Below are 52,423 nucleotides of genomic sequence, written 5' to 3' on the forward strand. Positions count from 1 at the left end.
GGTGCCGTGCTCTCGTCCGAGATCCGCGGAGACCGGCGCCTCGTCAACATCGTGCTCCCCGCCGACGCCGACGGTGCCGTGACGGTGCTCGTCAGCTCCGTGACCCGCCTCGACCGGCCGGCGCTCGTCGCCGAGCTCCTCGCCCACCGCTTCGAGATCGTCGGCGTGACGCCCGTGCGTCTCGGCGGAGGGAGAAGCACCGGTGTCGTCCTCGTGGAAGCCGCATGCCCGACTCGGTGAGGACCCTCGACCCGCTGACGGGCATCGCCGAGGCGGTCAGCGTCCTGCCGCCACGGTCCGAGACTCCGCTCTGGCAGGTCGTCGTGCAGCTGAAGCGCCCGACGGCGCCCACCGTGGCGGGTTCGCTCGGGCTCGTGGGCGCCTCCGACCTCACCCGGCGGGGCGCGATGCGTCGCGCCGCAGGCGAGGCCGTCGAACGCTTCGCGCTCCTGCCACGACCGGATGAGACGGGCGCGCCACGCGCGACGTCCGGGCTCGAGCTGCTCTACGACGCCGAGCGCCCGCTCGACGTCGCGGGCGAGGCCACGCCGTCGGGAGCCGCGGCGGGCGGCTCGCACGCGGAGGCGGCGCACGCGGCCGTGCTCGAACTCGTCGAGCGCGATGCGCTCCTCGTCGCGTGGGGGAGGCAGCTTGCGCTCGCCCGCATCGATCCCTCCCCGTGTCCCGCCGTGGCGCGGGCCGTGCACCGACTCGCCGGGGCGATGGAGGCGGCGGGCGGCTCGCTCGTCACCGCCGACCTGGCGTGCGAGGTCCCGGGTGTCACGGTCGTCGTCGCAGTCGCCCTCGAAGGGCCGACGGGCGCCGTCGCCGTGGGCGCGAAGGCCTCGTGCGATCGCGGCAGCGCCGTGCTCGGAGCGGCGCAGGAAGCGATGCAGGCGCTCCACCTCGCCCGGTCCCTCCGCGCGGCCGGCCGCGCCGACGCCCCGCCCGAGATTCGCACGGAGGAGGACCGCGCGCGATTCTGGGCCTCTGATGCGGGCGTTCCCGCCCTGCGAACGTGGGTCGACTCCTTCCGCCCTCCCGTCGACGGGCCGCCTCCGCCTGCGGCCGATCCGGCCGAGCTCGGGGATCTGCTCGCGCGGCGAGGGACCCCGGTGCGCGTCGTCGACCTGACGTGCCGCCTCCCGGCGCCCGCTCGAGAGCTCGGATGGCATGCGGTGAAGGCGGTCGCTCCTGCGCTCCAGCCGTTGCGGATCGACGAGACGCGGTCCACGACCTGGCGCGCCGCTCGTCTGGACTCGGCCGAGATCCGCACGCGCTGTCCCAGTGCTCTCGCCGCGGGGGAGGTGTTCGATGTCCCGCATCCGCTCGTCTGAGCCTCTCCCCAGCAGCGCCGCGGAGGAGCGACCGCGACTGCGCGATTCCGTCCGGCTGGTCGCGCCCTCGCCGCAGACGGGGGCCAGCTGGCTCGTGACGCTCGACGACGTTCCCGTTGCGCGCGTCCCGACAGCGACCGCGGAGGTGCTCCGGCTCCTCGACGGCACGCGCCCGATCGCCGAGGTGCGGCGTCTCAGCGAGGCGCGCCCGGAGGAACTCGACGCCCTCCTCGCGCGGGTGCGAGGCGCGGGTCTCCTCGCGGGGGGCAGGGAGCGCTCGCGTCGCTGCCCCGTCAGGGTCACTCCGCCGATGACGGTGCAATTCGCGACCGGCCGTCTGACGCCCGCGTTCGCCGCGATCGCGACGCTCCTCCGACGCGCTCTCCGGCGTCGCGGCGCGCGCCGGGTGGCCGTGGTGGCGCCGGTCGCGCTGGTCGTCGCGGGAATCGTCGCGGCGGCGCTCCAAGCGCCGGGACTCGCCGATGTCGTCGATCGCCCAGTGACGGTGCCCTCGCTCGCGGCGGTCGCGGTCGCGCTCGTGCTCGCGACGGCCATCCATGAGCTCGCGCACGGGGTGACGCTGCATCTCGCGGGAGGTATCGCCCGTCGCGCCGGTTTCATGGTCTTCTACCTCACCCCGGCCTTCTTCGTCGACGTCACCGACAACTGGCGGATCGCGAGTCGAGGCCGCCGCGCCGCCGTCGCCCTGGCGGGACCTGCCGTGCACGTGGTCCTCGCGTCGGCGTCGGCGGTCGTCGCCCTTGTCGTCGCGCCGGGCGAGGTGCGGGACGCGGCGCTCACGTTCACGGCCGCCGCGACGGGCATCGCACTGTTCAACCTGCTCCCGTTCGTCCGCTTCGACGGCTACTTCGCGCTCGTGGCCGCGACCGACACTCCCCGTCTCCGGGAACGATCATTCGAGGCGCTCGACGCCGTGTTGGGAGGAGCGAGAGGAGACCGCCGAGCGTGGCTCCTGCTCCTCGGAGTGGGCAGCCTGATCACGCCCGCGCTCCTCGTGCTGGCCGCGCTGGACAGGGTGAGACGCTGGACCGACACGACCGGAGTCGTCGGGGCTCTCGTGCTGGTGGCGCTCGACGCGCTCGTGCTCGTCGTGCTCATCCGCGGCTGTCGGAGGTGGCTTCGCCGACCTGGCGCGAGGGGCCGTCGCTGGGCGCTGCTCGGCACGGCCGTCGCGCTCGCGGTCGCGCTCGGTCTGCTCGTGCCCGTGCCGCGCACCGCGGCCGTCGGCTGGTTCGCGACCCCCGAGGGCACACGCCTGGTCAGCACCGACGCCGCGTCCCTCGCCCGACTCCCGGCCGGCGCGGAGGTGCTGCTCCAGACCCAGGGCCTGCTACACCATCGCGACATCGGCCGGGGAGTCGTCGGGCCGGCCGGATCGCAGGCTCCCGCGCTGGTGCCGCTCGAGAGCCTCTCGCCGGTGCGCGACCCCACGCTCATTCCGGCGTCCGGGCGTGCACTCGAGGCGAGCGTCGCGCCTCCCACCCCGAGCGCAGGCGCGGCGCTCGTGCGACTCGGCGGGGACCGCTCCCTCCTCGAGACCGTCCTCGCGCCCGCGTTCACCGTCTTCGGCGCGCTCGTGCCCGTCCCGGACGCGACTCCTCAGACCATCGTGACCCACCCCGACGACCGTGACGAGAGCAGGTAGACAGCCATGACCCATGCCATCCGCTTCGACCACTTCACCAAGGCCTATCGAGGCCGGGAGGTGGTGTCCGGTCTGGATTTCGCGGTGCAGCCGGGAACCATCGTCGGACTCCTCGGACCCAACGGAGCAGGCAAGAGCACGGCCCTCAAGGGCCTCGTGGGCCTGCTGCGACCGAGCAGTGGGGCGGTGCTGGTCGAGGGAAGGCGGTTCCAGGATCTCGAGAACCCGGCGTCGGTCGTCGGCGTCCACATGGACGGCTTCGGCTTCGAAGGGAGGATAACCGCGCGGCGACACCTCCAGATCTGCGCCCTCGCCGCGGGCGCTCCCGGCTCCCGTGTGCAGGAGGTGCTCGACGAGGTGGACCTCGCGGCGCACGCCACGCTGCGGGTCAAGCACTTCTCGACGGGAATGCGGCAGCGGCTCGGCCTGGCCGCCGCGCTCCTCGGCCGACCGCGGATCCTCGTGCTCGACGAGCCGGCGAACGGCCTCGATCCCGAGGGCATCCGCTGGCTCCGACGGTTCCTGAAGTCCTTCGCCCGTGAGGGAGGAGCGGTGCTGGTGTCCAGTCATCAGCTCGCGGAGCTCGCGCAGACCGTCGACGAGGTCGTGGTGCTGCGTCATCGCCTGCTCTACTCTGGGCCGCTCGACGAGCTGCTCGGCTCGAGCGACGCCTCCCTCGAGGAGCGCTACTTCGACCTCGTCGACTCGGCGGTCTCGGGGGAGGCGCGGTGAGCGCCGCGATCCGGGCGGAGGTGCTGCGCGCCGTCAGCGGCTCGGCGGGCTGGGCGGTGGCCGCCTATGCGGTGCTCGTGCCGTTCATGCTGCTGATCGTGGCGCCGGGAGGCTCGGCCGCGTCCTCGCCGACCCTCGCGGTCTACTCCGCGTGCGCCGCCTCCTTCGTTGCCGCGATGTTCCTCGGGAGCTACGGGGTCACCCGCGAGTACTACGACGGCTCTATCGGGCGCGCGCTGGTGCTCACGCGCACACGCGAGCTGCTCGTCGCGAAAGCGGTCGCGGCGGCGCTCGTGTCCTTCGTCCTCGGCGTGATCGCCTCGGTCGTCTGGCTGGGGCCGACCGCGATCGTCCTCGGCTCGAACGGCGTCGAGTTCGCGCCCGGCGCCGAGCTCGTGCCGGTCGCGATCGGCTCGGCGGCGGCGTCGACGGTGGGCGGTGTGCTCGGTTCGATGATCGGCTGGCTCACCCGCAACTACTACGTCGCCAGCGCGATCGTCCTCGGGATCCCGTTCGCGGTCGAGCTCCCGCTCCTGTCCTCCGCTCCCGAGATCGAGCGGTTCCTGCCCTCCGGTGCACTCGCGGCGCTCGGGGCCCCTCAGGGACTCGGCTTGCTCCCTCCCGTCGCCGCTGCCGGAGTCGCCGCGGCCTGGTGCCTGCTCGCGGGTGCTGCGGCCTGGGCGACGATGCGAGGGAGGGAAGCGTGATCGCGAGCGCGCTGCGCACCGAGGCCCTGCGTCTGCGCTCGGATCGACCTCTCGCGGGCCTCGCGCTCGTCGCCCTCGTGCTTGGGCTGAGCATCCTGCTCGCGGTGCCCGAGAATGTGCGGGAGGCGCCTGCCTCGGCGCGGTCGGCCCTCTTCGATGCCCTCGCGCCGTCCCTGCTGACCACTGCCGCGGTCGTTGCCGGACTGTATGGCGCGTTCCGATACACCTCCGATCTCGAACGGGGCGTGCTGGCCCGGCAGCTCGGCTTCGTGGGGCGCCTTCCGCTCCTGTGCGCCCGCGCCGTGATGGCGGCGATCGGAGGCGCGCTGCTCGCCGCGGTGTCCTCCGTGGCCGCGGTGCTCGCCTTCCGTGCGGTCGCGGCAAGCGACGTCGGGGTGCTTGAGCTCCTTCCGGCGGGCGTCCTCGTCGGCGTCAGCGCTGCGCTCTGGGGTCTCGCGGTCGGCGTCGTGATCGGCCGGCACGTGCCTGCGCTCGTCGCGGTGTCGGGCGTCCTCGCCGCGTCCCTTCCGCTGTCGGAGTGGCAACCCGACGCACGCCTCGCCACGCCTCTCGGAGCGTGGCTCGCATCCGTCGCCTACGGCGGCGACCGGAGCGCCGATCTCGGCCTAGCTCTCGCGGCCGGGGTCCTCTGGCTGATCGTGGCGGCCGTTCTGGCCGTGGTGGTCGTGCTGCGGCGAGACATCGTCTCACCGCTCAGCGCCACCTCGCCCAGATGACCAGACGGGTATGAAAGGATGAAGGCTCGGCTTCTGAGCAGTCGTGTCGCGACTGCTCTCGATGCGGCGTCACCGGGTGGCGTCCAGGAGGGAGAGCGGCGAGCATGATCGACGTCGAGAACGGACCGACGGCACCGGGCGAGATCGAGCCGGAGCGACGTCGGCGGCGCTGGGCGAACCTCCTCCTTGCCGCCTTCATCGCCCTCGGCGGGGTCCTGTCTGTCACCGGTCCCAGCGTCAGCGGCTACGGAGTCACGGCTGCCGTGATCTGCGGGGTGTGCGCTCTCGTCGCTCTCGTCGCAGCGCTGCGCGGGCGCTAACCCGCTGCACTCGGGCTCCCTCGACGAGCGGACACGGAACCCCGGCAGCAGCTCGGCACGACGGGCGCTGTGCCTCAGACCGGCGCTGTGCCTTAGACGGGCGCTGTGCCTCAGGGGTGGAGGGCGTCCAGGGAGGCGATGCGCCGGACGCCGAGAGCGAGAGCCTCGGCGGGCAGCTCGCGTCCGTGCTCGGGCCCGCCTGCCCGGTCGAGCCAGATGCCGCGCAGACCGGCCGCCGCAGCGCCCATCGCATCCGTGGCGAGCCGATCGCCGACGTAGAGCGCGTCGGAGGCGGCGACCCCGAATCGCTCGCATGCAAGCGTGAAGATGCGCGGATCGGGCTTCGTCAGACCGACGTCTCCGGAGGCGACGACGTGCTCGACTCGCCCGGCAAGCCCGACGCGCTCGATCTTGCCCAGCTGAAAATCGAGCTCGCCGTTCGTGATGATCCCGATCTGCACGCCGGACGCCCGGAACCGGTCGAGCGCGGGAAGGGCGTCGTCGTGAAGCGTCCACGCCTCGACGTAATGCTCGAGGTACGCGGCGAACCACTCGCTCGCCTCCTCCGGGGAGAGCTCGATTCCGGCCCCGGCCGCGAAGGCGCTCGCGCGGGCGCGGCGCTGACCCTCGTAGTCGAGCTCACCCGCGAGGTAGCGGTGGTAGTGCTCCTCCTCGAGGAGGTGCCAGCGGCGCTGGACCTCGAGCGGATCGGCCGCGTACGCCTCCCCGAGCGTGGCCGCGTGCGCGACGATGCCCTCGCGCACGGCGCGGGCGTGCGCGAAGAGGGTGTCGTCGAGGTCGAAGAGCGCGAGCCGCAGCACGGCGGGCTCAGCGGCTGCGGCGGAGGAAACCGATGCGCTCGTAGACCGCGGCGAGGGTGCGCTCCGCGGTCTCGGAAGCGCGGTCTGCCGCGCGGGCGAGTATCCGATCGAGCTCGGCCGGGTCGGCGAGCAGCTCCGCGGTACGGGCGCGGATCGGGTCGAAGGTCGCTGCGACGACCTCGACGAGGCCCTTCTTGAGGTCGCCGTAGCCGCGGCCCGCGTACTCGTGCTCGATCGACTCGACCGAGCGGTCGGCCAGCACCGAGTAGAGGGTCAGCAGATTCGACACGCCGGGTTTCGCCGCTCGGTCGAACCGCACCTCCGACTCGGTGTCTGTGACCGCCCGCATGATCTTCTTGGCGGTGACCGTCGGATCATCGAGGATGCTGAGCAGGCCCGCGTCCGACTCCGCTGATTTCGACATCTTGGCGCCCGGGTTCTGCAGATCGAAGATCTTCGCCGTCTCTCGCGCGATGTGCGGCTCCGGAACAGTGAAGGTCGCTCCGAAGCGCGAGTTGAACCGCGTCGCGAGGTCGCGGGTGAGCTCGAGGTGCTGACGCTGGTCCTCGCCGACCGGCACCGCGTCGGCCTGGTAGAGCAGGATGTCGGCCGCCATCAGGATCGGGTAGGTGAACAGGCCGACCGAGGCCGCCTCCGTGCCCTGCTTCGCCGACTTGTCCTTGAACTGCGTCATGCGGCTCGCCTCCCCGAAGCCCGTCAGGGTGGTGAGCACCCAGGCGAGCTCGGCGTGCGCAGGCACGTGCGACTGGACGAACAGCGTCGAGCGCTCGGGGTCGATGCCGGCGGCGATGTACTGGGCCGCGGTGGCGCGGGTGCGCTCGCGCAACTCCTGCGGGTCCTGCGGGACCGTGATCGCGTGCAGGTCGACCACGCAGAAGTAGGCGTCGAAGTCGTCCTGCATCGCGATCCACTGGGTGAGCGCGCCGATGTAGTTGCCGAGATGCAGCGAACCTGACGATGGCTGCATGCCGGAGAGGATGACGGGCTTCGCGCCCGGGATGGTGGGGGTCATGGTGGTGCCTCGGGGGTGGGATCGCGGGGTGGGAGGTGGGTCAGATCTCGTAGTCGACGACCACGGGAGCGTGGTCCGACCAGCGGGCGTCCCAGGCGTCGGCACGATCGACGGTGTAGGAGCGGGCGAGGGCCGCGAGCTCTGGGGTCGCGAGCTGGTAGTCGATGCGCCAGCCGGTGTCGGTGTCGAACGCCTTACCGCGCTGCGACCACCACGTGTAGGGGCCAGGCACCTCGCCGGCGAAGCGACGGCCGAGGTCCACCCAGCCGAGCCCGGCGCCGGCGTTGTAGCCTTCGTCGCCCTCCGCGCCCAGGAAGCGATCGAAGTACGCACGCTCCTCGGGGAGGAAGCCGGCCCGCTTGACGTTGCCCTTCCAGTTCTTGATGTCGAGGGTGCGGTGGCCGACGTTGAGGTCGCCCACGACGACGGCGAGCGGGTTGTGCTCCCGCAGCTGCGGGAGGCGCTCGGTCATCGCCTCGAGGAACCTGTACTTGTCGGCCTGCCTCGGGGTGCCCACCTCGCCCGAGTGCACGTACGTGGAGACGACCGTGAGAGTCCGGTCGCCGACCTCGTAGTCGGCTTCGAGCCAGCGCCCCGCGGAGTCGAAGTCGTCCGCCCCGAACGCGACACGGTGGATCGTGGCGCTCTTGCGCGAGGCGAGCGCGACTCCGGCCCTGCCCTTTGCGGTCGCCTCGTCGTGCAGGACGTCCCACTCGTCGCCGAGCAGACCCGTCACATCGTCGGTGGAGGCGCGCACCTCTTGGAGCGCGAGGATGTCGATGTCGCGGGCGGCGAGCCACTCGCCCATGCCCTTGCGGTAGGCGGCGCGGACGCCGTTGACGTTGACGGTGGCGAGGCGGAGAGGCGTAGTGGTCACTCGTCCAGTCTACGGAGAGGGTCCGACATGCTCGCCCGGCAGCACGCTGCGCGCGACGACGCCGGCGGTGCCCGCCTCCTGTCGCCCTCCTCAGAGGCCCGCCTCCTGTCGCCCTCCTCAGAGAGGGAAGGGCGACGGGAGGCGGGCACCGCCGGCGGGACAGCTCGAGGCGGTCGGAGTCGCTCAGGCCGCGACGGCCTGGGCCGCGGCGGGCTCAGGCACCTCGGCGAGCACCGGGGCGCGCTTGATGCTCTTCGCGATGATGACGCACACGGCGGTCACCACCATGCCGACGAGGATCGCGACCAGGTAGAGCAGCGGCTGCCCCACGAGACCGGTCACCCAGATGCCGCCGTGCGGGGCGCGCAGGGTCGAGCCGAAGAGCGCGACGAGCGCGCCGGTCACGGCGGAGCCGATCATGGCTGAGGGGATCACGCGCAGCGGGTCGACCGCCGCGAACGGGATGGCACCCTCCGAGATGAACGACGCGCCCAGCAGGTAGGCGGCTTTGCCGTTCTGGCGCTCGGCGTCGGTGAAGAGGCGCTTGCGGAGCGACGTCGCCAGCGCGAGGCCCAGCGGAGGCGTCATGCCGGCCGCCATCACGATCGCCATGATCTTGAACTGCACCGAGTTCGGGTCGCCGTCGGCGGGCACCGATGCGAGACCGGTGGTGGCGAAGGCGTAGGCGACTTTGTTGACCGGGCCGCCCATGTCGAACGCCATCATCAGGCCGAGAATGACCCCCAGGATGATGAGGTTGCCACCCGAGAGACCCGAGAGCCACGACGAGAGGCCTTCGCTGAGCGCGCGCAGCGGCGCCCCGAGCACCACGAACATCAGGAAGCCGGTGATGAAGGTCGCGATCAGGGGGATGATGACGACGGGCATCAGTGACTTGAAGGCCGCGGGCAACGAGATCCGCGAGATCCACAGTGCCGCGTAACCGGCGATGAAGCCCGAGGCGAGACCGCCGAGGAAGCCTGCCCCGACCGTGACCGCCACGGCGCCGCCGAGGAAGCCGGGCGCGATGCCCGGGCGGTCGGCGATGCCGAAGGCGATGAAGCCCGAGAGGACCGGCACGAGGAACGCGAAGGTCGCGCCTCCGATGAGGAACATCACGCCGGCCCAGTCGGTGATGTTCGCCACGTTGAAGCCGTTGTCGATGATCTGCTTCGGCGTGTAGCTGACGATTTGGTAGCCGCCGAAGAGGAACGACAGCGCGATCAGCAGTCCGCCCGCCGCGACGAACGGGATCATGTACGACACACCCGTCATCAGGTTCTGACGGATGCGTGTGCCGACGCCGACCTTCTTCGGTGCGGCGGGTGCCGTGGCCGGGGTCGAGCGGGTGGGGGTCGAGCCGCTGCCGCGCAGCGCGAGGGCACGGTCGAGCACCTCGTCGGGCTTCGAAAGCGCCTCCGCGACGCCGACCTGGAGGATCGGCTTGCCGGCGAAGCGCTCCTTGCCGCGGATCTCGAGGTCGGCGGCGAGGATGACGACGTCGGCGGCGGCGATGTCGCCCGCGGTCATCTCGTCTGAGCCCGCGGCACCCTGTGTCTCGACGCGGATCGGGTAGCCGCGCTTCTTCGCGGCCTGCTCGAGCGCCTCCGCCGCCATGTAGGTGTGCGCGATGCCGGCGATGCAGCTGGTGACGGCGACGAACCGGGGGCCGGAGGCGACGGGCGTGTCCTGCACCTTCGCGGCGGCCCGGTCGATGACGTCCGCGGCCTTGGCGAGCGCCTCCGAGGTGCCGACCTCGAGGGTCGGCTTGCCGGCGAAGCGCTCCTTGCCGCGCACTTCGAGGTCGGCCGCGAGGATCACGACGTCGGCGTCGGCGATCGTCTGCGCCGACATCGGGTCGGAGCCCGCGGCGCCCTGGGTCTCGACCTGGATGTCGTACCCCTTCTTCTTCGCGGCCTGCTCGAGGGCCTCGGCCGCCATGTAGGTGTGGGCGATGCCGGCGATGCAGCTGGTGACGGCGACGATCTTCACGAGACGACGACCTCTCTGGCGATGATGTCCGCGACCTCCTGGCCGCTGGCGGCGGCGCGGAGGGATCCGGTGAAGGACTCGTGGATCAGCTTGCGGGCGAGCTGAGCGAGGATCTTCAGGTGTGCCTGATCGGCGCCGTCCGGGGCCGCGATCAGGAAGATCAGGTCGGCCGGGCCGTCGGGAGCGCCGAAGTCGACGCCCTGTGTGGCGATGCCGACCGCGACGCTCGGCGAGACGACGTGCGCGGAGCGGGCGTGGGGGATCCCGATGCGGCCCGGCATGCCGGTGGCCATCTGCGACTCGCGGTCGCGGACGTCGGCGAGGAAGCCGTCGAGGTCGGTGACGCGGCCGGCGTCGGCGAGCGTCTTCGCGAGCTGCGCGGTGGCCTCGTCCTTCGTGGCGGCGGTGAGGTCGACGATGACCGTCGACGCCTCGGTGAGAGCAGTCATGCGCTCAGTTCTCCAATCGGGAGGTGGGAATCGGGGTCCTCGACGACGGTGACGTCGTCGAGGCGGAGGGAGTCGGGTCCCGGGGCTTCGCTGCCCGGGAGCTGGACGGCGGCGGTGCCCCAGGCGACGGCGGTCGCGAGGCGCTCCGCCTCCGTGGCGTCGACGGCCGAGAGGTAGCCGGCGAGCGTGCTGTCGCCGGCGCCGACCGTGCTGAGGGGCACGACGGCGGGGGCGCCCGCCCACCACGACGCGTGCGCCGTGACGAGGAGGGCGCCGTGCTCTCCGAGGCTGACGAGCGCTCGCGCGTCGGGCAGCGTCAGGAGTTCACGGGCTCCCGCGACGGCGTCTCCGACCGTCGGCAGGGAGCGGCCGAGGAGCTCTTCGAGCTCCTCGAGATTGGGCTTCACCAGCGTGGCGGTGCCGGCCGCGATGATCGCGGCGAGCGGCGCTCCGGAGGTGTCGACGGCGAGCGGGACGCCGAAGCGCAGGGCGAGCTGCCCGAGGGAGGCGTAGAAGTCTCCGCCGAGTCCCGGGGGGACGCTGCCGCAGGCGACCAGCCAGCGGGGGGTGGAGGCGACGTGGTCGCCGATGAGCTCCGAGAAGGCCTTCGCCTCCTCGTCGGTCACGGCGGGGCCAGGCTCGTTGATCTTGGTGGTGCGACCGGTCTGGTCGTCGACGACGGTGATGTTCGTGCGGATCGGCCGGGCGATCGGCGCGCTCGCGGACCGCACTCCGGCCGCTTCGAGCATTGCCGACAGGTCGAGGCCCGTGGAGGCGTCGGCGGGGTAGACCGCGGTCGCCTCCACGCCGTTGCGCGCAAGGGCACGGGCGACGTTGACGCCTTTGCCGGCGGGGTCTCGACGGACGTCGTGTGCCCGGTTCACCTCGCCGACGGCGAAGCCGCTAGTCGAAAGGGTGACGTCGATGCTGGGGTTGGCGGTGACGGTGACGATCATGCGCGCACGACCTCCGGTCCGGCCGACTCGATGTCGTCGGCGAGCTCGTCGTCGACGTCGCTGTCGGTGATGACGGTATCGACCGCGGACAGCGGGGCGACGTGCCCGAAGTCCTGCCGGCCGAACTTGGAGTGGTCGGCGAGCACCACGACCCGTCGTGCGGAGGCGATGATCGCGGACTTCACGACGGCCTCGTCGAGATCGGGGGTGGTGAGCCCGCGCTCACGGCTGAGGCCGTTGGTGCCGATGAAGGCGACGTCCACCGAGACCGAGGCGATTGCTTGAGCCGCCCAGGGTCCGACGGCGGCCTGCGTCACTCCGCGCAGGTGCCCGCCGAGGAGGTGGAGGTCGATGGTGGGCCGGCCGACGAGCGCCATCGCGACGGGGAGGGAGTGGGTGACGACCGTCAGCCGGCGGTCAAGGGGGAGCAGTTCGGCCAGACGCACCGTGGTGGTGCCGGCGTCGATGGCGATCGATCCGCCGTCGGGCACCTCGGCGAGGGCTGCGGTGGCGATGCGGTCCTTCTCGGCGGCGAGGTGTCCCTCGCGCGCGGCGACCTCTGGCTCGATGCCGAGCCGTTCGACGGGGATCGCGCCGCCGTGCGCCCGGCGCAGGAGCCCGCGCTTCTCGAGGCTCGTGAGGTCGCGACGGATGGTCTCGGGGGTGACGGCGAGGGACTGCGCGAGATCGCGCACCTCCACCCTCCCGTCGGAGCGGGCGCGGTCCAGGATCGCCTGGTGTCGCTCCGGTGCGTACATGTCGACTCCGTCGTCTCGCGGGGGTGATGCGCCGGATCCGCGGTGTCGTGTCCGACCTCGAATCTGCGTTTACATCTTTTTAGACCCGTTCGTGTGGGAAGTCAACAGAAACGGGCATGTTGGTGTGGCGCGCCTCTGGGCAGAGCCGCACCCGACATCGGCTCAGCCCGCGAGCGTCGTCAGCTCGGCCTCCAGCCGCTCGAGCTGCCGCTCGATCCGCCGCCGCTTGAGCAGGGAGGCCCCGGCAAGCGCACCCCGGAGGCGCTCCCGCTCCGCGCGCGCGAGTGTCAGCCGCGCGGTCCGTAGCTGCGCCTCCTGCTCGCGCTCGCGCTCCTCGGGCGTCTGTTTGCGCGCCGAGATGCCGGCATCGCTCATTCCCACGGAGATCCAGGAGGCGGCGACGAGGATCACCTGGCACACGAGGTTGAACCAGATCAGCAGACCGATGAGTACCGCGACGGAGGCGAGCAGCGGGTTGCGGGAGGCGCCGCCGAGCAGTTGGGTCCCGAGCACCTTGAGCGCGCCGAGAGCGATGCCTCCCATCAGGGAACCGGCCCACAGGTTCTTCCACGGGATGGGGATGCCGGACAGGAAGCGGAACGAGCCGGCCAGTGTCGCCGTGTCGAGCGCGAGCATGACGAGGAGTCCGATCGCGCCGCCCGCGAGACGGCCGAGCAGGGAGTGGCTGCCGATCCCGAGGACATCGAACGCGACTCCGACCAGGGAGGTCGAGAAGACCGAGAGCGCCCCCGAGACGACCACGACCACGCTGAACACGAGCGCCAGCCCGGCGTCCTTCAGCTTCAGCAGCACGAACAGGGTCGTCGGACCGGGCAGCGCGAAGAGGATCCGGACGGCCTGTCGCAGGCTCCCGAGGAAGTTCAGGGCGGTCCAGAGCAGTCCGGCGGCGCCGATGACCCCTGTCCACCCCAGGATCGAGGAGTCGAGGAGCGCGTCGACCGAGACGAGGGAGTTCGTGTCTCCGATCAGCCCGGGCACCGATCGCGTCACGACGCCGAGGAGTGAGTCGCGGAGGACGGGGTTGTCGCGCACCCAGAAGCCGAACACCGCGAAGAAGACGAACAGCGCGGCGAACACCGCGAACAGGGCCTGAAAGGCGAGACCCGACGCGAAGAGAGGCCCTCCCGCCTCGGAATAGTGCAGCAGCACTCGCGCCGGACGAGTGCGCAGGACGCGCGCCACGAGTCCGGGAAGGCCGCGCGGCGTGTCGGCGGCCTCCGTCATGGCCCCAGCGTACCCACCGTGCGCGGGCCGCTCGCCGCGGCGCACCCGGCGCGCGAGGCGGCCACCCACGACGGACGCCGCCGTGCACGTCGGACCCGAGGGTCGAGCGTGCACGACGGCGTCGGCGATGCGGGAGGAGTCAGGCTCGGCCGCGGATGACCGCTTGCTTGACCTCGGCGATCGCCTGCGTGATCTGGATCCCGCGAGGGCACGCCTCCGTGCAGTTGAAGGTCGTGCGGCACCGCCACACGCCCTCCTTGTCGTTGAGGATGTCGAGACGCGCCCCGCCCGCATCGTCGCGCGAATCGAAGATGAAGCGGTGCGCGTTGACGATCGCCGCCGGGCCGAAGTACTGCCCGTCGGTCCAGAACACCGGGCACGACGAGGTGCATGCCGCGCAGAGGATGCACTTGGTGGTGTCGTCGAAACGGGCGCGATCGGCGACCGACTGCACGCGCTCCTTGCCCTGGGGTGCGGGGGTGTTGGCGACGAGGAACGGCTGCACCTCACGGTAGGAGGCGAAGAACGGCTCCATGTCGACGACGAGGTCCTTCTCGAGCGGCAGGCCCTTGATCGCCTCGATGTAGATCGGCTGCGAGATGTCGAGATCCTTGATGAGGGTCTTGCAGGCGAGGCGGTTGCGTCCGTTGATGCGCATCGCGTCGGAGCCGCAGATGCCGTGGGCGCACGAGCGACGGAAGGTCAGCGAGCCGTCCTGGTCCCACTTGATGCGGTGCAGGGCGTCGAGCACGCGGTCGGTCGCGTACATCTGCACGTCGAAGTCCTCCCAGCGCGGCTCCGCGTCGACCTCGGGATCGAAGCGGCGGATGATGAAGGTGACGGTGAAGGCCTCCGGCGCCGCGGGGGCGGCGGGCGGCTGCTCGAGGGTAGCGCTCGACATGGCTAGTACTTCCTCTCCATCGGCTGGTACCGGGTGATCACGACGGGCTTCCAGTCCAGCCGGATGTGGTCGCCGGCGTCAGAGGAGTGGGCGTCCCCGGAGAGGTACGCCATCGTGTGCTGCATGTAGTTCTCGTCGTCGCGCTTCGGGAAGTCGTCGCGCATGTGACCACCGCGGCTCTCCTTGCGGTTGCGCGCCGAGTAGACGACGACCTCGGCAAGGTCGAGCAGGAAGCCCAGCTCGACGGCCTCGAGGAGGTCGGTGTTGAAGCGCTTGCCCTTGTCCTGCACCGAGATGTTGCGGAAACGGTCGCGCAGGCGCTGGATCGTTCCGGTCACCTGCTCGAGCGACTGGTCGGTGCGGAACACCTGGGCGTTCTTGTCCATCTCGTCCTGCAGCTCCTTTCGGATCGCGGCGATCCGCTCGGTGCCCGTGGCGTTGCGGAGGGAGGTGAGCATCTCGCGGATCGGACCGGCCGGGTCTGCCGGGAGCGGCGTGAAATCGACCGTCTTCGCGTAGTCGGCGGCGTTGTTGCCGCTGCGCTTGCCGAACACGTTGATGTCGAGGAGGGAGTTGGTGCCCAGGCGGTTCGAGCCGTGCACCGAGACGCACGCGCACTCGCCCGCGGCGTACAGGCCCGGAACCACCGTGGTGTTGTCCGAGAGCACCTCCGCCTTGACGTTGGTCGGGATTCCACCCATCGCATAGTGCGCGGTCGGCATGACCGGCACGGGCTCGACGACCGGGTCGACACCGAGGTAGGTGCGCGCGAACTCGGTGATGTCTGGGAGCTTGGTCTCGAGCACCTCGGCGCCGAGGTGGGTGCAGTCGAGGAGCACGTAGTCCTTGTGCGGTCCGGCGCCGCGGCCCTCGGCCACCTCCTGGACCATGCAGCGAGCCACGATGTCGCGCGGTGCGAGGTCCTTGATGGTCGGGGCGTAGCGCTCCATGAAGCGCTCACCGGAGGCGTTGCGGAGGATCGCGCCCTCGCCTCGAGCCCCTTCGGTGAGGAGGATCCCCAGCCCGGCGAGCCCGGTCGGGTGGAACTGGAAGAACTCCATGTCCTCCAGCGGCAGGCCCTTGCGCCAAATGATGCCGACCCCGTCGCCCGTGAGGGTGTGCGCGTTGGAGGTGGTCTTGTAGATCTTGCCGAAGCCGCCCGTCGCGAAGATGATCGCCTTCGCCTGGAACACGTGCAGCTCGCCGGTCGCGAGCTCGTAGGCGACGACGCCAGAGGGCTTCTGCACGCCGTCGACCTCGGTCATCACGAGGTCGAGCACATAGAACTCGTTGTAGAAGTTGATGCCGAGCCTGACGCAGTTCTGGAACAGCGTCTGCAGGATCATGTGGCCGGTGCGGTCGGCCGCGTAACAGGCGCGGCGGACGGGGGCCTTGCCGTGGTCGCGGGTGTGCCCGCCGAAGCGGCGCTGGTCGATCTTGCCCTCGTCCGTGCGGTTGAAGGGCAGGCCCATGTTCTCGAGGTCGATGACCGCGTCGATGGCCTCCTTCGCGAGGATTTCGGCCGCGTCCTGGTCGACGAGGTAGTCGCCTCCCTTGACGGTGTCGAAGGTGTGCCACTCCCAGCTGTCCTCCTCGACGTTCGCGAGGGCGGCGGCCATCCCGCCCTGCGCGGCTCCCGTGTGCGAGCGGGTCGGGTAGAGCTTCGAGATGACGGCCGTCTTCGCCTTCGGGCCGGCCTCGATCGCGGCGCGCATGCCGGCGCCTCCGGCGCCGACGATCACGACGTCGAACTGGTGGTAGTGGACGCCGTCGGGTCCGACGGTCTGCGCGAAGGCGCTCTGGTCGGCGCCGCCGGTGGGGGAGTGGCCTGCTGTGCTCACTGGATGGGTGCTCCGTACGAGTGGGGAGGGCGGGAAGGAGGGGAGGCGTCGCTCCCCGGAGGACGGCCGGTCAGGCCGCGCAGAACGAGGGCAGCAGGTCGGCCGGCGCCCCGGCGGGGCACGGGTCGAACGCGAAGACCACCCAGGTGCCGAGCGCGATCAGCGCGACGACGGCCACGAGGATCCCGCCCTTGAAGGCACGGGCCAGCAGCGGCGAGGTCGCGTAGTCGTTGACGAGCGTGCGCATGCCGTTGCCGCCGTGGATCAGCGCCAGCCAGAGCATGAGGACGTCCCACCACTGCCAGAACGGGTTCGCGAGCTTGCCGCCGACGAATCCGAAGTCGATGGCCTTGATGCCGTCGCCGAGGAGCAAGTTGTAGATCAGGTGCCCGAAGATCAGGACGATCAGCACGACGCCCGAGAGGCGCATGTAGATCCAGCCCCACTTCTCCCAGTTCGTGCCGGAGGAGCGCGCGGGCGTGTGCGGGGTGCGCGGTGCGGCGACGGTGCTCAATGGGCACCTCCCTCGCTGAAGACGTTGATGAGGTGGCGCGGGGCGAAGCCCAGCATCAGCACGACCCAGAGGCCCATGACCACCCAGAACAGGACGCGCTGGTTGCGGGTCGCCCAGCTCCAGAAGTCGACCAGGATGATGCGCAGTCCGTTGAGCGCGTGGAACGCGATGGCGCCCACGAGCCCGGTCTCGCCGAGCCCCATGATCGGGTTCTTGTACGTCCCGATGACCGCGTTGTACGCCTCCGGGCTCACGGCGATGAGAGCCGAGTCGAGGACGTGGACGAGGAGGAAGAAGAAGATGGCGACCCCGGTGACCCGGTGGAGCACCCATGACCACATGCCTTCGCGACCTCGGTACAGGGTGCCGGCCGGACGCCGGATCTTCCCCTGCTTCCGGGGTGCGAGGGTGCGAGCAGCTTGAACTGACACGGACAACCCTCCCTGGTTGTGCCCCCGCGACCTGAACGGACCCCCGTCTCGTGGACGGGGAAGGATCGGGGGAGCGACGAGAAACTCGCCCTCCGATCCTAAACGGAGGCGCGGTCGGGCGCGGCTTAGGCGAGCCTTAGCCGCGGTGGGCGAGGGCGGCACCGGCGCCCGCGGCGACGTAGTGGCCGAGCAGCTCCTCGGTCAGCACGCTCCAGGTGCGGTGCAGCACGCGGCGCCTCCCCGCCTCGCCGAGCCTGGCGCGCAGCGCAGGGTCGCGCACCAGCCGCTCGACCTGGCGGCGCAGATCGGAGTCGCTGTCCGGCGCGAAGAGCAGGCCGTCGACTCCGTGCTCGATGAGGTCGGTCGGGCCGCCCGCGTGCGGGGCGACGACCGCGGTGCCGGAGGCCTGCGCCTCCTGCACGGTCTGCCCGAAGGTCTCTTCGGTGCCGGTGTGCACGAACACGTCGAGCGCGGCGAAGACGGCCGGGAGACGCTCGCCGTCGAGTCGACCGAGCATCCGGGCGCGAGGTCCGAGGGCGGCGGCGACGCGGGAGGAGGAGGGGCCGTAGCCGCCGACGACCAGCTCGGCGCCGTCGACGCCCGAGAGCGCGGCCAGTCGCTCCACCCGCTTCTCCGGTGAGATGCGGCCGATGTACCCGACGAGGGCGTCCGTGGCTGACAGCCCGGCGCGGACCTGCTCCGCGTACGGCGACGAGCGCATTCGCGGGTGGAACCGGTCGCTCTGCACGCCCCGTCCCCAGAGCGCGGTGCGCTCGATCCCCGCCGCGGCGAGATCGTCGAGCGCGCTACTCGAGGGAGCGAGGGTGAGGTCGGCGCCGGCGTGGATCTGACGGATGACGCGCCACGCGAGGGCCCGTGCCCCTCTGATGCCGTAGCGAGCGGCGAAGCGTGCGACGTCGGTCTGGTAGATGGCGACGCTCGGCACGCCGAGGCGCCCGGCGGAGGCGATCGCCCGGGCTCCGAGGAGGAACGGCGACGCCACGTGCACCACGTCGGGCTCGAAGTCGGCGAGCTCGCGCGTCAACGCGAGGGTGGGGATGCCGACAGGGAAGTCGCGGTAGGCGATCGCAGGATGCTCGACCACGCGATGCCCGGCGTAGCGGGAGGGCGCGCCCGCGGCCGGACACACGACGAGCGCCTCGATCCCGCGTGCAGCGAACTCGTCGAGCACCCGCAGCACGCTCGTGGTGACGCCGTTCAGCGACGGCAGGAAGCTCTCGGTGACGACCGCGACTCTCACCCTCCGGACGCTACGTCGTCCGTGTGAACGGTGACGCGCCCTCGGGTGAACGGACGGTCGAGGGGGAGTCCCCTTGTATCCTGCGGGAATGACATCACCTGAGACCGATGGCCGCGCCCCGCTCGACCGCTTCTACAGCGTGATCCCCGCCGGTGGGATCGGTTCGAGGCTGTGGCCGCTCTCCCGGGCGGACGCCCCCAAGTTCCTCCACGACCTGACCGGGTCGGGCCAGACCCTCCTCCGCGACACCTGGGACCGCCTCGCGCCGATCTCGGGCCCCGGACGCATCATGGTCGTCACCGGTCGCGCGCACCGCGCGGCCGTCGAAGAGCAGCTCGTGCACCTCGAGGACCGCAACGTCGTCCTCGAGAGCGAGCCGCGCGACTCCTCCGCGGCGATCGGCCTGGCCGCGGCGATCCTCGAGCGTCGCGAGCCTGGCGTCATCATCGGCTCGTTCGCGGCCGACCACGTCATCAGCGGGCAGGCGCTCTTCCACGACGCGGTGGCGGAGGCGGTCGTCGCCGCCGACGCCGGCTACATCGCCACGATCGGCATCACCCCGACCGAGCCGGCGGTCGGCTTCGGCTACATCCGCACCGGTGGCGAGCTCGCCATCGACGGCGCTCCGCACACCCTCGCCGTCGACTCCTTCGTCGAGAAGCCCGACGCCGACACTGCGCGTTCGTACGTCTCAAGCGGCCAGTACCTGTGGAACGCGGGCATGTTCATCGCACGCGCCGATCGCCTCCTCGAGGAGCTCGGACGCACGAAGCCGGCCCTGCTCGCTGGTCTGCTCGAGCTGGCGGAGGCGTGGGACACGCCCGAGCGCGGCGCGGCCGTCGACCGCATTTGGCCGGGCCTCGAGAAGATCGCGATCGACTACTCCGTCGCCGAGCCGGCCGCTGTGGCGGGCAGGCTCGCCGTGGTGCCGGCCCACTTCTCGTGGGACGACGTGGGTGACTTCGCGTCGATCGCGAAGCTGCACGCGAGCGGTCTGCGCTCGGACCTCGCGATCCTGGGCGAGGACGCCCGGGTTCTCGCCGACTCCGCGACCGGCATCGTGGTCAGCGGGGGCAACCGCACGATCGCGCTGATCGGGGTGAAGGACATTGTGGTCGTCGACACCCCCGACGCCCTCCTGGTCACGACGACGGAGAACGCGCAGAAGGTCAAGGGCGTCGTCGACGCACTCCGGCTCTCGGGGCGCACCGACGTGCTGTAGGCGCCGAAGCGTTCTTTCGTCCGAGCTGCGCGAGGGCCCACGACGGTGTCGTGGGCCCTCGGCAGATCACGGGAAGATCAACACTGCGTAACGCTTCCCGACCTGGGCCTTCGTGACGGCTGAGCGACTTGTCACATTAGGTAACGTGAGGGGATCGATGCTCTAGTGCGTTCGTCGCACGGGGCCGCATTCCTGGAGGACGACATCTTGACTATCACTTCGCGTAAGGCCGCGTTCGGCACCCTCGCCGCCCTCGGCGTCACCGCGCTTCTCGCCGGTTGCGCCTCCGCCCCCACCGCGGGCGGTTCCAGCTCCGCCGCCGCCGCGAACAGCGACTTCTTGCCCTGTATGGTCTCGGACTCGGGCGGATTCGACGACAAGTCGTTCAACGAGCTCGGCTACGACGGCCTGGTGAAGGCGTCGCAGCAGCTCGGCGTCACCCCCAAGACCGTGACGTCGGAGTCGGAGACCGACTACGCGTCGAACCTCAAGAGCCTCGTCGACCAGGGCTGCAACCTGATCGTGACGGTCGGTTTCGCGCTCGCGGAGGCCACGAAGGCCTCAGCGACGGCGAACCCCGACATCGAGTTCGCGATCATCGACGACGCCTCGATCGACCTGAAGAACGTCAAGCCGATCACGTTCGACACCTCGCAGTCGGCGTTCCTCGCCGGCTACGCGGCCGCCTCCTACTCGAAGACGGGAGTCGTCGGGACGTACGGGGGCATGCAGTACCCGACCGTCACGATCTTCATGGACGGCTACGCGGACGGCGTGAAGTACTACAACGAGAAGAAGGGCAAGGACGTTAAGGTCGTCGGCTGGGACGTCGACTCTCAGACGGGCTCCTTCACCGGCGGCTTCGCAGCGGGCGTCGAGGCGAAGTCGGCCGCGCAGTCGCTCATCGACCAGAACGCCGACGTGATCCTCCCCGTCGGAGGCCCGATCTTCCAGTCCGCGATCCAGGCGATCCGCGACTCCGGCAAGGACATCGCGATGGTGGGCGTCGACGCCGACCTGTACGAGACGTACCCGGACGGCGCGTCGCTCTACCTGACCTCGATCCTCAAGGGGATCGAGCAGGGCACCTCCGACGTCACCTCGTCGGCCGGCGCCGACCAGTTCGACGCGACCCCCTACGTCGGCACGCTCAAGAACGAGGGAGTGGGCCTCGCGCCGTTCCACGACTTCGAGTCGAAGGTGTCGCCCGACCTGCAGGGCGAGCTCGACACCATCAAGGAGGGCATCATCGACGGGTCGATCGTGGTGACCTCGAAGTCGGCTCCCGCCGCCTCCTGAGGCACGGGTCGTGAAGAGGCCCGCCGACCCGAGCGCACTCGGATCGGCGGGCCTCTTCTCCCGTTCCCGCCATCGTCCGCCCCGGCGCATCGCCGCGCCTCGAAAGTTAGATTGGTCGCATGAAGCTCGAACTCCGGGGCATCACGAAGCGCTTCGGTGCTCTGGTGGCCAACGATCACATCGACCTCACCGTCGAACCCGGTGAGATCCACTGCCTCCTGGGCGAGAACGGTGCAGGCAAATCCACTCTGATGAACGTGCTCTACGGCCTCTACCGGGCCGAAGAGGGCGAGATCCTGCTCGACGACGAGGTCCAGCACTTCTCCGGTCCGGGTGACGCCATGAAGGCGGGCATCGGCATGGTCCACCAGCACTTCATGCTCGTGCCCGTGTTCTCGGTCGCCGAGAACGTCATGCTCGGCCACGAGGAGACGAAGGCGGGGGGCCGGCTCGACCTCGCTGCCGCGCGCGGCCGAGTGCGCGAGATCTCCGACCGCTTCGGCTTCGACGTCGACCCCGATGCGATCGTCGAGGAGCTGCCGGTGGGCGTGCAGCAGCGCGTCGAGATCATCAAGGCGCTCGCCCGCGACGCCCGCGTGCTCGTGTTCGACGAGCCCACCGCGGTGCTGACGCCGCAGGAGACCGACGAGCTGATCGCGATCATGCGTCAGCTGCGCGAGGCCGGCACCGCGATCGTGTTCATCACCCACAAGCTCCGCGAGGTCCGTGAGGTGGGCGATCGCATCACGGTCATCCGCCTCGGCAAGGTCGTCGGCGAGGCGTCGCCGACCGCGAGCAACGCCGAGCTGGCCTCGCTGATGGTCGGTCGCTCCGTCGAGCTGACCGTGCAGAAAGAGGCGGCGCGCGTCGGAGAGGAGGCCCTCGTGGTGAGCGGCCTCACCGTGCGGGACGCCCACGGTCAGGCCGTCGTCGACGACGTCTCGTTCGAGGTCCGTCGCGGCGAGATCCTCGCGATCGCCGGCGTGCAGGGCAACGGGCAGACCGAGCTCACCGAGGCGATCATGGGTCTGCAGGAGCGCGTCGAGGGCTCCGTCACTCTCGACGGACGACGCCTCGACGGCCTGAGCGTGCGTCGAGTGCTCGAGTCGGGCGTCGGCTTCGTCCCCGAGGATCGCACCGAGGACGGCCTGGTCGCCGAGTTCACCATCGCCGAGAACCTCATGCTCGACCGCAGCGACTCCGGCCCGTTCGTGAAGGGCCTGAGCCTGCGACTCAAGGAGCTCGAGCGTTTCGCCGAGGAGCGGGTGCGCGAGTTCGACGTGCGCGCCCAGGGCGTGGGCACCCACGTCGGCCGGCTCTCCGGCGGCAACCAGCAGAAGGTGGTGCTCGCCCGCGAGCTCAGCCGCGAGCTGCGGCTGTTCATCGCCGCTCAGCCGACCCGCGGCATCGACGTCGGCTCGATCGAGTTCGTGCACAAGCGCATCGTCGAGACCCGCGACTCCGGAGTGCCGGTGATCGTCGTCTCGACCGAGCTCGACGAGGTCGCCGCGCTCGCCGACCGCATCGCGGTCATGTACAAGGGCGGGATCATCGGCATCGTGCCCGCCGACACGCCCCGGGAGGTCCTCGGACTCATGATGGCAGGGCAGTCGCCCGCCGAGAAGGGAGCGGCGGCGTGAGCGACGCGCAACTGCCCGCGGTCGATCCCGACGCGGAGACCGAGAAAGCCTCCGGCCTCGAACCCGGCCAGAAGCCCGGCCAGGAGCTGCGGTCCGGCCCGATCGAGAGCGGCGCCTCCCGCGTGCTGCGGGAGATCCTCTCGGGTACCGCCCTGATGTCGGTGCTCGCCGTCCTGCTCTCGCTGATCGCGGGCGGTGTGCTCATCGCCGCGACCGACAAGGGCGTGCAGGCCGCCTCCGGATACTTCTTCGCACGGCCCCTCGACACGATCCAGGCGGTCTGGCAGGCGGTAGCGGGGGCGTACTCCTCCCTCTTCCAGGGCTCGGTCTACAACTTCCGTCGCGAAGGCTTCGCGACCGGCATCGCGCCGCTGACCGATACCCTCGCCTTCGCGACCCCGCTCATCGCGGGTGGGCTCGGTGTGGCGCTGGCCTTCCGTGTGGGCCTGTTCAACATCGGTGGACGGGGCCAGATGCTCATCGCGGCCGCGTGCGCGGGATGGGTGGGCTTCTCCTTCGATCTGCCCTGGGGGGTGCACCTCGTCGTCGCGCTCGCCGCCGGCATCCTCGGAGGCGCGCTATGGGGCGGCCTCGTGGGGCTGCTCAAGGCACGGACCGGGGCCCACGAGGTGATCCTCACGATCATGCTCAACTACGTCGCGTTCTATCTCGTCTCCTACCTGTTGCGCACCCCCGGTGCCCTGCAGGCGCCCGGCTCGAACAACCCGAAGTCGCCGGGAATGAAGGAGACGGCGGTCTTCCCCTCGCTCCTCGGCCCGAGCTACTCGCTGACGCTCGGCTTCGTCTTCGCGGTGCTGGCGACGGTCTTCGTCTGGTGGCTGCTCAGCCGCTCGAGCGTCGGCTTCAAGTTCCGCGCGGTCGGCGAGAACCCGCACGCGGCGCGCGTCGCCGGCATCGACGTGAAGAACAGCTACATCGGAGCGATGCTGCTCTCGGGCGGACTCCTCGGCCTCGCCGGCAGCGCGCAGGTGATGGGCACGGTCACGACCGGCTTCACCTCAGGGATCGACGCGGGCATCGGCTTCGACGCCATCACGGTGGCGCTGCTCGGACGCTCGCGACCCTGGGGCGTGTTCTTCGCCGGGCTGCTCTTCGGTGCCTTCAAGGCGGGTGGCTACTCGATGCAGGCTGCCGAGGGCGTGCCGATCGACGTGGTGCTCGTCGTCCAGTCCCTCATCGTCCTGTTCATCGCGGCCCCGCCGCTCGTGCGCGCGATCTTCCGCCTCCCGGCACCTGGCTCCGCACCGAGACGCCAGCGCCGAGTTTCGGAGGTGTCCGCATGAGCGCGGCCGTCGGCACCGCGCCCGCGAAGGTCGTGATCCGCAGCTGGAAGGCGCCGATCGCTTTCGGCGTCTTCGCGCTTCTCGCCGTCGTCCTCTTCGTGGCCCTCGGTCGCGACGGCACGAGCTCGTTCCGGCTCGCCGCGGGAGGCGACTTCTTCGCCCTCCCCGACGTTCCCTTCCCGACCCGGGCGACCGGAGTCGTCGTCGCGGTCATCACGGTCGCGCTCGCCGTGGTCGCGACTGCGATGACCCGCGCGGGCCGCCGCCTCCCGCTCGGGTTGTCCGTCGTGTTCGCCCTGGTGTTCCTGATCGGCTTTCTCGTGTGGGCCTCGGCCGGGGCGGCGCTGCCCGTCTCCGGGCTGCTGCTCGGGACCGTCGGCCTCGCGGTTCCGCTGATCTTCGGCTCACTCGGAGGAGTGATTTCCGAGCGGGTCGGCGTGGTCAACGTCGCGATCGAGGGTCAGCTGCTCGCGGGAGCGTTCACCGGAGCGATGGTGGGCTCGCTCACCCGCCAGCCGGTGCTCGGGCTGCTGGCGGCGATGCTCGCGAGCGTGCTGGTGTCGTTCGTGCTGGCCGCCTTCGCGATCAGATACCTCGTCGACCAGGTGATCGTCGGTGTCGTGCTCAACGTCCTCGTGACCGGTCTGACCAGCTTCCTCTACTCCCAGGTGCTCTCGGTCGACGCGGCGACGTTCAACTCGCCGGTCCAGTTCGACCGGCTGCCGATCCCCGTGCTCAGCCAGATCCCGATCGTCGGAGCGGTGCTGTTCAACCAGACGGCGATCGTCTACCTCATGTACGTGGCGATCGCGGCGGTGTGGTGGGGACTGTTCAGGACCACGTGGGGCCTGCGACTCCGCGCGGTCGGCGAGCATCCGCAGGCCGCCGACACGGTCGGCATCAACGTCCCCCGCACCCGGTTCTGGAATGTCTCGCTCGCCGGCGCCATCGTCGGGATCGGCGGCGCGTACTACACGCTCGACGCGGTCGGCGCGTTCGGCAAAGAGATGACGGCGGGAGCGGGCTTCATCGCGCTCGCCGCGGTCATCTTCGGCCGCTGGGACCCGATCCGGGCCACGCTGGCGTCGCTGCTGTTCGGCTTCGCCACGAATCTCCAGAACGTGCTCGGAGTCATCGGCTCGCCGGTGCCGAGCGAGTTCATGCTGATGCTGCCCTACCTGGCGACGATCTTCGCGGTCGCCGGGCTCGTGGGGCAGTCGCGCGGGCCGGCGGCCGCCGGCAAGCCCTACCTGAAGACCTGAGGGAGTCGCCGTGACCGCTATCGACTGGGAGGCGCTGCGCGCCGCCGCGCTCGCCGCCATGGCCCGGGCGTACGCGCCGTACTCGAAGTTCCCCGTGGGCGCAGCAGCGCTGGTCGACGACGGACGCATCGTCTCCGGCTGCAACGTCGAGAACGCGTCCTACGGGCTGGGCCTCTGCGCCGAGTGCGCGCTCGTCTCGGCCTTGCACATGACCGGCGGAGGCAGGCTCGTCGCCTTCACGTGTGTCGACGGGCGCGGCGCCACGCTGATGCCGTGCGGCCGCTGCCGCCAGCTGCTCTTCGAGCACTCGGCCGACGGCATGGTGCTCGACACCGTCTCGGGCTTCGCGACGATCGACGAGGTCATCCCCGACGCGTTCGGCCCGCGCACCCTCGAGGCGTACGCGGGCGCCTAGCCTCGACGCGCCTCCCGCCACCGACCCCCGAGGAACCACCATGACCCGCTCCGCTCTCGTCGAGGCCTTCGACGCCGTCGATCTCATCCGCATCAAGCGCGACCGCGGCACTCTCTCGAGCGCGCAGATCGACTGGCTCGTCGACGCCTACACGCGCGGCTACGTCGCCGACGAGCAGATGGCCGCGTTCGCGATGGCTGTGCTGCTCAACGGCATGGACCGCGACGAGGTCCGCGACCTGACGCTCGCGATGATCGCCAGCGGCGAGCGGATGCGCTTCGACGGCCTCGGCAAGCCGACCGTGGACAAGCACTCCACGGGCGGGGTCGGCGACAAGATCACCCTGCCGCTGATGCCCCTCGTCGCCTCCTTCGGCGTTGCCGTGCCGCAGCTCTCGGGCCGCGGTCTCGGGCACACGGGCGGCACCCTCGACAAGCTGGAGTCGATCCCCGGATGGCGGGCAGAGCTCTCGAACGACGAGATACTCAAGCAGCTGCGCACGGTCGGCGGAGTGATCTGCGCCGCTGGATCGGGCCTGGCGCCGGCCGACAAGAAGCTCTACGCCCTGCGCGACACGACCGGGACCGTCGAGGCGATCCCGCTGATCGCGTCCTCGATCATGTCGAAGAAGATCGCGGAGGGGACCGATGCGCTCGTCCTCGACGTCAAGTTCGGCTCGGGCGCCTTCATGGTCGACATCGAACGTTCCCGGGAGCTCGCTCGGGCGATGGTCGATCTGGGCAACGACGCGGGAGTGCGCACCACGGCGCTCCTGACCGCCATGGACGTGCCTCTCGGCCTCGCCGTCGGCAACGCCAACGAGGTGCGCGAGTCGGTCGAGGTTCTCGCGGGAGGCGGTCCCGCGGACGTCCGCGAGCTGACGCTGGCCCTCGCTCGCGAGATGCTCACGCTCGCCGGCCGGCCCGATGCCGATGTCGAGCGTGCGCTCGACGGCGGGGCCGCGATGGACACGTGGCGCGCCGTGATCCGTGCTCAGGGCGGCGACCCGGAGGCGCCCCTCCCGGTCGCCCGCGAGACGCACGTCGTGCTCGCCGAGCGTGAGGGGGTGCTCCTTGAGCAGAAGGCTCTCCCGTTCGGCATCGCGGCATGGCGTCTGGGAGCCGGGCGGGCGAGGCAGCAGGACGCCGTGCAGCACGCGGCGGGCATCGATCTGCACGCCAAGCCGGGCGCGCGGGTGCGCGCAGGGCAGCCGCTCTTCACGCTGTCAGCCGATGAGCCCGCCCGGTTCGAGCGGGCGCTGGAGGCGCTCGAGGGCGCCTATCGCGTGGGCGGCGAGGACGAGGCCGTGAGCGGCGGCGGTCCACTCATCGCCGAGCGCATTTCCTGACCCGGACGGTCCCTCGCGAAGGCTCCCCGGGCGGGAGGCGACTGCGTCGACCCTCTAAGGTGGTCGGCGAACCACCGGCCGAGCCCCGAGGAGCACCGTGACCGACACCACCGAGGCGTACCTTCTCGCAGGCGAGGGGATCGCCATCGACGATCTCCCCAAAGTCTCGCTGCACGACCACCTCGATGGCGGGTTGCGCCCGAGCACGATCCTCGACCTCGCCCCACGCGCGGGCGTGACGCTCCCCGCGGACGAACCCACGGCGCTCGCGGAATGGTTCCGCACGACGGCCGACTCCGGCTCGCTCACCGACTACATCGCGACCTTCGAGATCACGGTCGCCGTGATGCAGACCGCGCCAGCCCTCGAGCGAGTGGCGCGCGAGTTCGTGCTCGACCTCGCGGCCGATGGGGTGGTCCACGGCGAGGTGCGCTGGGCGCCAGAACAGCACCAGCGCGCGGGGCTCTCGCTCGATGCCGCGGTCGAGGCCGTGCAAGAGGGACTCGAGCAGGGCGTCCAGGAGGCGGCGGCGCACGGGCACCACCTCCGAGTGGGGCAGATCGTGACGGCGATGCGGCACGCCGAGCGATCCCTCGAGATCGCCGAGCTGGCGCTGCGCCACCGCGACCGCGGAGCGCTCGGCTTCGACATCGCCGGCGCGGAGGCGGGGCACCCGGCCTCGCGGCACCGTCCCGCCTTCGAGGTGCTCGCCGCCGCGCACTTCCCGACGACGGTCCACGCGGGCGAGGCGGACGGGCTGGACAGCATCCGCTCGGCCCTGCTCGACGGGCGGGCGCTACGACTCGGACACGGCGTTCGGCTCGCCGAAGACATCAGCATCGAGCGGCAGGACGACGAGGCCAGTTACGTGACCCTGGGCGCCCTCGCCGAATGGGTGAAGGACCGCGAGATCGCGCTCGAGCTCAGCCCCTCCTCCAATCTCCAGACCGGGGCGATCGTGGCCTGGGGCACGGAACTCGCGGACCATCCTTTCGACCTGCTCTATCAGCTCGGCTTCCGCGTGACCGTCAACACCGACAACCGCCTGATGAGCGCGACGACCCTCAGCCGTGAGCTCGCCCTGCTCGCCGACACGTTCGGCTACGACCTCGACGACCTGGAGGCGTTCCAGCTGCACGCGGCCCAGGCCAGCTTCCTGCCGCTCGACGAACGCCGCGAGCTGATCGAGACGATCAGCGCCGGCTTCGAGGCGGCCTGAGCATGCCGCTCAAGCCGCTGCCGGGCTCCGCCGTCGCGCTCCAGCACCCCGCAGCGACCTGGCGGGAGGCGGTCCTCGCGGCCGGTCGCGGTCTCGAGCGCTGCGGGGCGGTCGACCCGGCATACTCTCGGCGGATGATCGAGCAGATCGATGTGCTCGGACCGTACATCGTCATCGCGCCCGGCCTCGCCCTCGCGCACGCACGTCCCGGCAACGATGTCCTGGCGGACGGGCTGTCGGTGGTCACGCTCGCCCGCCCCGTGCCGTTCGGGCATGCCGCCAACGATCCGGTGTCGGTCGTGATCGGCATCGCCTCGACGCGTGCCCACGGCCATCTCGGAGTCGTCGCGGGCCTCGCGGACGTCCTCAGTCGGCCCGATGCGGTCGCCGCCCTCGCCGCCGCCCGGACGGTGCGCGGCGTCAACGCCGTCCTCACCGACGGCGTCCGGCACGAGTAGCACGGCGGAAGAAGCGCATGAAGATCGTCACCCTCTGCGGAGCCGGTATCGGCACTTCCGCGATCCTGAAGCTCGGCGCCGAGCGCGCGCTCACGTCCCTCGACCTCGACGCCGAGGTCGTCGCCTCCGACATCGCCTCGATCACCGAGCTCGCCGCTGACGCGCAGGTCATCCTCACCTCGGGCGAGCTCGCGGGCCGCATCGGCCCCACGTTCGCCGAGGTCGTCATCATCGACAACTACCTCGACCAGAACGAGATCACCGAGAAGATCGAGCGCGCCCTGGGGTAGGGAGCGCGGGGGTCAGCCGAGCAGAGACTCGGCCCCGGCGCGGAGGGAGCGCAGGCGAGAATCGACGGCGGTGTGGCGCGAGGCGGCGTCGGGCGCGGCCGACCAGGCGTCGAGGTAGAGCTTCAGCTTGGGCTCCGTGCCGCTCGGCCGCGCGATGAGGCGCGCGCCGTCGAGCGTGAAGCGCAGCGCATCCGTGGGGGCGAGCGCGCCACCCTCCTCGAGCAGATCCTCCACACGGGTCACCGCGAGACCGCCGATGCTCGACGGAGGCGCGGCCCGCAGCCCCGCCATGAGGCGTTCGATCTCGGAGAGATCGGACACGCGCAACGAGATCTGCTCGGAGCCGAAGAGTCCGAACCGCTCGGCGAACGCCTCCAGCTCGTCCTCGATCGTGCGGCCCTCGGCCGCGAGCGCGCTCGCGAGCGTCAAGAACGCGAGCGCCGCCGAGATGCCGTCCTTGTCGCGGACGGTCGCCGGGTTCACCAGATAGCCGAGCGCCTCTTCGTAGCCGAAGACGAGATCGGGCACGCGCGAGATCCACTTGAACCCGGTGAGCGTCTCGACGAACGAGAGGCCGTAGTCGGCCGCGACGGCGCCGAGGGCGGGGGAGGAGACGATCGAGCACGCAAGCACGCCGCCTGACCGCCCCTCGACGCGAGCCTGCTCCGCTGCCCGCCAGCCCAGCAGCGCGCCGACCTCGTTGCCGGTGAGCCGGCGGAAACCGGCCGGCGAGGATGCGTCGGGGACGGCCGCCGCGAACCGATCGGCGTCGGGATCGTTCGCCACGATCAGCTCGGCCCGTCCCGCGCGCGCCGTCGCGAACGCGAGGTCGAGGGCGCCCGCCTCCTCCGGGTTCGGAAACGCGACGGTCGGGAACGCCGCGTCGGGCTCGAGCTGCTCGACGACCACCGCCGGCTCGTCGAAGCCCGCCGCCGAGAGCACCCGGTGCGTCGTCTCCCACCCCACGCCGTGCAGGGCCGTGTAGACGACGCGGAGCGGAGCGGACGAGCGGCCGAGCGCCGCCGTCGCCTCGACGTAGGCGGTGACCACCGACTCTGGCGCGAGGCGGTAGTCGCCGCGCGGCAGCTCGGGCACTCGACGCGTGCCTGCGACCCCGAGGATCCGCTCCGCGATCGCGGAGTCGGCCGGCGGCACGATCTGCGAGCCCTCGTCGCTCCCACCGAGATACACCTTGTAGCCGTTGTCCTGCGGAGGATTGTGGCTCGCGGTGACCATCACGCCCGCATCCGCGCCCAAATGGCGGACGGCGAAGGCGAGAACGGGAGTCGGCAGCAGGCGCGGCAGGAGGACCGCGTCGAGACCGGCACCGGCCATCAGCGCCGCGGAGTCTTCGGCGAAGACACGCGAGTTCTTGCGCCCGTCGTACCCGATCACGACAACCGGCCGCTCGAGACCCTGCCCGAGCAGGTACTCCGCCAGACCGACGGCGGCCTGCGAGACCAGCACGCGGTTCATCCGGTTCGGGCCGGCGGCGATGGCGCCTCGCAGCCCCGCCGTCCCGAAGCTCAGCCGCTGGGCGAAGCGGTCCTCGAGCTCGGCGGTGGCGCGGGCGTCCCCGGCGTCGGAGGCGCCCAGCAGCCCGAGCAGCTCCTCCCGCGTCTCCGGGTCCGGGTCTTGCGCGAGCCAGTCCTCCGCGAGCGCGCGGATGCTCTCGCCTCCCGTGACGCTCACAGTGCCGCCGTGATGCCGGCGAGCAGGTGGGCGAGGTCGTCTTCGGCCGCCCGGCCGGCCTCGAGAACCTCCTCGTGGCTGAGGGGGGACTTCTGGATGCCCGCGGCCAGGTTGGTGATGAGCGACATGCCGAGCACCTCCATGCCCGCCTCCCGAGCCGCGATGGCTTCGAGCGCGGTCGACATGCCGACGATGTGTCCGCCGATGATCCGCGCCATCTGCACCTCGGCCGGCGTCTCGTAGTGCGGCCCGCGGAACTGCACGTAGACGCCCTCGTCGAGCTCCGGCCGTGTCCGGCGGGCGAAGGCCCGCAATCGGGAGGAGTAGAGGTCGGTGAGATCGACGAACGTCGCGCCCTCGAGCGGCGAGTCGGCGGTGAGGTTGATGTGGTCGCTGATGAGCACCGGCGTCCCGGGCGTCCAGTGCTCCTTGATGCCGCCCGCGCCGTTGGTGAGGATCATCACCGTCGCGCCGGTCGCGGCCGCCGTGCGCACGCTGTGGGCGACCCGTCTGACTCCGTAGCCCTCGTAGTAGTGGGTGCGGGCGCCGATGATGAGCGCGCGCTTGCCGGTGGGCAGCAGGACCGAGCGGAGCGTTCCTCCGTGGCCGTGCACGGCGGGAGCCGAGAAGCCTGCGATGTCGGTCGCGGCGACCGTGGCGGTCGTCTCGCCGATCAGGTCGGCGGCCTTGCCCCAGCCGCTGCCGAGGGTGAGAGCGACGTCGTGTCGGGCGACACCGGTCGCCTCGGCGATCTGGGCGGCGGCCGTCGCGGCGATCTCGAACGGATCGGCGTCAGCGGAATCGAGCGGATGGGGGGTCTGGTCGGCCATTCCACCACCCTATCCACGAGGCAAGCGGGTGCGCGGTGCGGAGGCCGCCCCCGTCCTCCGGTCCACGATTGGGCGAACTCCCAGCGAGAGGGGACAATGGCAGTCATGGCTTACGAGTTCGAGCGCACGCAGAGGATCGCCGTACTCGGAGGAGGTCCCGGAGGCTACGAGGCGGCCATCGCCGGCGCTCAGCTCGGCGCCGAGGTCACCCTGGTCGAGCGTGTCGGAGTGGGCGGGTCCGCCGTCATCACCGATGTCGTCCCGTCGAAGTCGCTCATCGCGACGGCGGAGGCGACCAACGCGATCGGCGAGGCCGCCGACCTGGGCGTGCAGTTCTTCACGCGCTCCGAGCAGGACAAGCCCGTGCGGCCGAATGTCGCCGTCAACCTCGCGACGGTCAACAAGCGACTCCTGGGTCTCGCTCGGCAGCAGTCGGAGGACATGCGCGCGAACCTCGTCCACCACGGCGTGCGCATCGTCCAGGGTGACGGTCGGCTCGACGGCGCCAACGCTCTCATCGTGTCGACGGCAGCCGGCGGCGAGGGCATGGACTTCGACCGCATCGAGGCCGACACGATCGTCGTCTCGGTCGGGGCGAGCCCTCGCGTGCTGCCGACCGCGGCACCGGACGGCGAGCGGATCCTCAGCTGGACGCAGCTCTACAACCTCAAGTCCGTGCCCGAGCACCTTATCGTCGTCGGGTCGGGCGTGACGGGCGCCGAGTTCGCCTCCGCCTACCGCGCCCTCGGCGCGCGGGTGACCCTGATCTCATCCCGTGACCAGGTGCTCCCGGGCGAGGACGCCGATGCCGCGGCCGTGATCGAGAACGTCTTCAAGCGCAACGGCATGGTCGTGCTCTCGAAGTCGCGCGCCGATCGTGTCGAGCGCACCGAGAAGGGCGTGCGGGCGGTGCTCTCGGACGGTCGCATCGTCGAGGGCTCGCACTGCCTCATGGCCGTCGGCTCGGTGCCCAACACGGCCGGGATCGGCCTCGAGGACGCCGGGGTGCAGCTGACCGCGTCCGGCCACATCCGCGTCAACCGCGTGGCCCGCACGAGCGTCCCCTCGATCTACGCCGCAGGCGACTGCACGACTTTCCTCCCGTTGGCGTCCGTCGCCGCGATGCAGGGCCGCACGGGCGTGTTCCACGCGATGGGCGACGCCGTGAACCCGACGGAGGTGCGCAACGTCGCGGCCAACATCTTCACGCAGCCCGAGATCGCGACGGTCGGCTGGAGCCAGCGCGAGATCGAGGAGGGGCTCGCGCAAGGGGAGATCTACAAGCTCCCGCTCGCTGCCAACCCCCGCGCGAAGATGATGGGCATCCGCGACGGCTTCGTGAAGCTGTTCGCGCGCACAGGCTCCGGCACGGTCATCGGAGGCGTCATCGTCGCGCCCAAGGCGAGCGAGCTGATCTTCCCGCTCGCCCTCGCCGTCGAGCACCGCCTCACGGTCGACCAGGTGGCGCGGGCGTTCACGGTCTACCCGAGCCTCACCGGCTCGATCTCGGATGCCGCCCGCGCGATGCACATCGTCAGCTGAGTCCACTCCTCGTCTCCGAGGCGCTCGGCGCGACAGAACGTCAGCTGAGACGGGGAGTCGCGCACGATGGCGCGCGAGCGGGCGTCTCAGCCGACGTTGTGCGCGACGGAGCCCGCGCGCCCGCTCAGACGATGCTGAGCAGCACGTGGCCCGCGGGCACGGTCGTGCCCGGCTCGGCCGAGAGAGAGGTGACGACTCCGTCCTTGTGGGCGGTGAGCGGCTGCTCCATCTTCATCGCCTCGAGGACGACGACGAGGTCGCCGGCCGCCACGGTGTCGCCCTCGGCCACGGCGACCTTGACGATGGTCGCCTGCATCGGTGAGGTGACGGAGTCGCCCGTCACCGTGCTCACCGCCGTCGACCCCCGGCGCTTGGGCGATGCGGACGGGCTCGCCGTGCGAGCGGGTGCCGAGCCGGCGAGGTCGCCCGGGAGGGTCACCTCGACGCGGCGGCCGTCGACCTCGACGACCACGCTCCGGCGAGGCGCGGCCTCGGCGATCGCGCCGGGCGCGGCGCCGTGCGGCGGGATCGTGTTGACGAACTCGGTCTCGATCCAGCGTGTGTAGATCGAGAAGGGCGCGTCGCCTACCGGAGCGAAGGCCGGGTCGTCGACGATGGCGCGGTGGAAGGGCAGCACGGTCGGCAGACCGGACACCTCGAACTCCGCGAGGGCCCGCCGCGAGCGCTCCAGGGCCTCTGCTCGGGTGCTGCCGGTCACGATGAGCTTCGCGAGCAGCGAGTCGAAGGAGCCCGAGATGACGTCGCCCGCGACGACCCCCGAGTCGACGCGCACGCCCGGGCCGCCGGGCGCGGAGAACGTGGTGACCGGGCCGGGAGCCGGGAGGAATCCGCGTCCCGCGTCCTCGCCGTTGATCCGGAACTCGAAGGAGTGACCGCGCGGTGCCGGGTCGTCGTAGTCGAGCGCGCCGCCCTCCGCGAGCCGGAACTGCTCGCGGACGAGGTCGATGCCGGTGACCTCCTCCGAGACCGGGTGCTCGACCTGGAGGCGGGTGTTCACCTCGAGGAACGAGACCGTGCCGTCCTTGCCGACCAGGAACTCACAGGTGCCGGCGCCCACGTAGCCGACCTCGCGGAGGATCGCCTTGGAGGCGCGGTAGAGCTCGGCGTTCTGCTCGTCCGTCAGGAACGGCGCGGGCGCCTCCTCGACGAGCTTCTGATGGCGGCGCTGCAGCGAGCAGTCACGGGTCGAGACGACGACGACGGTGCCGTGGATGTCGGCGAGGCACTGCGTCTCGACGTGGCGCGGCTGGTCGAGGTACTTCTCGACGAAGCACTCGCCGCGGCCGAAGGCGGCGACCGCCTCGCGGGTGGCGGAGGCGAAGAGCTCCTCGACCTCCTCGCGCTCGCGGGCGACCTTGAGGCCGCGCCCGCCGCCTCCGAACGCCGCCTTGATGGCGACGGGGAGCCCGTGCTGGTCGACGAACTCGAGCACCTCGGCGGCACCGGAGACGGGGTTGAGTGTGCCGGGGGCGAGCGGCGCGCCCACCTTCTCGGCGACGTGGCGGGCCGAGACCTTGTCGCCCAGACGCTCGATCGCGTCGGGGCTCGGGCCGATCCAGACGAGCCCCGCGGCGAGGACGGCGCGCGCGAAGTCGGCGTTCTCGGCGAGGAACCCGTAGCCGGGGTGCACGGCGTCGGCGCCCGACTGGCGCGCCACCGCGAGGAGCTTGTCGATGACGAGGTAGGTCTCGGCGCTTGTCGTCCCGCCCAGCGCGTACGCCTCGTCGGCGAGGCGGCTGTGCACGGCGTCGCGGTCCTGGTCGGCGTAGACGGCGACGGAGGCGATCCCGCTGTCACGGGCGGCACGGATGACTCGGACGGCGATCTCGCCTCGGTTGGCGATGAGCACCTTCGTAATGCGCGGCATGATCACCCACCCTAGGGGGCGGTCTGCGGATGCCCGTCGCGGCTCACCACAAAGAAGGGCCGACGCTTCGTCGGTTCCTCACAAGCCGGCCGGAGAGTCGGAGCGCGCGCGTCAGCGGTTCCAGAGCGAGGTCCACGGCACCCCGAGCTCGCGCACCAGCGTGCGCACCGCGGGCAGCGACATCCCGATGACGGTGGACGGGTCGCCTTCGACCGCCGTGATGAAGCCTGCCGCGCGGCCGTCGATGGTGAAGGCGCCGGCCACCTCGAGCGGCTCGCCCGTGGCGACGTAGGCGTCGATCTCGTCGTCGTCGATGTCGGCCGCGAAGCTGACCGCGGCCGAGGTGACGACACCGGTCTCGGCGACGACGCTCCCGCCGCGGTGGTCGACCAGCCAGTGGCCCGAGTGGAGGCGCCCGGTGCGCCCACGCTGCGCCCGCCAGCGTTCGCGTGCCCGCTCGGGCTCGTGCGGCTTGCCGTGCACGACACCGTCCAGCTCGAAGGCGGAGTCGCCGCCGAGCACGAGGCCGTCGATCTCGGGCCCGAGCACGGCCCTCGCCTTCGCCCGGGCGAGCAGCGCCACGGTCGCGTCCGCGTCGAGCGGGCCTCCACGCTCGCCCTCGGCGCGGGCGACCTCCGCCGGCTCGTCGACCGAGGACGGGACGACCACCGGTTCGATGCCCGAGGCGCGCAGCAGCGCGAGGCGTGCGGGCGAGGTGGAGGCGAGGTAGAGGCGCATGCGGGCTCCCTGCGGCCGGGCCCACGCTGTGGGATGCTCGACGGATGGCACAGACTCCGTCCCGCGCGTCCGATCGCCCGGCAGGGCACGACGCAGCACTCGGGACCGAGGTCGAGCTCGACATTAGCAATGTCGCCCACGGAGGCGTCTTCGTCGCCCGCCACGAGGGCCGCGTTGTCTTCGTCCCCGACGTGCTCCCCGGGGAGCGGGTGCGGGTGCGGGTGAGCGAGGTGCGTCATGACAGCTTCTGGCGCGGGGAGGCGCTCGAGGTGCTCGACGCCTCCCCGCACCGCGTCGAGCACGTCTGGCCAGAGGCGGCGCTGGAGCGCCGGCCGCAGGAGCGCGCGGGCGGCGCCGAGTTCGGGCACGCCGAGCTCGCGTACCAGCGCGAGCTCAAGCGGATGGTCCTGATCGATTCCTTCGCTCGCTTCGCGCGGCGCGAGGTCGAGGTGGCGGTGTCGCCTCTCGCCGGCGACGATGCCTCGGGTGGTCGCGGGTGGCGCACGCGCAACCGCCTCCACGTCGACGATGCCGGCCGCGTCGGCCCGTATGCGGCGCGCAGCCACCACGTCGTGACGGTGCGGACGCTGCCGCTGGCGACCGCCGCCTCCGCCGCCGTCGCCCCGCTCGACGGCCGCCTGACCCCGGGCTCGGTCGTCGATCTGGTCGACGCCGCAGGCTCCGACGGGGCGGCCGTCCTCGTGCACGACCCCTCCGACAAGCGGGCCAGGAGGGATCGCACGGTCGTCACGGAGTTCGTCGCGGACCGGGCGTTCCGCGTCGATCGCACCGGGTTCTGGCAGGTGCACCGTGGCGCGGCGGCGGTCCTGTTCGACGCCGTCCAGTCAGCGGTCGATCCGGCCTCCGCCGAGGCGAGCGCCGCGAACCACGACCTCTACGGAGGCGTCGGGCTGTTGGCCGCGGCTCTCGCCGATCGTCTCGGTGCGGGGGTGCGCGTCACGAGCGTCGAGAGCGAGGCGCGCGCGACCGAGCACGCCCTCGAGAACCTCGCCGACCACGTCGGTGCCCGTGCCGTGACCGCTCGCGTCGACCGCTACCTGCGCGATGCGATTGCGCAGGCTGATGCGCGCGAGCGCGAGCGCTGGCGGGCCGCTACGGTCGTCCTCGACCCGCCGCGCTCGGGAGCGGGGCGGCCGGTGACGGACGCCCTCGTCGAGCTTGCCCCCGCGCAGCTCGTCTATGTGGCGTGCGATCCCGTCGCCCTCGCCCGAGACGTGGGAGCGCTGACGTCAGGGGGGTACGAGCTCGCAGGCCTCGAGGGATTCGACCTGTTTCCGCACACGTCGCACGTCGAGGCGGTCGCCCGCCTCGTGCGTCGCCCTGCCTGAGCGGTCGCCGGGGGCGGCCCCGCTCGTCGCTACGATGGGGCCTGATGGGAGCGACCGATGACCTCTGAGTTCGCCGCGGATCAACCAGTGCGGGTCGCCATCGTCGACGATCACGAGTCGGTGCGCCTCGGCGTCGCCGCGGCCGTCGAGAGCGCCGGGATGCGCGTCGTCGCGACGGCCGACACGGTCGCCGCGCTCGAGTCGGCCCTGGGAGACGCGGAGATCGAGGTGCTCGTGCTCGACCTCTCGCTCAACGACGGCTCGAGCATCACGGCCAACGTCAAGTGGGGCCAGGTCCGCGGCTCGGCGGTGCTCGTGCACAGCATCGCCGACCGGGTGGTCGCCGTTCGGGAGGCGCTCGCCGCGGGAGCGGCGGGAGTGATCCCGAAGTCCTCGCCCATGTCGACGGTCCTCGCTGCCGTGCGCACGGTCGCGGGCGGCGAGGTGCTGAACAACCTCGAGTGGGCGTCGGCGATCGACGCCGACGACGACTTCGCCCGGGCCGTTCTCGGACGCCGCGAGCGCGACGTCCTGCACCTGTACGCCTCCGGGCTGCCGCTGAAGCTGGTCGCCGATCGCTTACAGATCTCGGTGTCGACCGCCAAGGAGTACCTCGACCGTATCCGCGACAAGTACGTCGAGATCGGCAGGCCGGCGCCGACGAAGGTCGACCTGCTGCGTCGCGCGGTCGAGGACGGCATCCTGCCGGGCATCGACCCGGACGACGGCGATGCCGCCCGCTGACTCCGGTCCGATGACAGGGGCCGCCGAGGCGATCTCGGCGGGCGCCTCCACGCGGGCCCGACCCCACGCGAACCGTGAGCGCATCGACCGCATCATCGGCACCGTCGTGTCGTTCTTCGGTTTCGGCTTCGGCCTGCAGACCGTCCCGCCGATCCTCGGGCAGGTGCCGCTGCTCTACCCCGAGGTCGCCTGGCCGGTGCTCGCGCTCGTGTTCGGCTCGCTCGCGGCCTCGGTCGTCACCGCGGTGCTGCGCCGCGGCATGGCGGTGACCGGAACTCTCGTCGCGCTCGGCATCCTCGTGGCCCTGTTGACGTGGCCCTCGGCCGTTCTGCCCGGCGTGCAGGTCGTCGAGACGCCGTGGATCTGGTATCTGCTGACGATCGGCACCGCCTTCTGCACGATCGTCGCGCCACTCCGGCTCGCGATCGTCTACGCCTGCGGCACGACGGTCCTCTTCGGCGTGCTGCGCGTCACTCCGCCCGGAGGCGGCGCCGAGCCGACGCGCGCGATCCTGGATGCCGTGTACGTCGGGATCGTCGGCATGGCGATGCTCGTGCTCATCACCGTGCTCCGCCAGTCCGCCGACGGGGTCGACCGCGCGCAGGCGACGGCGACCGCCCAGTACGAGGCTGCGATGCGCCAGCACGCGGGCGAGGTCGAGCGCGTGGAGGTCGACGCGCTCGTGCACGACAACGTGCTCGCGACCCTCCTCGCTGCCGCGACTGCCGAGAGTGAGGCCGAGCGAGCCCTCGCCTCCTCGATGGCGCGCCGGACGCTCTCGGTGCTCCTCCCTGACCGCGAGACGGAGCTGGGCGACGGAGAGGTGCCGCTCGAGCGCCTCGAGCGCCAGCTCGCGCACGCGGCTGCCACTTTCGCGGCCGAGGCTCGACTCCGGGTCGCCGAGGGCGTCGACCCTTGGGCGGCGGGTGTGCCGCGCGGGGTGGCGGAGGCGGTGCTCGGCGCGGTCTGGCAAGCGCTCACCAACAGCATCCAGCACGCGGGACCGAACGAGGAAGTGCGGCGCATCGTCCGAGCCGAGCTCGCCGACGGCTCGGTCGCGGTCTCCGTGGAGGACGACGGCCGTGGCTTCCGGCTCTCGGAGGTGCCCCGCGAGCGGCTGGGCATTCGCCTCTCGATCCTCGGTCGGATGCACAATGTGCGCGGCTCGGCGCGGGTCGAGGCGGCCCCGGGTGTGGGCACCCGGGTCGTGCTGGGCTGGCCCGTCGGAGGAACGGCTCCCGTCGAGGTCGTGAAGCCTGCGGAGGGGTCTCCCCGCCGCCGGGCGAGAACGGCGAGAGGGGGCCGCGGGTGATCGCGTATCCGCGCCCGCTACTGTCCGCTCTCGGCGGAGGCTTCTCGCTGTACCACGTGGTGCTCGCCTTCTTCTCGTTCCGCACCTCTCCGGCGACCCCCGCCGACCTGGTCGCCGTCGCCCTGTACTCGCTCGCCACGATCGTCGCACTCTGGCCCGGGTCGACGACCCGGATGAGCGTCCCCGTCGCCGCGGGGATGACCGCCGTCGCCGTGGCGCTGCCGCTCCTGGTCTCCTCGTCGCTCGATCCCGCGGCCTCGAACGGCTATTCCACGTGGTACATCGCTGCGGTCGGCACCCTGATGACGATCGTCTGCGCCCGGCGACGCCCCTGGTGGGCGTGGGCCGGTGTCGCCTTCCTCATCGTCCACACCACGCTGTGGGCGGGTCCGATCGCGCTTGCGACCCTCGGGGTGGTCGGCGGGGTCGCGTGGGTCGCGATCGCCCAGTTGCTCATCATCGAGCTCGGGCGTGCCGGTTCGGAGGCGCGCGTGCTCGAGGCGGCGGAGCGTGCGGCCGTCTCGTGGCGGGCGGCGGAGGAGGCGCATCTCACCGAGCGCGAGGTGCGGCTCGAGCAGACCCGCGCCATCGCCTCCGACATGCTGCGCCGTCTTGCCGCGCCCGGCGCCGGCCTGAGCGATGAGGAGCGCCGGGAGTGTCGGCTGCTCGAGGCCTCGGTGCGCGACGAGATCCGCGGGCGGAGGCTGCTCGACGATGACGTCCGACGGCTCGTCCTCCAGGCCAGGCGTCGTGGGGTGACTGTCTCGATGCTCGACGACGGCGGTCTCGATCACACCTCGGAGGAGGAGGGTCGCCGTGTCCTGGGTGAGCTCGCCCGTGCCCTCGGCGCGATCCGCGAGGGAGTGGACCGCGTGGTCGTCAGGACGGCGTCGGCGGACTCTCCGTCGGCGGTGACCGTCGTCGGGTTGCGGACCGCGGGTGACGGGAGTGCGGGGGCGCTCGGATCGGACGACTCGGCCGACGAGGTCGACCTCTGGGTCGAGATCCGCCGCGACGAGCGCGTGAGCCGGGCCGTGTAGAGGGGCACCCGCCGTGTGAGCGGAGCGGGCGAATCGCCTGGACGCCGGCAATGCGGTTAACGGAGTGCGGCGGGCCGTCCACTCCTCCGAAGAGGGGGCCCGGCCCGCCGTCAAACCCCGAGTGAGGGCAACAACCCGAATATCGCCCTCACTCGCCCCCAACACACCCGCCTGCTTACCCTGGTCGGCGGGTGATTGGCGGTGCCCCTCTCGACGAGCGAGCACCTCACGGGTCAATGATGCTCAGTCTGAGCCTGCCGGGGTAGTCGGCACTTTAGGGGACTAATCGGGGGACAAAATCGGCATCGACGGGCCGATCGGGCCGCATCGGGGGACAAGCGCGGGGGTCAGGCCGAGAAAGAGCGCCAGGCGCCGGGCGCCGGATGCAGCGGCGAGCGCACAGCGGCGGCGCGGTCGTTCCAGCCGCCATGCGGCTCCGGGGGGGCCTCGGAGGCCGGCTCGCCGTGCGCGACGACGGCGGAGACGACGGCGGTCACCGCGGCGAGCTGTCGGGCGTCGAGACCGGGCGTCCTGATGATGACCGCGGGGGCGGAGTCGAGATCGCTCATCCGGTGACGCTATCGCATGCGCTTCGCGACGCGACTCCCCAGAGCCCGATTATGCTGGCGCCGGACCTCGCCGGAGGTCCTCCGCCCTTCCGACTGAGGAGTCCTCCCGCATGCCGACGTGGTTACCGAGGAGCGGCGCCTCCGTCGTCCGCCCCCTGCGGCTGCTGCTCCGGCGTCCCGCGACGGTCGGACTGACGCTCGTCCTCCTCGTCGCGAGCGCCATCGCGGGGACCCTGTTCGGCCCGGCGAGCGCCGAGACGCAGTCCTGGTGGGCGGCGAGCGCCGACACGACACTCGACGGGCGACCGTGGACGGCCGTGACGGCCCTGCTGGTCGCCTCCGACCCGGTGCAGCTCCTGCTCGACGTCGTCCTCCTCCTCGCGATGCTGGTCGCCGCCGAGCATCGGCTGGGCGCGCGCCGCACCGTCGTCGCCTTCCTCCTCACCGGTGCCGTCGGCGCGGCCCTCGGCACCGCGCTGCAGAGCATCGGCGACGCCGCGGGGGAGTGGTGGGCCAGCGACACCATCGGCGACCACACCTTCGACCCGCTCATCGGCGCCGTCGGAGCCCTGACCGCAGCCACCGCGTTCATGGGCGCGCTGTGGCGCCGGCGACTCCGGGTCGCGATCTTCGCCATGGTGCTCATGTTCGTGCTCTATGCCGGCGACTCCGCCGACGTCTACCGTCTTCTCGCAGGAGGTGCCGGGCTCGCCGTCGGCGCGGTCATGGCCAGCGGAGTCGGTGCGCTGCGGCCCCAGCGGCCGGCACGCAGCTCGCACCGGGAGTCGCGCGCTCTGCTGGCGGCCGTCGTCGCCGTGACCGCCATCGGCCCGCTCGTCGCTGTCCTCTCCGACTCCGGGTATGGCCCGTTCTCCTTCCTGGGCAAGCTGCTGCAGAGCGCCTTCACGGGGACGACCGATCTCGAGGACCCGTGCAGCCGCGCCGTGCGCCACTGCGCCCACCACGTGCGCCTCAGCCTTGTCGCCCCGGGGCCGATCTTGCTCACCTTCGTCCCCCTGATCCTCCTGCTCGTCGCGGCCTACGGGCTGCGGTCGGGCCGGAGGCTCGGGCTGTGGCTCGCGATCGGCGTGAACCTCGCGATCGCCGTGCTCGAGATCTTCTCGCTGCAGCGCGCGGCCAGGCACCCGGAGTTCCGCTACTACGCCGAATACCTGCTCTGGGTCGCGACGACCGTGCTCGTCCCCCTCGCCGTCGTCGCGGTGCTGATCGCCGGGAGACGGCACTTCCGGATCCGCGCTCCGCGTCGCGCGACGCGATTGTGGTCGCGGGTCGTCGCGGCGGGCTTCGTCATCACCCTCGGCGGGTATCTCATGCTCTCGTCGAGCGTCCGCACGGGCGGCGAGCCGATAGTGGGGCTTGGGCGCCTCCTCCTCGACGGCCTGCTCCGTTTCGTGCCCGTCAGCTTCCTCGGCGGCGCGGGCCTTCTCGCGGTGCCGCGGCAGCCGCTCGCGCGCTTCGTGTTCGAGTGGGCGGGGCCGATCTTCTGGCTGGTGGTCATCGTGGCGGTGGTGGCCCTGCTGCACGCCACCGACGTCCAGCGGGTGAGGGGAGACGAGGCGCGCTATCGCCATCTCCTCGCGCGCCACGGCGCGGGGAGCCTCGGCCATCAGGGCACGTGGGAGGGCAACGCGCATTGGATCGCGGCCGACGGCGAGGCCGGCGTCGCCTACCGGGTCGTGGGAGGTGTCGCGATCACGCTCTCCGATCCGGCGTGCGCGCCCGAGAGGCGGGCGAGGACCGTGGCCGAGTTCGTGCGTTTCTGCGACGAGCGCAGCTGGACGCCGGTCTTCTACAGCGTCCACGACGAGCTTCTGCCGATCTTCGACGAACTCGGCTGGTCGCGCGTCTCGGTCGGAGAAGAGACGATCATCGAGCTCGGCAATTTCGAGCTGACCGGCAAGCACTGGCAGAAGGTGCGCTATCCGCTCAACCGCGGCATCAAGCTGGGCATCGAGGCCGTCTGGACGAGCTGGCCGGAACTCTCGCTCGGGATGGCCAGCCAGATCGTCGACCTCTCGGAGCGCTGGGTGGCCGAGAAGGCGCTGCCCGAGATGGGCTTCACCCTCGGAGGCATCGAAGAGGTGCGCGACCCGGACGTCGCGCTCCTGCTCGCGGTCGGCCCCGACGGCGTGCTGCAGGGCGTGACGAGCTGGCTGCCCGTGCACCGAGAGGGTCGCATCGTCGGGTGGACCCTCGACTTCATGCGCCGCTCCGATGACGCGATGCCCGGGATCATGGAGTTCCTCATCGCCTCCGCTGCCCTGCACGCGCAGGAGGAGGGCGCCGAGATGCTCTCGCTCTCGGGAGCCCCTCTCGCGACCGCTCCCGTGGCCGAGGGCGAGGAGCCGCCCGAGCCGACGGCTCTCTCGCGGCTGCTCGAGTTCCTCTCGCGCACGCTCGAGCCGGCTTACGGATTCACGTCCCTCTTCCGCTTCAAGGCGAAGTTCCATCCGCGCTACGTCGGCCTCTGGATGGCGTACCCGGACGCGTTGCAGCTGCCGCGGATCGGCGCGGCCCTCGGGCGCGCCTACCTGCCCGACCTCACCGCGCGCGAAGCGCTCGCGTTCGCACGCACGCTCGGCGCCCGCCCCGACGAGAAGGCTGCAGAGCGGCCAGCGGCGAAGACCCCGGAGAAGCCGGCGGGGCCGAACGAGACCGCCGCGAAGGAGCCCGACAAAGCGGGTTGAGCTCCGCTGATTGCCCAACGCGCCGCACGCGTCAGAGCGGGATGTTGCCGTGCTTCTTCGCGGGGAGGCTCGCACGCTTCGTGCGGAGCGCCCGGAGCGCCTTGACCACGGCGACCCGGGTCGCGGAGGGCTCGATGACTCCGTCGAGCTCGCCGCGCTCGGCGGCCAGGAACGGGCTCGCGACGTTATAGGTGTACTCGTTCGCGAGGCGGGTACGCACCGCGGCCACGTCCTCTCCCGCCTCCTCCGCCTTGCGGATCTCGTTGCGGTAGAGGATGTTGACCGCGCCCTGGCCGCCCATGACCGCGATCTCGGCCGTCGGCCACGCGAGGTTGATGTCGGCCCCCAGCTGCTTGGAGCCCATCACGATGTAGGCGCCGCCGTAGGCCTTGCGCAGGATGACCGTGACGAGCGGGACCGTCGCCTCTGCGTAGGCGTAGAGGAGCTTCGCGCCTCGTCGGATCACGCCGGTCCACTCCTGATCGGTGCCCGGCAGGTAGCCCGGCACGTCGACCAGGGTCAGGATCGGGATCGAGAACGCGTCGCAGAACCGCACGAAGCGCGAGGCCTTCTCTCCGGCCTCGATGTTGAGCGTGCCGGCCATCGCGCTCGGCTGATTGGCGATGATGCCCACCGAACGCCCCTCCACGCGGCCGAAGCCGATGACGATGTTGGGCGCGAAGAGGGGCTGCACCTCGAGGAAGTCCCCGTCGTCGACGATGTGCTCGATGACGACGGTGACGTCGTAGGGCTGGTTGGGGCTGTCCGGGATGACCGTGTCGAGGAATCGATCGGCGTCGGTGGACTCGAGGTCGACCTCGCCGTCGAAGACGGGAGTCGGTGAGAGGTTGTTGTCCGGGAGGAACGAGAGCAGGGTTCGCGCGTAGTCGAGTGCGTCGTTCTCGTCGCTCGCGAGATAGTGCGAGACCCCCGAGATCTTGTTGTGGGTGAGCGCACCCCCGAGCTCCTCCATGCCGACGTCCTCGCCGGTGACGGTCTTGATCACGTCGGGGCCGGTGACGAACATCTGGCTGGTCTTGTCGACCATGATGACGAAGTCGGTGAGGGCGGGGGAGTAGACGGCGCCTCCCGCCGCGGGACCGCAGATGATCGAGATCTGGGGGATGACGCCGCTCGCCGCGGTATTGCGGCGGAAGATCTCGCCGTACTTGCCCAGGGCGACGACGCCTTCCTGGATGCGCGCCCCGCCGGAGTCGAGGATGCCGATGATCGGCACGCCCGTCTTGAGAGCGAGGTCCATGACCTTGATGATCTTCTCGCCCGCGACCTCGCCGAGGGAGCCGCCGAAGATCGTGAAGTCCTGCGAGTAGACCGCCACCTGGCGTCCGTGGATCGTCCCCGTGCCGGTGACGACCGCGTCGCCGTAGGGACGCTTCTTCTCCATCCCGAAGGCGTGCGTGCGGTGGCGCACGAACTCGTCGAGCTCGACGAACGACCCCGCGTCGAGGAGGGTGTCGATCCGCTCGCGTGCGGTCATCTTGCCCTTGGCGTGCTGCTTCTCGATCGCCGCCTCGCCGCTGGCCGTGACGGCCTCGTGGTAGCGGTTCCTGAGATCCGCGATCTTCCCCGCGGTCGTGTACAGATCGGGCGCGGGACGTTCGGTGTTCGCGGTCACCCGCTCACCTTACCGGCGGCTTCGAGACCCCCACTTGTCGGGGCGGTACAGCGGACGGCGGCCACTTCGGGAGGATCGCCACAAGCGGCGTCGGTACTGCTTGTGGCGTGCGGGCCTGGGAGGGCCCTCGCGGGAGACGCCGCTACCCTCGGGCCATGCAGCTCCCGCTCTCGCGCTCCGTCTCACCGCACGTCCTCTGGCTCGACAGCGCGGGCTCGACGAACGACGAGCTCCGCGAGCGCGCGATCGCCCGGCCGGAGGCGTGGCCGCACCTGAGCGTCGTCGCCACCACCGACCAGCGGGCCGGCCGGGGGCGGCTCGGCCGCGTGTGGGAGGCGCCTGCGGGGCGCACCCTCGCGGCCTCGACCCTGGTCGACGCCTCCGCCGTGCCGCCGACCGCGCTCGGCTGGCTGCCGTTGCTCGCCGGGGCCGCGCTCGCACGATCGCTCGCGCCGCTCGTGGCGGCCCCCGTGACCGTCAAATGGCCCAACGACGTCCAGATCGACGGGAAGAAGGTCGCGGGCATCCTCGCCGAACGCCTCCCCGACGGGCGGGTCGTCGTCGGCACCGGCGTGAACCTGCTCCTGAGCGCGGAGGAGCTGCCCGTCCCGACGGCGACATCGCTCACGCTCGCCGGGGCGGGGGAGGTGGGCGCCGACACGGTGCTCGCCGGCTTCCTCCGCGAGTTCTCGGCGCTGCTCGCGCCGCTGCTGGCGGGCGACGACGCCTGCCTCGACGCCTCGGCCGAGGCCGTCGGGGCCGTGTGCTCCACGCTCGGCACCCGCGTGCGGGTCGAACTGCCCGGCGGTACGGTCGAGGAGGGTGCGGCCGTCGCTCTCGACGACGAGGGCCGCCTGGTGCTCGAGCGCGACGGTGCGCGTCTGGCGTTCTCGGCGGGCGACATCACCCACCTCCGGTCCTGACGCCGTGGTCCGGCCGCACGACCCTCCCCCGCGCGAGCTCGCCCGGCTGACCCCGCGGGCGCGCGCGACCGTGCTCCCGGTGGCGGGATTCCTCCTGCTGACGTGGGCCGCGTTCTATTTCGCCGCGCAGTTCGAGCTCGCGGTGCAGCGCTGGATCATCGGGGTCGGCACGGCGGTGCTCGTGCTGCTGCTGTGTGCGCCGCCGCTCGTGCGGTGGGCGAGCATCCGCTATCGAGTGACGACCCGCGGGCTGTCCGCGCGTCGGGGGGTGCTGCACGTCCGTCGCGCCGAGCTGGTGTTCGACCCGCGCATGAGTGTCAGGGTCGAGCGGAGTCTCGCCCAGCGGCTCGCCCGATGCGGCGACGTCCGCATCGAGCAGGGCGGGGTGGAGGCGTTCACCGTGCGCGACCTCCCCGACCCCGAGCTCGCGGCCGCGGTGCTGCGCGACGCGATCGCGGCCGCGCCGCCTCCTGCCTGGCCGGCGCCCGAGGAGGCGTGAGCGCGCGGATACCATGGAGCCGCCCCGCGACTGCGGGCGGAGACGGAGGGTGCGCGATGCGTGTCGGCGTGATCGGAGGCGGCCAGCTCGCCCGGATGATGATCCCAGCGGCGGTGGAGCTCGGCATCGAGATCGCGGTGCTGGCCGAGACCGAAGGAGCCCCGGCTGGCCTTGCCGCGACCCGGGTCGGCGACTACCGCGACGCCGAGACCGTGCTGGCCTTCGCCGAGACGGTCGATGTGGTGACGTTCGACCACGAGCACGTGCCGCAGCCGATCCTCCGCGAGCTCGTCGCGCGCGGCGTCGCCGTGCATCCCGGACCCGATGCCCTGCTGTTCGCGCAGGACAAGCTGATGATGCGACGACGGTTGAGCGAGCTGGGCGTCCCCGTGCCGGACTGGGCCGAGGTCTCGTCGCCCGACGACCTCGAGGCGTTCCTCGACGAGCACGGCGGACGTGCGGTCGTCAAGACGGCGCGGGGCGGCTACGACGGCAAGGGCGTGCGCGTGGTGCGCGGTGCACACGACGTCGACGACTGGTTCACGGCGCTCGCCGAGGACGGCCGCGGCGGCTCGCTGCTGGTGGAGGAGCTCGTCGAGTTCCGCCGCGAGCTCGCTCAGCTGCTGGCCCGGCGTCCCTCTGGCGAGAGCATCCTCTGGCCCGTCGTCGAATCGGTGCAGCGCGAGGGAGTCTGTGCCGAGGTGATCGCGCCGGCTCCCGCCTCGGCAGGCCGCGTCGCCATGGCCGCCGCCGAGATCGCCGAGACGATCGCCGAGAGCCTCGGCGTCACCGGCGTCCTCGCCGTCGAACTGTTCGAGACGACCGACGAGCGGATCCTCGTCAACGAGCTGGCGATGCGCCCGCACAACAGCGGCCATTGGAGCATGGACGGCTCGACCACCTCGCAGTTCGAGCAGCACCTGCGTGCGGTCCTCGATCTGCCGCTCGGCGCGACAGGCTGCCGCGAGCGGTGGGCCGTGATGGTCAACGTCCTCGGCGGGCCGGTGGGGGAGTCGCTGACGGACCGCTATCCGCAGGCGCTGGCCCACCATCCCGCCGTGAAGGTGCACAACTACGGCAAAGAGACCCGGCCGGGCCGCAAGGTCGGACACGTCACGGCGACGGGCGAGGAGCTCGACCTGGTGGTGTACGAGGCGCGCGCCGCAGCGGCTCTTCTCACGGACTGACACCTATCATGGGGCGCGTGACGCGCCACAACCCTGCACCCGACTCCTCCGGAGCCCTCTCGTGAGCGCGGAGGCGCTGGTCAACGGGCCGTCGCCGCTCGTCGGCGTCGTGATGGGCTCGGACTCGGATTGGTCGGTCATGCAGGCCGCCTCGACCACGCTCAGCGAGTTCGGCGTCGCGCACGAGGTGCGTGTCGTCTCGGCCCATCGAACCCCCGAGGCGATGATCCGCTACGGGCGCGAGGCCCGCGGGCGCGGGCTGAGGGCGATCGTGGCCGGGGCCGGAGGAGCGGCGCACCTGCCCGGCATGCTCGCGGCCGTCACCCCCCTCCCCGTGATCGGCGTGCCGGTGCCGCTCGCGCGGCTCGACGGGCTCGACTCCCTCCTCTCCATCGTCCAGATGCCGGCGGGCGTGCCCGTCGCCACGGTCTCGATCGGAGGCGCCCGCAACGCAGGACTGCTCGCGGTGAAGATCCTCGCGACCTCCGACGACGCCCTCTCGACGAGGCTCGAGGCGTTCGCCATCGAGCTGGAGGCGCAGGTCGAGGCGAAGAACGCGGCGCTGGTGGCGGGTCTGTGACGGCGGTCTCGCTGCCGCTGCGGCACCCGGACACCGGCTCGACCCGCTTCATGACGAGGCGGGCCTGGTGGCTCCTCGCCGCGAACGTCCTCGTGCCCGGATCAGCGCAAGTCCTGGCCGGCAACCGTCGCCTCGGACGGCTGGGCCTCGGCTTCACCCTCGTGCTCTGGATCGCGGTCGTCCTCGCGGTCGTCCTCTACTTCGTCTTCCCCACAGGTCTCTACACGCTCGCGACCTTCGATCTCTCGATGCTCGCGCTGCAGGCCGCGCTCGTGATCTACGGCGTCGTGTGGCTGGTCCTCACCCTCGACACGCTGCGACTGCTTCGCGTCGTGCGCGTGCGACCCCGGATGCGCGGCGTGCTCGCCTTCGCGACCATCGCGCTGCTCGCTGTCTCGGTCGGGACCACCGCTTACGCCACGTATCTCGTCGGGGTCACCCGCGGCACGCTCTCGTCGATCTTCGGAGGCGGGACGATCGCGCAGCCCATCGACGGTCGCTACAACATCATGCTCCTCGGAGGCGACGCGGGCGCCGATCGCGACGGGCTGCGGCCGGACAGCGTCTCGGTCGTGAGCATCGACGCCTCGACCGGGAAGGCGTCGATCATCGGCGTCTCGCGTGAGTTCATCGACTTCGACTTCCCCGAGTCCAGCCCGATGCATGCCCTGTACCCCAACGGCTACGACACCGACAACTGCGCCGTCGACGTGTGCAAGCTCAACTCCGTCTACACCGAGGTCGAGCTCAAGCATCCCGATCTCTACCCGAACGCGGTCGCCGACGGCAGCGAGCCCGGGATCGAGGCGACCCGCGACGCGGTCGAGGGGATCCTCGGCATCCCCCTCCAGTACTACGCGCTCATCGACATGGAGGGCTTCGCGCAGCTGATCGATGCGCTCGGCGGCATCGACATCGACTACGTGGCCGACCAGCCGCTTCCGCTCGGCGGGCTGCCCGACTCCGACGGCGTGATGCAGGGCGTCAACCAGTGGATCGATCCGGGCCACTGGCACTTCAACGGCGAGCAGGCCCTCGCCTACGCGCGCTCCCGCTACACCACGAGCGACTACGACCGTATGAAGCGCCAGCGTCAGGTCCAGGAGGCGCTGCTCGCGCAGTTCGACCCAGCCAACGTCCTCGCGAAGTTCCAGGACGTCGCGGCGGCCGGCTCGCAGGTGATCAAGACCGATGTGCCGCAGGGGATGCTCGGCTACTTCGTGCAACTGGGGATCAAGACGAAGTCGCAGCCCGTCGACCCGATCGAGCTCGTGCCGCCCGCGGTCGACCCGGAGCACCCCGACTACGACGTCGTGCACTCCCTCGTGCGGCAGGGGCTGTTCCCCGACGCGTCCCAGTAGGCCCTCTCGCGCGTGGCCGGCCGGCTCAGAGGTCGGCGTGCAGCGCCCAGACGCGCTCGGCCGAGTCTCGCCAGCTGAAAGCGCGCGAGCGGTCGCGGCCGGCGACCGACATCCGCTCGCGCAGCCCCGTGTCGGCGAGCACGCTCGTCATCGCGAGCGCGAGTCGCTCGGGGTAGTCCTTCGCGTCGGCACGCTCGACCGCGACTCCGGCGTCGGCCGCCACCTCGAGCAGGGCGGGGTCGTCGGAGTGGATGACGGGCACCCCGAAGTGCATCGCCTCGAGCACGGGCAGGCCGAAGCCCTCGGCGATGCTCGGGTACACGAAGAGGGTCGCCCGGTCGAGCACCACCGCGAGGTCCGCGTCGCTGAGCACCCCGAGGCCGCGGACACGCGACTCGTCGAGGCCCTGCTCGTCGGCGACGGACGCGATGTCGAGGTCGCCCCAGCCCGTCGGGCCGACGACGAGCAGCGGGATCGCCGGGGCGGAGGCGCTACCGAAGGCGGCGATGAGCGCCACGAGCCCCTTGCGCGGCTCGAGCGTCCCGACACTCAGGACGTACTCCGACGGCAGCCCGAGCGCCTCGGCCCGTTCGTTCGCGTCGTCCGGGAGCACGAGACCCGAGCCGACGGCTCCTCCGATCACCCGGAGGCGATCGCCGAAGTCCATGACCTGCGAGAGCTGCTGCGCGACCGCATGGGTCGGCACGACCACCGCGTCCGCGTACGTGCGAGCGCGTTTGGCCATCGAGCGGTGCCACTTCGCCCCGTGGGGCGTGAGGGTCTCGGGATGCGTCCACGGGACCGTGTCATGGATCGTGACGGCGATCTGCTCGCCCTCCCGGCCCTCGTGGTTGCGCAGCGGCGCGAAGAGGCTGGGTGCGTGCACCATGCCTCCGCCCGCGGGGATGCCGATGCCGTACTGCCAGGCCCGCGAGAGCTCGCGTCGTCCCAGCGGCAGCCGGTGGAGACGTGCCAGGCCGGGGAGGCGCTCGCGCAGCTCCTCCTCCTTCTCGGGCGGATGGGCCGAGATGATCCCTTCCACCTCGCAATCGCGCGGCGCAGTGGCGATGAGTTCCCGGGTGAGCTCGGCGGTGTAGCGGCCGATACCGCCGGGAACGCGCGCGAGCAACTGGTCGACGACGACCCGCAGGGTCGTGGTCACGGCGTCACCGTCGCGAGCGGTGCGGCATCGAGCGCCTCCTGCCAGCTGCGCAGAGGAGCCAGACCGGCGCGGCTCCAGCCGTCGTGACCGAGCACCGAGTAGGCAGGCCGCGGCGCCGGGCGCACGAAGGCGCCGCTATCGGTCGGCCGGATGCGGTCGGGGTCGAGCCCGACCTTGTCGAAGACGGCGCGGGCGAAGCCGAACCAGGTCGTCTCTCCGGCGTTGGTGCCGTGGTACACGCCCGCGGGCGCGTCCGCGTCGACGAGATCGACGAGGCGCGCAGCCAGATCGCCGGTCCAGGTCGGCTGACCGCGCTGGTCGTCGACCACGCTGAGGGTGTCGTGGGAGGCGGCGAGACGCACCATGGTCTTCGCGAAGTTCCCGCCGTGGGCCCCATAGAGCCAGGCGGTGCGCACGATGTAGCCGCGCTCGGGGTTCAGGCTGAGCACGAGCTCCTCGCCTTCCGCCTTGGTGCGGCCGTACGCCGAGATCGGCTCGCGGGGGTGACCCTCCGCGTAGGGGCTGGTCGCCGAGCCGTCGAAGACGTAGTCGGTGGAGACCTGGACGAGCGCCGCGCCGATCTCGGACGTCGCCCGGGCGAGGTTGCCGGCGCCGACCGCGTTGACGAGGCGTGCCTGCTCCTCGTCGCTCTCGGCGTCATCGACGCGGGTGTAGGCGGCGCAGTTGATCACGGCGTCGTGCCCTGCGACGGCAGCGCGGACGGCGTCGAGGTCGGTGACGTCGAGATCGCCGCGGCCGAGCGCGGTGACGGGTCGATCGCCGAGGGCGGAGCGGAGGTCGGTGCCGAGCATGCCGGAGGCGCCCGTGATGAGGAAGGTCACCCCGTCATCATGCCGGAGCGTCGTGCGTGAGCGCGCCCGGCGCACCGCGCAGCGGCGGGCGGCGATGCCTCGAACGGGTGTACATGCGCGAAACACGCTCTCGTTACACTGACGTCCGTGCAGATCCGTGAGCTCGATATTCCCGACGTCTACGAAGTGACTCCGCGCCAGTTTCCCGACGACCGGGGGGTGTTCTACGAGTTCTACCGCTTCGACCGTTTGGCCGAGAAGGTGGGCCACCCGTTGTCGCTGCGACAGGGCAACACCTCGGTGTCTCGACGGGGCACCGTGCGGGGGATCCACTTCGCGCAGATCCCGCCGTCGCAGGCGAAGTACGTGTCGTGCTTCTCGGGCGCTGTCCTCGACTACGTCATCGACGTCCGTGTCGGCTCGCCGACCTTCGGCCGGTGGGAGTCGATCCTGCTCGACGACGTCGACCGCCGCTCTGTCTACATCGCCGAGGGCATCGCGCACGCCTTCGTGGCCCTGACCGAGGGCGCCGTCGTCTCCTACCTCGTCAGCTCCACCTTCGACCCGGTGCGCGAGAAGGGCATCGATCCGCTCGACGAGCAGATCGGCCTGCGCTTCCCGGAAGAGGCGGGTGAGCTGCTGCTCTCGCCCAAGGACACCGACGCTCCCACGCTCACCGAGGCCGAGGCGGCCGGCATCCTCCCCACCTGGGACGAGGCCCGCGCGTTCTACGCCGGGCTCGATGCGGTGGTGGTGTCGTGAGGGGGATTGTTTTGGCGGGGGGGTCGGGGTCGCGGTTGTGGCCGATCACGAAGG

At 71.4% G+C, this 52,423-nt stretch carries 51 protein-coding genes (1 of these 51 only partly in view); 30 read left to right on the forward strand and 21 right to left on the reverse strand.

Features of this window, described 5'->3' with window-relative positions; translation table 11 throughout:
* The 7 genes from mpaM to ITJ45_RS04725 form a co-directional block, all read left to right on the forward strand.
* Positions 1–240, forward strand: partial view of a daptide-type RiPP biosynthesis methyltransferase gene (gene mpaM, locus ITJ45_RS04695; RefSeq protein ID WP_323742858.1) — the final stretch only. It extends 573 nt beyond the left edge of the window; 240 of the gene's 813 nt are visible here — the last part of the coding sequence; its start codon lies off the left edge, out of view; it ends in the stop codon at positions 238–240.
* Complete coding sequence (locus ITJ45_RS04700; protein WP_194607627.1) at positions 225–1,337, forward strand: YcaO-like family protein; 1,113 nt, start codon at positions 225–227, stop codon at positions 1,335–1,337. The genes mpaM and ITJ45_RS04700 overlap by 16 nt, the downstream gene beginning before the upstream one ends.
* Entirely contained in the window at positions 1,315–3,003 is a 1,689-nt protein-coding gene (locus tag ITJ45_RS04705; RefSeq protein WP_194607628.1) for a hypothetical protein, read from the forward strand. The genes ITJ45_RS04700 and ITJ45_RS04705 overlap by 23 nt, the downstream gene beginning before the upstream one ends.
* A gap of 6 nt (positions 3,004–3,009) precedes the next feature.
* Complete coding sequence (locus ITJ45_RS04710) at positions 3,010–3,735, forward strand: ABC transporter ATP-binding protein (RefSeq protein ID WP_194607629.1); 726 nt, start codon at positions 3,010–3,012, stop codon at positions 3,733–3,735.
* Complete coding sequence (locus ITJ45_RS04715; protein ID WP_194607630.1) at positions 3,732–4,442, forward strand: hypothetical protein; 711 nt, start codon at positions 3,732–3,734, stop codon at positions 4,440–4,442. The genes ITJ45_RS04710 and ITJ45_RS04715 overlap by 4 nt, the downstream gene beginning before the upstream one ends.
* Positions 4,439–5,179: a hypothetical protein gene (locus tag ITJ45_RS04720; RefSeq protein WP_194607631.1), complete on the forward strand. Its 741-nt coding sequence runs from the start codon at positions 4,439–4,441 to the stop codon at positions 5,177–5,179. Before ITJ45_RS04715 ends, ITJ45_RS04720 begins: the two co-directional genes overlap by 4 nt.
* A gap of 104 nt (positions 5,180–5,283) precedes the next feature.
* Positions 5,284–5,499 (forward strand): hypothetical protein, encoded by a 216-nt coding sequence (locus tag ITJ45_RS04725; protein WP_194607632.1) that lies wholly within the window; start codon positions 5,284–5,286, stop codon positions 5,497–5,499.
* A 110-nt stretch (positions 5,500–5,609) separates the two neighbouring features.
* Here the strand turns inward: ITJ45_RS04725 and ITJ45_RS04730 are convergent, their stop codons facing one another.
* From ITJ45_RS04730 to ITJ45_RS04795, 13 genes are all read right to left on the reverse strand, one after another.
* A complete protein-coding gene (locus ITJ45_RS04730; protein ID WP_194607633.1) occupies positions 5,610–6,320 on the reverse strand; it encodes an HAD family hydrolase in 711 nt (236 codons plus the stop codon).
* 7 nt (positions 6,321–6,327) lie between these two features.
* Positions 6,328–7,353: a tryptophan--tRNA ligase gene (gene trpS / locus ITJ45_RS04735; RefSeq protein ID WP_194607634.1), complete on the reverse strand. Its 1,026-nt coding sequence runs from the start codon at positions 7,351–7,353 to the stop codon at positions 6,328–6,330.
* 40 nt (positions 7,354–7,393) lie between these two features.
* Positions 7,394–8,230, reverse strand: coding sequence for an exodeoxyribonuclease III (locus ITJ45_RS04740; RefSeq protein ID WP_194607635.1), 837 nt, complete (start codon positions 8,228–8,230; stop codon positions 7,394–7,396).
* A 183-nt stretch (positions 8,231–8,413) separates the two neighbouring features.
* Positions 8,414–10,222 carry a PTS fructose-like transporter subunit IIB gene (locus ITJ45_RS04745; RefSeq protein WP_323742859.1) on the reverse strand — a complete coding sequence of 603 codons (1,809 nt, stop codon included), beginning with the start codon at positions 10,220–10,222 and terminating at the stop codon, positions 8,414–8,416.
* Positions 10,219–10,671 (reverse strand): PTS sugar transporter subunit IIA, encoded by a 453-nt coding sequence (locus tag ITJ45_RS04755; RefSeq protein ID WP_194607636.1) that lies wholly within the window; start codon positions 10,669–10,671, stop codon positions 10,219–10,221. The genes ITJ45_RS04745 and ITJ45_RS04755 overlap by 4 nt, the downstream gene beginning before the upstream one ends.
* Positions 10,668–11,627, reverse strand: a complete 960-nt coding sequence (locus ITJ45_RS04760; protein WP_194607637.1) for a 1-phosphofructokinase family hexose kinase — start codon at positions 11,625–11,627, stop codon at positions 10,668–10,670. The genes ITJ45_RS04755 and ITJ45_RS04760 overlap by 4 nt, the downstream gene beginning before the upstream one ends.
* On the reverse strand, positions 11,624–12,385 hold the full coding sequence (locus ITJ45_RS04765; RefSeq protein WP_194607638.1) for a DeoR/GlpR family DNA-binding transcription regulator: 762 nt from the start codon (positions 12,383–12,385) through the stop codon (positions 11,624–11,626). The genes ITJ45_RS04760 and ITJ45_RS04765 overlap by 4 nt, the downstream gene beginning before the upstream one ends.
* 162 nt (positions 12,386–12,547) lie before the next feature.
* The gene (locus ITJ45_RS04770; RefSeq protein ID WP_194607639.1) at positions 12,548–13,630 is read right to left on the reverse strand and encodes a YihY/virulence factor BrkB family protein; all 1,083 of its coding nucleotides are present in this window, start codon (positions 13,628–13,630) and stop codon (positions 12,548–12,550) included.
* Between the two features lie 139 nt (positions 13,631–13,769).
* Positions 13,770–14,531: a succinate dehydrogenase iron-sulfur subunit gene (locus ITJ45_RS04775; protein WP_194607640.1), complete on the reverse strand. Its 762-nt coding sequence runs from the start codon at positions 14,529–14,531 to the stop codon at positions 13,770–13,772.
* Between the two features lie 2 nt (positions 14,532–14,533).
* The gene (gene sdhA / locus ITJ45_RS04780) at positions 14,534–16,273 is read right to left on the reverse strand and encodes a succinate dehydrogenase flavoprotein subunit (RefSeq protein WP_194607755.1); all 1,740 of its coding nucleotides are present in this window, start codon (positions 16,271–16,273) and stop codon (positions 14,534–14,536) included.
* A 169-nt stretch (positions 16,274–16,442) separates the two neighbouring features.
* Positions 16,443–16,886, reverse strand: coding sequence for a succinate dehydrogenase hydrophobic membrane anchor subunit (locus tag ITJ45_RS04785; protein ID WP_194607641.1), 444 nt, complete (start codon positions 16,884–16,886; stop codon positions 16,443–16,445).
* Positions 16,883–17,317 (reverse strand): succinate dehydrogenase, cytochrome b556 subunit, encoded by a 435-nt coding sequence (sdhC, locus tag ITJ45_RS04790; protein ID WP_416365265.1) that lies wholly within the window; start codon positions 17,315–17,317, stop codon positions 16,883–16,885. Before sdhC ends, ITJ45_RS04785 begins: the two co-directional genes overlap by 4 nt.
* A 136-nt stretch (positions 17,318–17,453) precedes the next feature.
* The gene (locus ITJ45_RS04795) at positions 17,454–18,578 is read right to left on the reverse strand and encodes a glycosyltransferase family 4 protein (protein ID WP_194607642.1); all 1,125 of its coding nucleotides are present in this window, start codon (positions 18,576–18,578) and stop codon (positions 17,454–17,456) included.
* Positions 18,579–18,666: 88 nt separating this feature from the next.
* Here ITJ45_RS04795 and ITJ45_RS04800 point away from each other — a divergent pair, with 88 nt between their 5' ends.
* The 10 genes from ITJ45_RS04800 to ITJ45_RS04845 all read left to right on the forward strand — a co-directional run bounded on the left by ITJ45_RS04800 (position 18,667) and on the right by ITJ45_RS04845 (position 29,035).
* Positions 18,667–19,800 carry a mannose-1-phosphate guanylyltransferase gene (locus ITJ45_RS04800; protein ID WP_194607643.1) on the forward strand — a complete coding sequence of 378 codons (1,134 nt, stop codon included), beginning with the start codon at positions 18,667–18,669 and terminating at the stop codon, positions 19,798–19,800.
* Positions 19,801–20,007: 207 nt separating this feature from the next.
* Entirely contained in the window at positions 20,008–21,099 is a 1,092-nt protein-coding gene (locus ITJ45_RS04805; RefSeq protein WP_194607644.1) for a BMP family lipoprotein, read from the forward strand.
* Between the two features lie 119 nt (positions 21,100–21,218).
* The gene (locus tag ITJ45_RS04810; RefSeq protein WP_194607645.1) at positions 21,219–22,739 is read left to right on the forward strand and encodes an ABC transporter ATP-binding protein; all 1,521 of its coding nucleotides are present in this window, start codon (positions 21,219–21,221) and stop codon (positions 22,737–22,739) included.
* The gene (locus ITJ45_RS04815; protein ID WP_323742861.1) at positions 22,736–24,043 is read left to right on the forward strand and encodes an ABC transporter permease; all 1,308 of its coding nucleotides are present in this window, start codon (positions 22,736–22,738) and stop codon (positions 24,041–24,043) included. The genes ITJ45_RS04810 and ITJ45_RS04815 overlap by 4 nt, the downstream gene beginning before the upstream one ends.
* A complete protein-coding gene (locus ITJ45_RS04820; RefSeq protein ID WP_194607646.1) occupies positions 24,040–25,305 on the forward strand; it encodes an ABC transporter permease in 1,266 nt (421 codons plus the stop codon). Before ITJ45_RS04815 ends, ITJ45_RS04820 begins: the two co-directional genes overlap by 4 nt.
* A 10-nt stretch (positions 25,306–25,315) precedes the next feature.
* Complete coding sequence (locus ITJ45_RS04825; RefSeq protein ID WP_194607647.1) at positions 25,316–25,720, forward strand: cytidine deaminase; 405 nt, start codon at positions 25,316–25,318, stop codon at positions 25,718–25,720.
* Between the two features lie 40 nt (positions 25,721–25,760).
* A complete protein-coding gene (locus tag ITJ45_RS04830) occupies positions 25,761–27,068 on the forward strand; it encodes a thymidine phosphorylase (protein ID WP_194607648.1) in 1,308 nt (435 codons plus the stop codon).
* A gap of 97 nt (positions 27,069–27,165) precedes the next feature.
* Complete coding sequence (locus ITJ45_RS04835) at positions 27,166–28,287, forward strand: adenosine deaminase (protein ID WP_194607649.1); 1,122 nt, start codon at positions 27,166–27,168, stop codon at positions 28,285–28,287.
* Positions 28,288–28,289: 2 nt separating this feature from the next.
* Positions 28,290–28,745: a PTS sugar transporter subunit IIA gene (locus ITJ45_RS04840; RefSeq protein WP_194607650.1), complete on the forward strand. Its 456-nt coding sequence runs from the start codon at positions 28,290–28,292 to the stop codon at positions 28,743–28,745.
* A gap of 17 nt (positions 28,746–28,762) precedes the next feature.
* The gene (locus ITJ45_RS04845) at positions 28,763–29,035 is read left to right on the forward strand and encodes a PTS sugar transporter subunit IIB (protein ID WP_194607651.1); all 273 of its coding nucleotides are present in this window, start codon (positions 28,763–28,765) and stop codon (positions 29,033–29,035) included.
* A 12-nt stretch (positions 29,036–29,047) separates the two neighbouring features.
* On the opposite strand, the gene ITJ45_RS04850 is transcribed toward ITJ45_RS04845, so the two are convergent.
* Together ITJ45_RS04850 and ITJ45_RS04855 are read right to left on the reverse strand one after the other, a co-directional pair.
* Complete coding sequence (locus ITJ45_RS04850; RefSeq protein WP_194607652.1) at positions 29,048–30,727, reverse strand: phospho-sugar mutase; 1,680 nt, start codon at positions 30,725–30,727, stop codon at positions 29,048–29,050.
* A complete protein-coding gene (locus tag ITJ45_RS04855) occupies positions 30,724–31,557 on the reverse strand; it encodes a purine-nucleoside phosphorylase (protein ID WP_194607653.1) in 834 nt (277 codons plus the stop codon). Before ITJ45_RS04855 ends, ITJ45_RS04850 begins: the two co-directional genes overlap by 4 nt.
* Before the next feature lie 105 nt (positions 31,558–31,662).
* On the opposite strand from ITJ45_RS04855, the gene ITJ45_RS04860 reads away from it, so the two are divergent.
* On the forward strand, positions 31,663–33,099 hold the full coding sequence (locus ITJ45_RS04860; protein WP_194607654.1) for an NAD(P)H-quinone dehydrogenase: 1,437 nt from the start codon (positions 31,663–31,665) through the stop codon (positions 33,097–33,099).
* A gap of 124 nt (positions 33,100–33,223) precedes the next feature.
* Here the strand turns inward: ITJ45_RS04860 and ITJ45_RS04865 are convergent, their stop codons facing one another.
* Both ITJ45_RS04865 and ITJ45_RS04870 read right to left on the reverse strand, forming a co-directional pair.
* Positions 33,224–34,987 (reverse strand): acetyl/propionyl/methylcrotonyl-CoA carboxylase subunit alpha, encoded by a 1,764-nt coding sequence (locus tag ITJ45_RS04865; RefSeq protein WP_194607655.1) that lies wholly within the window; start codon positions 34,985–34,987, stop codon positions 33,224–33,226.
* Between the two features lie 111 nt (positions 34,988–35,098).
* Positions 35,099–35,725: a Maf family protein gene (locus ITJ45_RS04870; RefSeq protein ID WP_194607656.1), complete on the reverse strand. Its 627-nt coding sequence runs from the start codon at positions 35,723–35,725 to the stop codon at positions 35,099–35,101.
* Between the two features lie 44 nt (positions 35,726–35,769).
* On the opposite strand from ITJ45_RS04870, the gene ITJ45_RS04875 reads away from it, so the two are divergent.
* From ITJ45_RS04875 to ITJ45_RS04890, 4 genes are read left to right on the forward strand one after another with little or no spacing between them, the layout of a single operon-like run.
* Positions 35,770–37,074, forward strand: coding sequence for a class I SAM-dependent RNA methyltransferase (locus ITJ45_RS04875; protein ID WP_194607657.1), 1,305 nt, complete (start codon positions 35,770–35,772; stop codon positions 37,072–37,074).
* 57 nt (positions 37,075–37,131) lie between these two features.
* A complete protein-coding gene (locus ITJ45_RS04880) occupies positions 37,132–37,818 on the forward strand; it encodes a response regulator transcription factor (protein ID WP_194607658.1) in 687 nt (228 codons plus the stop codon).
* Positions 37,805–39,130 (forward strand): sensor histidine kinase, encoded by a 1,326-nt coding sequence (locus tag ITJ45_RS04885; RefSeq protein ID WP_194607659.1) that lies wholly within the window; start codon positions 37,805–37,807, stop codon positions 39,128–39,130. The genes ITJ45_RS04880 and ITJ45_RS04885 overlap by 14 nt, the downstream gene beginning before the upstream one ends.
* Entirely contained in the window at positions 39,127–40,170 is a 1,044-nt protein-coding gene (locus ITJ45_RS04890) for a hypothetical protein (protein WP_194607660.1), read from the forward strand. The genes ITJ45_RS04885 and ITJ45_RS04890 overlap by 4 nt, the downstream gene beginning before the upstream one ends.
* Positions 40,171–40,517: 347 nt before the next feature.
* Here the strand turns inward: ITJ45_RS04890 and ITJ45_RS04895 are convergent, their stop codons facing one another.
* Positions 40,518–40,739 carry an acyl-CoA carboxylase epsilon subunit gene (locus ITJ45_RS04895; protein WP_194607661.1) on the reverse strand — a complete coding sequence of 74 codons (222 nt, stop codon included), beginning with the start codon at positions 40,737–40,739 and terminating at the stop codon, positions 40,518–40,520.
* A gap of 110 nt (positions 40,740–40,849) precedes the next feature.
* Between ITJ45_RS04895 and ITJ45_RS04900 the strand changes: the two genes are divergently transcribed.
* Positions 40,850–43,447, forward strand: coding sequence for a bifunctional lysylphosphatidylglycerol flippase/synthetase MprF (locus ITJ45_RS04900; protein ID WP_194607662.1), 2,598 nt, complete (start codon positions 40,850–40,852; stop codon positions 43,445–43,447).
* Between the two features lie 31 nt (positions 43,448–43,478).
* On the opposite strand, the gene ITJ45_RS04905 is transcribed toward ITJ45_RS04900, so the two are convergent.
* Positions 43,479–45,083 (reverse strand): acyl-CoA carboxylase subunit beta, encoded by a 1,605-nt coding sequence (locus tag ITJ45_RS04905; protein ID WP_194607663.1) that lies wholly within the window; start codon positions 45,081–45,083, stop codon positions 43,479–43,481.
* Between the two features lie 155 nt (positions 45,084–45,238).
* Between ITJ45_RS04905 and ITJ45_RS04910 the strand changes: the two genes are divergently transcribed.
* The 5 genes from ITJ45_RS04910 (at position 45,239) to ITJ45_RS04930 (ending at position 49,633) form a co-directional block, all read left to right on the forward strand.
* On the forward strand, positions 45,239–46,006 hold the full coding sequence (locus tag ITJ45_RS04910) for a biotin--[acetyl-CoA-carboxylase] ligase (RefSeq protein ID WP_194607664.1): 768 nt from the start codon (positions 45,239–45,241) through the stop codon (positions 46,004–46,006).
* 4 nt (positions 46,007–46,010) lie between these two features.
* Positions 46,011–46,505: a PH domain-containing protein gene (locus ITJ45_RS14305; RefSeq protein ID WP_194607665.1), complete on the forward strand. Its 495-nt coding sequence runs from the start codon at positions 46,011–46,013 to the stop codon at positions 46,503–46,505.
* Between the two features lie 56 nt (positions 46,506–46,561).
* On the forward strand, positions 46,562–47,692 hold the full coding sequence (locus tag ITJ45_RS04920) for a 5-(carboxyamino)imidazole ribonucleotide synthase (RefSeq protein WP_194607666.1): 1,131 nt from the start codon (positions 46,562–46,564) through the stop codon (positions 47,690–47,692).
* A 112-nt stretch (positions 47,693–47,804) separates the two neighbouring features.
* Positions 47,805–48,272, forward strand: a complete 468-nt coding sequence (gene purE, locus ITJ45_RS04925; protein WP_194607758.1) for a 5-(carboxyamino)imidazole ribonucleotide mutase — start codon at positions 47,805–47,807, stop codon at positions 48,270–48,272.
* Positions 48,269–49,633, forward strand: coding sequence for an LCP family protein (locus tag ITJ45_RS04930; protein ID WP_323742864.1), 1,365 nt, complete (start codon positions 48,269–48,271; stop codon positions 49,631–49,633). Before purE ends, ITJ45_RS04930 begins: the two co-directional genes overlap by 4 nt.
* 25 nt (positions 49,634–49,658) lie before the next feature.
* On the opposite strand, the gene ITJ45_RS04935 is transcribed toward ITJ45_RS04930, so the two are convergent.
* Positions 49,659–50,795 (reverse strand): glycosyltransferase family 4 protein, encoded by a 1,137-nt coding sequence (locus tag ITJ45_RS04935; RefSeq protein WP_194607667.1) that lies wholly within the window; start codon positions 50,793–50,795, stop codon positions 49,659–49,661.
* Positions 50,792–51,637 (reverse strand): dTDP-4-dehydrorhamnose reductase, encoded by an 846-nt coding sequence (rfbD, locus tag ITJ45_RS04940; RefSeq protein WP_194607668.1) that lies wholly within the window; start codon positions 51,635–51,637, stop codon positions 50,792–50,794. Before rfbD ends, ITJ45_RS04935 begins: the two co-directional genes overlap by 4 nt.
* 117 nt (positions 51,638–51,754) lie before the next feature.
* On the opposite strand from rfbD, the gene ITJ45_RS04945 reads away from it, so the two are divergent.
* On the forward strand, positions 51,755–52,369 hold the full coding sequence (locus tag ITJ45_RS04945; RefSeq protein WP_194607669.1) for a dTDP-4-dehydrorhamnose 3,5-epimerase family protein: 615 nt from the start codon (positions 51,755–51,757) through the stop codon (positions 52,367–52,369).
* The coding region (locus tag ITJ45_RS14440) for a sugar phosphate nucleotidyltransferase (protein ID WP_194609138.1) at positions 52,366–52,423 on the forward strand (58 nt) is incomplete at its 3' end. The genes ITJ45_RS04945 and ITJ45_RS14440, both read left to right, overlap by 4 nt.

It is taken from the genome of Rathayibacter sp. VKM Ac-2879, assembly GCF_015351245.1.
Taxonomy (GTDB): domain Bacteria; phylum Actinomycetota; class Actinomycetes; order Actinomycetales; family Microbacteriaceae; genus Rathayibacter.

What these genes read in the sequence shown, in the direction of transcription:
- ITJ45_RS04700 (WP_194607627.1), top strand. Translation starts at nt 225, where the DNA reads ATGCCCGACTCGGTGAGGACCCTCGACCCGCTGACGGGCATCGCCGAG.
- ITJ45_RS04705 (WP_194607628.1), top strand. Translation starts at nt 1,315, where the DNA reads ATGTCCCGCATCCGCTCGTCTGAGCCTCTCCCCAGCAGCGCCGCGGAG.
- ITJ45_RS04710 (WP_194607629.1), top strand. Translation starts at nt 3,010, where the DNA reads ATGACCCATGCCATCCGCTTCGACCACTTCACCAAGGCCTATCGAGGC.
- ITJ45_RS04725 (WP_194607632.1), top strand. Translation starts at nt 5,284, where the DNA reads ATGATCGACGTCGAGAACGGACCGACGGCACCGGGCGAGATCGAGCCG.
- trpS (WP_194607634.1), bottom strand. Translation starts at nt 7,353, where the DNA reads ATGACCCCCACCATCCCGGGCGCGAAGCCCGTCATCCTCTCCGGCATG.
- ITJ45_RS04755 (WP_194607636.1), bottom strand. Translation starts at nt 10,671, where the DNA reads ATGACTGCTCTCACCGAGGCGTCGACGGTCATCGTCGACCTCACCGCC.
- ITJ45_RS04760 (WP_194607637.1), bottom strand. Translation starts at nt 11,627, where the DNA reads ATGATCGTCACCGTCACCGCCAACCCCAGCATCGACGTCACCCTTTCG.
- ITJ45_RS04765 (WP_194607638.1), bottom strand. Translation starts at nt 12,385, where the DNA reads ATGTACGCACCGGAGCGACACCAGGCGATCCTGGACCGCGCCCGCTCC.
- ITJ45_RS04770 (WP_194607639.1), bottom strand. Translation starts at nt 13,630, where the DNA reads ATGACGGAGGCCGCCGACACGCCGCGCGGCCTTCCCGGACTCGTGGCG.
- ITJ45_RS04775 (WP_194607640.1), bottom strand. Translation starts at nt 14,531, where the DNA reads ATGTCGAGCGCTACCCTCGAGCAGCCGCCCGCCGCCCCCGCGGCGCCG.
- ITJ45_RS04800 (WP_194607643.1), top strand. Translation starts at nt 18,667, where the DNA reads ATGACATCACCTGAGACCGATGGCCGCGCCCCGCTCGACCGCTTCTAC.
- ITJ45_RS04810 (WP_194607645.1), top strand. Translation starts at nt 21,219, where the DNA reads ATGAAGCTCGAACTCCGGGGCATCACGAAGCGCTTCGGTGCTCTGGTG.
- ITJ45_RS04820 (WP_194607646.1), top strand. Translation starts at nt 24,040, where the DNA reads ATGAGCGCGGCCGTCGGCACCGCGCCCGCGAAGGTCGTGATCCGCAGC.
- ITJ45_RS04830 (WP_194607648.1), top strand. Translation starts at nt 25,761, where the DNA reads ATGACCCGCTCCGCTCTCGTCGAGGCCTTCGACGCCGTCGATCTCATC.
- ITJ45_RS04840 (WP_194607650.1), top strand. Translation starts at nt 28,290, where the DNA reads ATGCCGCTCAAGCCGCTGCCGGGCTCCGCCGTCGCGCTCCAGCACCCC.
- ITJ45_RS04845 (WP_194607651.1), top strand. Translation starts at nt 28,763, where the DNA reads ATGAAGATCGTCACCCTCTGCGGAGCCGGTATCGGCACTTCCGCGATC.
- ITJ45_RS04855 (WP_194607653.1), bottom strand. Translation starts at nt 31,557, where the DNA reads ATGGCCGACCAGACCCCCCATCCGCTCGATTCCGCTGACGCCGATCCG.
- ITJ45_RS04860 (WP_194607654.1), top strand. Translation starts at nt 31,663, where the DNA reads ATGGCTTACGAGTTCGAGCGCACGCAGAGGATCGCCGTACTCGGAGGA.
- ITJ45_RS04865 (WP_194607655.1), bottom strand. Translation starts at nt 34,987, where the DNA reads ATGCCGCGCATTACGAAGGTGCTCATCGCCAACCGAGGCGAGATCGCC.
- ITJ45_RS04870 (WP_194607656.1), bottom strand. Translation starts at nt 35,725, where the DNA reads ATGCGCCTCTACCTCGCCTCCACCTCGCCCGCACGCCTCGCGCTGCTG.
- ITJ45_RS04875 (WP_194607657.1), top strand. Translation starts at nt 35,770, where the DNA reads ATGGCACAGACTCCGTCCCGCGCGTCCGATCGCCCGGCAGGGCACGAC.
- ITJ45_RS04880 (WP_194607658.1), top strand. Translation starts at nt 37,132, where the DNA reads ATGACCTCTGAGTTCGCCGCGGATCAACCAGTGCGGGTCGCCATCGTC.
- ITJ45_RS04885 (WP_194607659.1), top strand. Translation starts at nt 37,805, where the DNA reads ATGCCGCCCGCTGACTCCGGTCCGATGACAGGGGCCGCCGAGGCGATC.
- ITJ45_RS04895 (WP_194607661.1), bottom strand. Translation starts at nt 40,739, where the DNA reads ATGAGCGATCTCGACTCCGCCCCCGCGGTCATCATCAGGACGCCCGGT.
- ITJ45_RS04900 (WP_194607662.1), top strand. Translation starts at nt 40,850, where the DNA reads ATGCCGACGTGGTTACCGAGGAGCGGCGCCTCCGTCGTCCGCCCCCTG.
- ITJ45_RS04910 (WP_194607664.1), top strand. Translation starts at nt 45,239, where the DNA reads ATGCAGCTCCCGCTCTCGCGCTCCGTCTCACCGCACGTCCTCTGGCTC.
- ITJ45_RS04920 (WP_194607666.1), top strand. Translation starts at nt 46,562, where the DNA reads ATGCGTGTCGGCGTGATCGGAGGCGGCCAGCTCGCCCGGATGATGATC.
- purE (WP_194607758.1), top strand. Translation starts at nt 47,805, where the DNA reads ATGGGCTCGGACTCGGATTGGTCGGTCATGCAGGCCGCCTCGACCACG.